The following is a 57,671-nucleotide window of genomic DNA, read 5'->3' on the forward strand; positions in this document are numbered from 1 at the left end:
TTCTATTGTGGTGCTTGACATTTCCGACCGGTATCGCTAAATTGGAGAAAAGTATAGCGTTAGCCATGCTGATTAACCTATTTTTTAATCTGATACCAGAAGAGGGGTCCACTCATGACAGCAGCAGCATTCACTTTCCAATCAAGCGACGGCACAGAAATCTTCGCGATGAAATGGTCTCCGGAAGAACTGCAGAAACCGAAAGCCGTCGTCCAGCTCGCGCATGGTTACGCGGAACATATCGGACGCTATGCTGCTTTTGCCAGCAAACTGGCGGATGCGGGAATCGTCGTCTACGGAAACGATCATCGCGGCCACGGCAAAACGAACGGGAATGTCGGCAAAGCAATCTGCTTTGCGGATGAGGCAGGATTCGACAAGGTCGTCGCAGATATGCGTGCGCTGACTGAAATCATTCAAACAGAAAACCCCGCCATTCCGCTGTTCCTGTTTGGTCACAGCATGGGCTCGATGTTGACCAGACGCTACATTCAGTTGTACGGGGACGATCTTACCGGCGCAGTTCTGTCCGGTTCCGGGGTATTTTCGAATGCCTTGCTGAAGCTCGGCACAGTCGTGGCAGCTTCGGAAATCAAAAGAAATGGAAGAGCATACCCAAGCCTATTGCTGGACAAGCTGGTCTTCCAGAACTTCAACCGGGGTTTCAAGCCCGCCCGGACGGATTTGGACTGGCTCAGCCGTGACGGGGCAGAAGTGGATAGGTTCTTGGCGGATCCGTTGCGAGGAAAAATCGGTTCAGCTGGCTATTTCCATGATTTCTTCAGCGGATTGTTGGCCATAAACGATTCTGCGAATATCCAGTCGACACCGAAGGACCTGCCGCTGCATTTCATTTCAGGCACCGCTGACCCGGTCGGGGGCAAGGCCGGAAAAGGCATCCTCCAGACATGCAAGGCTTATCAACAAGTTGGCCTTCAGAATGTGAGCTACAAACTATATGAGGGTGCCCGTCATGAACTGCTCAATGAGACGAACAAAGATGCAGTAACGCAGGACGTTATCGAGTGGATTGCTGCTCTTGTGGAGACCGTTTGATAATTACAAAATTAATGGAGCTTACCTGATTTTTCCGGAATTGGAGAAATCAGGTAAGCTTTTTTGTTAGACAAGTGTTTGTAGGTTCTCTATTGACAAATACATCGGGAGGCGATATATTATATATAGCGATACCCGACGTATCGGAAGAGGAGGTATATGATGGGAGCACCGCTTACGGAATCGATGTTTTATATTCTGCTTTCTTTGCTGCAGCCGAACCACGGTTACGGTATCATGCAACAGGTGGAAGAGCGGACGAAGGGCAGGGTCGCTCTGGGAGCAGGTACGCTTTATGGCGCACTGAACACGCTTTTGGAGAAAAAATGGATCATGCTACATAGTCAGGATGATCAGTCCCGCAAAAAGAAGGAATATCTGATCACGACACTCGGAAAAGAAGTTCTAAATGAGGAAATCGCCAGACTGGGCGAACTTCTCAAAAACGGCAGAAAGGCGATGGAAAATGATGAAAAAATTTAGGCTCTACTACGATAAAGACAAGGAAGAAACATTCCTGAATGACATGTCCGCAAAAGGCTACGCCATGAAACGTTTTTTCTTGGGATTGTATACTTTTGAAAAATGCCAGCTGGGGGAATATACCTATCGTGTCGATCTCATCAGCGATAAGACGGTCGAACAACGCAATGAACTGTATGATCTGATACGTGACTCCGGTGGGGAACTCGTGCAGACGTGGGGCATCTGGGCAATCTTCCGGAAGAAAGGTAGCTTTGAACTCTACACCGATCCGGAAAGCCAGATCAAACAATTCAGACGCATCCGGACGATATTTGTACGCGTGGCCATTGTAGAATTCCTGCTTTCCATCCCGCAGTGGTACAATGCAATCCAAACAAAGGAGCCGATGCTCCTATTGATGTCTATGCTTTTGACATTGATTGCCTTTGTTTTCCTGAAGCAAGCCAGGACATGCACAAAGAAAATAACCGAACTGGAAAAATAGAGTTAATCAATAGTTATTTTCGCTATAAAAGTAATGTCACTGCTTATCCTGAAAATAAGGTTGCTTACAATTTTAGTCTTATGCTATGATGGCGTAGTGAATTCATTAGATTTTAATTAAATTAAAATGATGAAACATGTCATTATTTATTTTGGAGGTAACTTATGGATAAAGCATTAATTTTTATGGCGATGGCTGGCTACATGTCGATCATCATAGGTATCGGTTTTTATTACTACAAGCGATCAAACGAAAGCTCCGATAATTTCTTCTTGGGCGGACGCAGTCTGGGTCCTTGGGTTGCTGCAATCAGTGCGGGCGCCTCGGACATGAGCGGTTGGCTCCTGATGGGCCTTCCCGGCGTGGCTTATTGGTCAGGGCTGTCGGACGCATTCTGGACAGCGATCGGCTTGGCATTGGGGACATCTTTGAACTGGATCATCGTCTCGAAGCGGTTGCGTCATTATTCTGAATCCGCGGAAGCAATCACGTTGCCGGAATTCTTCAGCAATCGATTCCATGAGGATAAGCGCGTCATTTTGACAGTATCTTCCACGTTCATCTTCGTTTTCTTTTCCGTCTATGCAGCCAGCTGTTTTGTGACGGTAGGGAAACTCTTCGCAACTTTGTTCGAAGTGCCTTACATCCCGGTGATGATCGCCGGAGCGGTGTTCGTCGTGTTCTACACGTTCATCGGCGGATTTTTGGCTGAGAGTGTTTCCGACTTTATGCAGGGCATCATCATGATTGCGGCGTTGGCTGTTGTTTTGGTCGGAGGTGTCGTGCATGCCGGTGGTCCCGGAGCGGTCATCGATAACCTGAAAGGCATCCCAGGATTTTTGGATTTCTTCGGAATCGCAACACCGACATTGGTTGATGGTGTGCAACAAGCTGATGGCGCGATGGCTGCCTTTGGACCTGCAGGCAAATACGGACTGATCACAATTGCGTCCAGCATGGCTTGGGGCCTTGGATACTTCGGTATGCCGCAAGTGCTGTTGCGCTTTATGGCGATCCGTTCGGCTGATGATATCAAGCAATCACGCCGGATCGGGATTATTTGGGCGACTCTTTCATTGGGCGCTGCCGTCCTGATCGGTCTGATCGGACGTTCGATGTTCCCGATGGCGTTGACGACTGCTTCCACTTCAGAAACGATCTTCATCGAGATGGCGACGTTATTGTTCCCGCCTCTTTTGGCCGGAATCGTCATGTCAGGTATTTTGGCGGCGACGATCAGTTCCGCGGATTCGTATCTGCTGATTGCCGCAAGTGCTTTCTCGAAAAACATCTACAAAGGTGTTTTGCGCAAGGATGCCTCCGATCAGCAAATCATGGCAATGACGCGGATGATTTTGATTGTTTTGGCGATCCTAGGAATCATCATCGCTTTGGATGAGAACTCCGTCATCTTCACGATCGTATCCTTCGCCTGGGCGGGCTTCGGTGCGACATTCGGACCGTTGATGCTGTTCTCCTTATTCTGGAAAAAAACCACGCGTCAAGGTGCCATTGCTGGCATGTTGACAGGCGGAATCGCTGTTTTCATCTGGAAACTTTTGATCAAACCGATCGGCGGCGTGTTCGGCATCTACGAACTGTTGCCGGCATTCATCCTTTCTTGTGTGGCGATAGTGATGTTCTCCTTGATTGGGGAAAAACCATCCGCTGCGATGGAAGAGGAATTCGAAATGGTGAAAAGCCAGTCGAAAGCTTAAAAATAGTGCGCATAAAAAACACAATCCTTTATCATGGGTTGTGTTTTTTTATGGCGTAGTGCGGGGTGTGCAAGTAAGATTTGATATCAAGACCTGCATCTCCGGTGAGGATCTTCTGACCTGAGCAGGGAAAGATGAAAGGCGAATACAACTTTTTCGGAATACGAGGGCGTTCACTGTGATTCATGAATGTTGCGGAACAACTGTTTAAGAATCGTTCGGAAAAATCATTTGAAAAAAAATATAGTTTTCTATCCAAAATCATTGACATATGCAGCATATTTGTATAGAATTTAGCTTGCATAAATTGAATATCTCTTATTAATAGCCGTTGAGACGAGGGGTCGAAGATACGGTGGCAAACCAATCAATCTAATTTTTTTCAGTACAGATTGATATTGGGTGCCCAACCTGAGCGTAGGATTATCCAAGTCCTATGAGCAATAAGAGGAAAAGCAGCTGATAGATATCGAAGCTTTCCTTTGGTTGGAGAGCTTTTTTTATGCCCATTTTTTATATCAAAGGGGGAAATCTATTTGGCTGAAAAGGTTTTATTCAATTCAGACACTTATTTGGATGGTCATTCTGACAAAATTACTTACCAAATTTCTAACGTTAAAGCAAAAAATATTACACATATCAAAATGCCGCTTTTCGAAGCGCTTGTTAAATATGCGAAACAGGACGTTACGCCTTTCGATGTCCCTGGACATAAAATGGGTGCGCAGATGACACCATTTAAAATGGCAGTCGGTGATATGACGATGCAGATGGATGTCAACTCCATGAAAGAATTGGACTTGTTGAGCCATCCGCAATCCGTCATAAAAGAAGCACAGGAATTGGCTGCAAAAGCATACAATGCCGATCAGGCCTTTTTCTTGGTGAACGGTACGACTGTAGGAATTCAAGCGATGATCATGAGCGTTGTGGGACCGAACGATACAATTTTGGTTCCCCGCAACTGCCATAAATCAGTGATGAACGGGTTGATCCTGAGCGGCGCAAAGCCAATCTTCATCCAGCCCGAAATGGATTTGGCCTTCGGAATTTCTCACGGAATCTCCGTGGAACGCATCATCCAAGGATTGGATGAAAATCCTAAAGCGAAAGCTCTTTTGGTCACTTATCCGACTTATTTCGGATCTTTGAACGATTTGGAAACAATCTGTGATATCGCGCATGAACGCGGTGTTGTGGTCATTGTTGACAGTGCGCACGGAGCGCATTTGCCGTTCATGCCCGGAAAAATGAAGGATCCGATGAAAGCTGGAGCCGATGCGGTGACTTATTCTATGCATAAAACCGGCGGATCCTTGACGCAAAGTTCCTTGATGGTGATGCAAGGGGATCGCATTTCTGCTACAAAATTACAAAAAGTGCTGAACATGCTGCAATCGACCAGCGCGAATTACTTGTTGATGAGCTCTATCGATGCTGCACGCAGCGAATTGGCGATGTACGGCAAAGACCGCTACAAAAAACTGCGCCCGATCGTCAGCGAAGCGATTGAAGCAATCGAAGCATTCGGCGACTATGAAGTTTTGAAATCCGACTACATCAAAGATAAATTCTACCAGACTTATGACTGGACTAAATTAGTGATCCGAGTCAATGATATCGGCCTGACCGGCTTCGAAGTCTACACGATCATGAAGGAAGAATATGGCATCCAATTGGAGCTGGCTGAAGGCTATGTCGTGATGGCAGTTATCAGCACAGCCGACACACGCGAAACAATCGGGAGACTGGTTGATGCCTTGATGGATGTACGCAGACGCTACAAAAAAGCAAGCCAACATTTCGATGCGCACGTGATGACTTGCAGCATCAACAAATTGGCCTGCAGCCCGCGCGACGCGTTCTATGCCGATAATGAAGTGGTCAGCATCGACGACGCAATCGGACGCATCAGTGCCGATTCAATCATGATCTATCCACCAGGAATTCCGTTGATCATCCCTGGTGAAGTGATTTCTGAGGCAGTCGTTCAGCATTACCACTACTACAATGAAACATTAGGCAATGTCTTGACTGAGGAAAAAATGCCTCATCAGATCAAAGTTCTGAAAGATTAAGCAATCGAAACAACAATCAAATAGCATACAGTTGGAGGACGGCAGAAAGTGAAAAATAACATGAACATCCAGACCTTTATCGGCTGCGAATCTTCATTTGAAGAAGCATCTACCGTATTATTCGGGATTCCATTCGACGGAACAACCAGTTTCAGGCCAGGCACGCGCTTTGCGATGCAAGCGATCCGCCAAGATTCATTCGGCTTGGAAAGTTATTCCCCTTATTTGGATCGTGATCTTGAAGAAGAGGCCATCCATGATGGCGGAGATCTGGATCTGCCTTTTGGCAACACAGAGCGTGTATTGAGCGATATCTCAACCTATACAAAAGAAGTACTGGACAGCGGCAAGAAATTTCTGATGGTCGGCGGCGAGCATCTCGTTAGCTTGCCTACTATCGAAGCTGCCTATGAGAAATACCCAAATCTGCATGTCATCCATATCGATGCCCACACAGATCTGCGTGAAGACTATATGGGAGAACCGCTGTCGCATGCCTCGGTCATCCGCCGCTGCTTCGACTTTTTGGGAGACGGCCGCATTTTCCAATTCGGTATCCGTTCCGGTTTGAAGGAAGAATTCGAATGGGCGAAAGAGCATACTTATATGGAAAAATTCACCATCGAAACGCTGCCGCAGATTGTACAGCAATTGAAGGATGTTCCCGTTTATGTGACGATTGATCTGGACGTTTTGGACCCAGGAACTTTCCCGGGAACCGGCACACCTGAGCCAGGCGGCATCACCTACAAAGAATTGTTGGCGGGTATCGCTGTGCTGCAGGAATTGAATCAGATCGTTGCAGCCGACGTCGTTGAGCTTTCTCCGCAATACGATCCGTCGGGCGCTTCGACTGCTATGGCCTGCAAGACCGTCAGAGAAATGCTTTTGACACTTACTAAATAGAACAAAATCTATTACCCGACCTTAAAATTAATCAAGGTCGGGTATTTTTTAATAAATAATAGCATCTGCAGGTCAAAATGACAGAATGAAACCAACTTGCATTAAAAAGTCATGAAAACGGTAATTGTTTACATGGCGATGTTATGAAATCTATCACAAGTCAGTGAACGGCTGATAGGTTGTATAATTGTGTTATATCAAATGTTTTTTCCAAAGTTAATATTGTTACTATCAAAAAAAAGATGCAACTAATTGTGAAAAAATGAATGAAAATGGATTGTATTTAAATTAGAGTTTGATTATAATATCAGAATAACATAATAGAAAGTAGGGACGCCGAAATGAATAGTTACACTCCTCCAAAAAAACAAGGAATGTATGATCCCGCCTACGAGCATGATGCATGCGGTATGGGATTTGTCGTTGATATCAATGGTAATGGCTCTTATAAATTAGTCTCTGATGCGTTGGATTTATTGGAAAATATGGAGCACAGGGGTGCTTCCGGCGCTGATGCCAAAACAGGTGACGGAGCAGGTATCATGGTGCAGATTCCTCATCATTTTTTCAGCAGGGAGTGCGACGTCCTAGGAATCCATTTGCCTAAAAAAGGCGATTATGGAGTAGGGATGCTCTTTGCCCATAAATATGACGATCTACGTCACGAACAAATGAGAATGGTGGAAGAGATTGTCACTTCCGAAGGTCAAAAAGTGTTGGGTTGGCGTGAGGTTCCGATCGACAGCTCTGAAATCGGTGTGACTGCAAAGGCAGCTATCCCGCGTTTTATCCAAGTCTTTGTCGGTAAAGGAAATCCTGAGATGACTGAAATGGATTTCGAACGCAAATTGTTCGTCATCCGTAAATTATCTGAAAAACTAATCGTACCGATGAGCGAAAAAAGAGGCGGCTCGTTCTATTTTGCCAGTTTCTCTTCGAAAACAATCGTCTACAAAGGGATGTTGACTGCAGAACAATTGCGCAGCTTCTATCTTGATTTGACGGATTTGGATTTCACATCTGCTTTGGCGATGGTCCATTCCCGTTTCAGTACGAATACTTTCCCAAGTTGGGAAAGAGCTCATCCAAACCGTTACTTGATTCACAATGGCGAAATCAACACAATCCGCGGGAACATCAATTGGATGCGCGCCCGTCAAGGCAGCATGTCCCAGGATCTGTTGGATGCCAGTGAAAAAATCTACCCGATCGTCGACGAAACGGGGAGTGACTCTTCCCAATTCGACAACAATCTGGAATTCTTGTATCTAAACGGCCGCTCATTGCCGGAAGCTGTCATGATGATGGTTCCTGAGCCATGGGAAAAGAACAAAACGATGTCGAAATCCAAAAAAGATTTCTATAACTTCAACAACTTCCTTATGGAACCATGGGATGGCCCTGCAGCAATGGGCTTCACGGATGGGGAAATCGTCGGAGCGGTGTTGGACAGAAACGGTTTGCGTCCGTCCCGTTACTATGTGACGAAAGATGATCGCGTAATCCTTTCATCCGAAGTAGGTGTCGTAGATGTGCGTCCGGAAGATGTAGCCTACAAAGGCCGTCTGGAGCCAGGTAAGATGCTGTTGATCGATACGAAGCAAAAACGTATCATCTCGGATGAAGAAATCAAAGAAACGGTAGCTGCTAAACAACCTTACGGAGAATGGGCTGAGAAGCATCTGTCCAAAATGAAGGATATTGCGCCTGCTCCGTTGACCGTAATTGTTGATCCTGAAGAGTTGTTGCACCAACAGAAAGCTTTCGGTTATACGTTCGAGGACATCCAGTTACTGATCAAACCGATGGCCGTTACAGGTGGCGATTCAGTCGGAGCAATGGGGATCGATTCTCCATTGGCAGTCTTATCAGACAAACCACAGATGTTGTATCTGTACTTCAAACAATTATTTGCGCAAGTTACGAACCCTCCGATTGATGGGATCCGTGAGGAAATTGTTACTTCCGATACGATGCTTGTCGGAAATTGCGGTAACCTGTTAGATCCGGATAAGGCTGATACGCATGCCATCTACTTGGATAGCCCAATTTTGACGGATTCTGAATTAGCGAAAATCAAAGCGTTGCAGGATGACAAATTCAAAACAGTCACGCTTTCCCTTTTATACCGCGTCGAAGAAGATGCGAAAGGGATGGAAAAAGCTTTGGAACGTCTATTCAATGCAGCGGACAAAGCCATTGCTTCAGGCGCCAACATTTTGGTCCTTTCCGACCGTGGTGTGAACGCTGAATGGGCAGCCATTCCGGCTTTATTGGCTGTTTCTGGTCTGCATCATCATTTGATCCGCGAAGAAACACGCACGAGCGTCGGCCTTGTGCTGGAATCCGGTGAACCAAGAGAAGTGCATCATTACTGCACATTGGTCGGATACGGCTGTAACGCGGTCAATCCTTACTTGACTTATGCGACCATCCGCGAACTTGCTGAAGAAGGCTTGTTGGACGGACTGGATGCTGAGGCAGCGGAAGCGAACTACATCCACGCGGCTGTCCATGGTATGTCCAAAGTATTGACAAAAATGGGTATTTCAACAATGCGCAGTTATCACGGTGCACAAATTTTTGAAGCACTGGGAGTCAACAGCGAAGTTGTCGCTAAATACTTTACAGGCACGCCTACCCGAATCGAAGGAATCGGCCTGCAGGAAATTGCGACAGAAAACAGAATGCGTCACGACAGTGCCTATAAAGCTACAGCGCCTTACAGCGAAACGCTGGGAGTGGGCGGCCATTTCCAATACTCGGCTATGGGTGAAGAACACTTGTACAATCCGAGCACGATTTACCGTCTGCAGCAAGCGACTCGCCAAGGGGACTATGAGCAATACAAAGAGTTCTCTCGCGAAATCAATGCTGAGACGAAGGCGTATACGCTGCGTCAACTGATGCAATTCAAGCCAAACGCACAAGACGCGATTCCAATCGAAGAAGTCGAATCGGCTGAAAGCATCGTGAAACGCTTCAAGACTGGAGCGATGTCTTACGGTTCGATCAGTATCGAAGCGCACCAAACCTTAGCGATCGCAATGAACCGTCTCGGCGGGATGAGCAACTCGGGTGAGGGTGGAGAAGATCCGCGCCGTTTCGAATTGGATGAAAACGGAGATTCCCGCAACAGTGCCATCAAGCAAGTCGCTTCCGGACGTTTCGGCGTTACGAGCCATTACTTGGTGAACGCGAAGGAAATCCAGATCAAGATGGCCCAAGGTGCAAAACCGGGTGAAGGCGGACAATTGCCAGGACAGAAAGTATATCCTGAAATCGCCAAAACACGTGGCTCCATCGCGGGTGTGGGCTTGATTTCACCGCCTCCGCATCATGATATCTACTCCATCGAAGATTTGAAAGAATTGATCTTCGACTTGAAGAATGCCAACCGTCATGCGCGCATCAACGTGAAGTTGGTTTCTGAAGCCGGCGTTGGTACGATCGCAGCTGGAGTTGCGAAAGCAAATGCCGATACGATCCTGATAAGCGGTTATGACGGCGGTACAGGTGCAGCACCAAGAACCAGCATCCGTAATACCGGCTTGCCGTGGGAACTGGGCTTGGCGGAAGCACACCAAACATTAGTATTGAACAAATTGCGTGACCGTGTTCGCGTCGAAACGGATGGTAAATTATTGACCGGTCGCGATGTTGCGATCGCCTGTATGTTGGGTGCCGAAGAATTCGGCTTTGCGACAACACCGCTAGTGGCTATCGGCTGCATCATGATGCGTGTCTGCCACCTGAACACATGTCCAGTGGGTATCGCAACGCAGGATGAAACGTTGCGCAAGAACTTCCAAGGCAAACCAGAATATGTCGTGAACTTCATGATGTTCGTTGCCGAAGAATTGCGTGAAATCATGGCGAAATTAGGTTTCCGCACGATCAATGAAATGGTCGGACGCAGCGACAAGCTGAAGATGAAAGAAAATGTGAAGCATTGGAAAGCGAAGACAGTCGATCTGTCCAGCGTATTGTACCAACCATATGCAGCACCGAATGTCGGCAGATACAACATGACGGAGCAAGACCATGAGTTAGAGAAAACATTGGATATGCGTCGTCTGTTGAGAATCGTGAAACCGGCCATCGACTTTAAGAAACGCATCGTAGCAAAATCAGCTATCCAAAACATCGACCGCGTTGTCGGAACCATCATCGGCAGCGAAATATCGAAAAAATATGGTGCTGAAGGCTTGCCGGAAGATACGATCCAATTGACATTCGTGGGCTCGGCAGGACAAAGTTTCGGCGCATTCATTCCGAAAGGGATGACATTGACGCTGGAAGGCGATTCGAACGACTATATAGGTAAAGGCTTGTCCGGTGGTAAAATCATCGTACGCGTACCGAATGAGGCTACATTCGCACCTGAAGAAAACATCATCACCGGGAACGTCGCTTTCTATGGCGCGACGAGTGGTAAAGCATACATCAACGGAATCGCCGGTGAACGTTTCTGCGTTCGTAACAGTGGCGTGGATACTGTCGTTGAAGGAATCGGCGACCACGGTTGTGAGTACATGACTGGCGGAACGGTTCTGATCATCGGGAAAACCGGACGTAACTTCGCTGCGGGGATGTCGGGCGGGGTAGCTTATATCCTTGATTTCGATGAAAATAACCTGAACATGGAAATGGTCAGCGCAACGACAGATTTGAATAACACAGAGTATGACACAATCAAACGCATGCTGCAGGAGCATATGATCTTTACGGGAAGTCCAAAAGCGCAAAACATCTTGGCTAACTGGGATCAAATGAAATCCCGCTTCACTAAGGTCATTTCCAACGACTACAAGTTCATCCTGGAAAACATCGAAATAGCGAACCAGATGGGCATCACCGGAGAAGAAGCAATGCGTTATGCCTTTGATGAGCGCTACAAACCAGTTGTGACAAACTAAGGAGGAGGGATAAGATGGGAAAAGTTACTGGATTTAAGGAATATAGCCGTTCCAATTATGAAAAGATTTCTCCGGAAGTCCGCATCAAAAATTGGGGCGAAATGCGTGAAGAAACATCAGAAGAAAAAATTCGGACCCAAGCGGCCCGTTGTATGAGCTGTGGCATTCCGTTCTGTTCAGCAGGCATCATGTTGCCGAACGGAGCGTCCGGTTGCCCACTGCACAATCTCATCCCCGAGTGGAATGACATGGTGTATCGCGGTCAATGGAAAGAAGCGTACGAACGTTTATCCTTGACCAATCCGTTTCCGGAATTTACAGGACGTGTCTGTCCTGCTCCTTGTGAAGGATCTTGTACAGTGGGACTTATCGGTGAACCTGTAACGATTAGCAGCATCGAATACGAAATCATCGAACATGCTTTCCAGAATGGTTGGGTAAAACCGGCGAAAGCTCCAGCAACCGGCAAACGCGTTGCGGTTGTCGGCTCCGGTCCTGCCGGTCTTGCGACTGCGCACTACTTGACTTCAGTCGGTCATGCGGTCACTGTCTTCGAAAGAAGCGATCGTCCGGGTGGTTTATTGATGTACGGTATCCCGAACATGAAATTGGACAAGGATATCATCCAAAGAAGACTGGACATCCTGGAAGAAGCCGGCGTGGCCTTTGTCTGCAACACTGAAATCGGCAAAGACATCACTGCGCAGGAATTGGTTGACACGTATGATGCAGTCGTTCTATGCGGCGGCGCAACCCGCGCCCGCGGAATCAATGTTGAAGGCAATGACGCAAAAGGCGTGCATATGGCTATGGACTTCCTGACTGCAAACACACAAAACATCCTTGCGGGTGAACCGCAGGAAAGCAAAATCACTGCCAAAGACAAACACGTCATCGTAATCGGTGGCGGGGACACCGGTACCGATTGTGTCGGTACTTCCATCCGTCATGGGGCGAAGAGCGTGCATCAATTCGAAATCATGCCGCAAGCACCGGAAAAACGTGATGCAGATACGAACCCTTGGCCAGAATGGCCTAAAAAGCTGAAAACGGACTACGGCCAAGAAGAAGCAATCTACTTGACCGGCTACGATCCGCGCAACTACGAGATCAACACGACGAAAGTCGAAAAGAATGAGGCAGGCGAAGTTACGGCTGTCCATACTGTTCAGATCGAATGGAAACGTGATGCGTTAGGCAGAATGAATCCAGTTCCAGTCGAAGGAACCGAAAAAGTCTGGAAAGCGGACCTAGTCTTGCTGGCTATGGGCTTCACCGGTCCTGAAGATACGATTCCGGATGAATTAGCTTTGAAACGCGATCTGCGCAGCAATATCCAAGCAGCAGAGACCGACTATAAAACTAACGTGGAAAAAGTCTTTACATGCGGCGACATGCGCCGCGGGCAAAGCTTAGTCGTGTGGGCTTTGCAAGAAGGAAAACTAGCCGCGGGCGAAGTGGACCGTTTCTTGTCAGGCGACACTGACATCTACTAATCAATTGAAAAAACCCGAAGCAACGTGAATTCGCTGCTTCGGGTTTTTGGCGGTTTTAGGGTGTCGGGGTGTTGGGATCTCCAGCTCCGATGAGAGGGTCGCTCATCGGAGAACAGCTTGTGCCGTGAGCTCAACTCCGGCGAGCGAATGTCCGCCGGAGTAGACTGCGCTGCGGACGGTTGTGCTCCGGCGAAGCCGCCGAGGTCGGAGGTAATCGTCTTTTTGGATCTTCTCCTTCGGCACAGCACCTCCTCTCCGGAGGAAAAAGTCAGCTTCAATGACCATCGCCTTTTCTGCATCTGACCGGACAATGGATCAAGCGTGACAAGCTATTCAGGTTGCCTAAATAATCCCATATATTGAAATTCGAAATATAGCTCAAAAAAATGGTATAATACTAGCATCAAATCCTTAAATGGTTTAAGAGGGAAGATTCGAAGGAAAAGAAAGGGTGCAGAGTTGTGAAAAATTGGAAAAGTGTGGCGATTGCCTATGGCCTGCCAGCAGTCGTTCTTTTAGGATATTGGTATTCGGCGTTGACCCCAGTGTCGATCCAGTCACCAGAGTTTTGGACGAATATGTTTTTGTATTTGGTCGCAAGTGCAGCATTGATGAACGTCTTGGATCGGTCAAAAGCCGATAAAGTCAACAAAGTTTCTGGAGCTATCATCGGGATTAGCATAGTCTTCATCATTGGTGGGATGCTTTTTGGCTCCCAAATTTTCAGGGCCAAAGATTATGCCAGCTTGATTACGCACACAGAAGGTAATTTTGAGGAGGATCTGACCATTACGGACCCTTCGCAGATACCGACGATCGACCGCGATATGGCAGAGCGTTTGGGGAGCCGTAAGCTTGGCGAAGTCCTCAATTTGGTTTCCCAATTCGACGTCAGCACGGAATACACGCAGATTGCTTACAAAGGTGATTCAGTCCGCGTTTCGCCATTGGAATACGTCAGCTTTTTCCGTTGGTTGAACAATCGCGCCGATGGCATTCCGCATTATGTGACCGTCGATATGGTGACGGGAGATTCTGAATTGGTGAATCTGGAGAAAAACATCCGTTATTCCCATTCAGGCTATTTCGGGGATGACATCACGCGCCATATCTTTTTCAACTATCCGACTGTGATGTTCGAAAATCCGGTCTTTGAACTGGATGAAGAAGGCAATCCGTATTACATTGCGCCTATCGTTGAAAAGAAATTCAGCTTCATGGGGCCTAAGGAAGTTGTCGGCGTTTTCGTCGTGGATGCTTCCTCCGGTGACATCACGCGCTATAGTGTTGCAGATGTACCTGATTGGGTAGATCGCGTGTTCCCAGCGAACATGGTGATGACGCAAATCAATTACAATGGGCAATATCAAGGCGGGTACCTAAACAGCGTCATCAGCAAGAAGGGCGTCATCCAAAATGCGGATGGCTACAACTACATCGTGCTGAATGATGATCTGTATCTGTACACCGGTTTGACTTCCGTTGCGGCAGATGAATCAAATATCGGTTTTGTGCTGGTCAATTCCAGGACCAAGGAATCGAAACGCTACAACATCAGCACAGCGACCGAATGGAGTGCCATGGAGAGCGCTCAGGGATCGGTGCAGGAAAAAGGCTATATCAGCACATTCCCGCTTTTGTTCAATATGGAAAGCAAGCCGGTTTATCAATTGTCCTTGAAGGATGATGCCGGTTTGATCAAAATGTACGCCTTTGTGAATGCGACGAACTATCAGAAAGTCGGGACCGGCAATTCCTTGGCTGCTGCGTGGAACGCTTATACTGGCGGCGTCGTTTCCACGACAACCGACGAGGAAGAAGAAGTCGTCGAGACCGAAACAATCAGTGGTGCCATCACCGCCATGGAATCAGTCGTCATCGACGGCGAAACGACTTACTACTTCACGTTGGAAGGCGATGCAGAAACCATCTATATCGCTAAAGTATCCATCGACAAGCAGCTGCCGTTCATCAAAGCCGGGGACAGCGTGACGATAGAAGTGGACGGCGCCCGCGTCGTATCCATCATCAAACAGTAACCTTTTACATATGAAAACAGGGCCGCTCCGGCATTAACGCTGGAGTGGCCTTTTTTGTTTGGATGCTTATGATGGCTTGGTTGCCTTGCAGGAGGAAAAAACTACAAAAAGATCATCACCTCCGACCACGGCGGCTTCGACGGAGTACAGCCGTCCGCAATGCCGTCTCCTCCGTCGGACATTCTCTCGTCGGAGTTGAGCTGTCTGGCGCAATTGTGATCCGAGGAGGCGCATTTTCATCGGAGTTAACGTTCCATAAATAAACAGATATAGCACGACGGGATCAAACGAAAAAAGAAAAAATGACTTCCCTGCAAATGCAAAAGATTGACGTAATAAGGGATGTTGTTGCATAGTAAAGATAAGAAAGCATGCGAAAGGAAGCGCTGCACCATGGCAAATAAAGTGACCCATCCGATCCTGTTTCAAGGCGACCTGCAAAAGAAAGGTCCCTATTTTGAAGGGTGGTATTTCAAGAGTGTTTCGGCAGACGAAAAGACCGTCCTCAGTCTGATTCCCGGCATTTCCATTACCGAGGAAGACCCGCACTGTTTCATCCAATATTCCTGTGTCCATGTCGGAAATGCGCTTGAAAAAGAGATGCGGACCGGCTACATCCGCTATCCTCTGTCTGCATTTCAATGTAACCAAAGTCCCTTTGTGCTGAAAGTCGGCAACAGCATTTTTTCAGAAACACTCGTTAGTGTGCATCTGGAGGAGGATGATTTCGGGATAGAAGGCATCCTTAAACTGGGGCCATTCCAAGCGGTCAAACGCACACCGATGTCGCCATCCATTATGGGTTTCTTCGCTTACATACCGAACATGGAATGCTACCACGGCGTCATCAGCATGAATCACGCCATCGACGGGACGGTTGCGATTGGAACCAAGACAAGTGATTTTACAGGCGGCAAAGGCTACATTGAAAAGGACTGGGGATCGTCTTTCCCGGAGGAGTATGTCTGGATCCAGTGCAACCATTTCCTAGAGGAGCAAACCAGCCTTTTCTTCTCGGTGGCGAAAATTCCTTTCCGGGGTTCCTCTTTCGAAGGCTTCATTTGCAATTTCATCGTGGATGGAGAGGAATACCGATTTGCGACCTATAACCGCAGCAAATTCACATTGGGATTGTTGACCGATGATCGGATCGAAATCGAAGTTTCCCATGGCTCCGCCTCCCTTACCATCTGTGCGGAAGTACTTCACGGCGCTGCCTTGGTGGCGCCGACCAGACAGGGTATGGATAAGTTGATTAAAGAAGGACTATCGGGCATCGTCACGGTCGACTTCACCGATAAGAAAACGGGGAAAAATTACCACGATGTCGGAAATGTAGCCGGCATTGAAGTGGTGCGTTAATTATTATAAAAATAAAATACATTCGAAAGAAGGAATCCGTATGTTGACAAGTCTATTTCCTTATCTGAATTTCGATGGCAACGCCAAAGAAGCAACGCATTATTATGTTGAGCTCCTTGAAGGCGAGTTGCTTGGCATCACAACATTCGGGGAAGCACCGAAGGACGATACGGCTGCGGCAGAAGAGTTTTCCCTGCCGCCGGGTGTGGAGGATCTGATAATGAATGCGCAAATCAGACTGAAAAATGGCGCTATGCTGATGATTTCCGATGTTTTCCCGGGAAGGGAATTCCATACCGGCAACAATCTATCCTTGACGCTGACCTACGATGATGTGGAGGAAGCCCGGGCTGTCTTCAACCGCTTGGCAGAGGGCGGCTCCATCAGCATGGAACTCCAACAGACTTTCTGGAGCCCGCTTTACGGCAGTCTGATTGACCGCTACGGCATCGAGTGGCAGATATCAGTTGACGCAGTTTGAGTTTCTGAGTTTCAGAAATTGTTTGATGATGCAGAATGGAGGGGAAGCAATTGAGCCAAAATCTGTTTACATATCGCATCCAAACGAGCGGCAAACAGTCGCTGACGAACATTGATGTCTATCTCGAGGACGCTCTGGCGAAAAGCGGCGTGAAGGACGGCATCATGGTCGTCTTTTGTCCGCATACGACAGCCGCCATAACGATCAATGAAAATGCCGACCCAGATGTGCAGAAGGACATGAATTGGGGCTATACGGATACGTTCCCAACTAAAGGCAGCTATCACCATGTCGAAGGCAACTCCGACGCCCACATCAAGTCATCCTTGACCGGTGTCAGTGAAACGATCATCGTGACGGAAGGACGGATGCTGCTGGGTACTTGGCAAAGCATCTACTTCTGGGATTATGACGGCCCACGTAACCGCAAATTCCACGTGAAGATCATCTCCGGTTAGATTTGAAAGGGAATCTGAGCATATTATTTCGAATTCGAGATAATAGCGTGTATACTATAGAAAAACAAGTGGTAGGTGAGGACACGATGCTGGAGGATATTCAGAAAATATTGGCGAGGCATGAACCCGAGCCAATCGGGGAACAGCGCTACTTTTCCGTTCTGCTTCCTTTGATCAGGGTGGACGGGGCGCTTCATGTGCTTTATGAAGTGCGCGGCGAGCATATCTCCCAACCGGGCGACACGTCATTTCCGGGCGGCGCAGTGGAGCCGGGAGAAAGTTTTGAAGCGACGGCCATTCGGGAAACAATGGAAGAGTTGAACCTAAAAAGGGACAATATTAAAGTTTTGGGGGAAATGGACTATATCATGAATGAGCGCGCGATTATTCATTGTTTCGTTGGGGAGATCATTGGCGTGGACAAGGATGATATCTGCTTCAACAAAGAAGTACAGGAAATCTTCACGGTTCCTCTTCAGTATTTCATGGATAACCGGCCGACTTATTACTCTTCAACGGTCAGGCTGGAGCACCCAGACGACTTCCCGTTCGAATTGATTCCTAACGGTAGGGACTACAAATTCAGAATCGGCGTCCATAGTGTGCCGTTCTACCATCTAGAGACCCATCGCCTTTGGGGATTCACTGCGAACCTGACCGACCGCTTCGTGAGCATACTGGAACAAAATGAAAATCAGAGCGCAGAATAAAAAGCATGAGCCCAATCATTCAAGGGCTCATGCTTTTTTCGGTACATAAAGGCACCATACTGGCCTGTTCGGGTGGCGAGTGCTTCTTACGCATCCACAATACTTTTCTCCTATAAAGGCCGCTTTTGCGAAGCTGAGGGGGCAGGCTGATGCTCGGGTCAAGTTAATTTCTTGGTAGAGATTCTATTTCGTTTTACTCAAACGCTGAAAACATGCTCCCGATAGGCTTCGAAGCTGGCATGCACATGCGGTTGGACTTTCTTCAACGAAACAGGGCGGCCTTCTTCGTTCAGGAAGCAATGCTTGCTTTTGCCTGTCGTGCGCAATTCGCCAGTTGCGACATCGATGACACGGTAGGCCAGACACAATTTGACGCCGTTGTACGAATCGATTTCGGTCAGGACATAGACGGAGTCCCCAAAGCGTGCCATCGTTTTGTACTGCGCTTCGACGGAAAGGACCGGGCTGATGATGCCGGCTTCCTCCAATTTCGCATAATTCGCGCCGATCTGGTCAAGATAGTCCACGCGGGCTTCTTCGAACCAACGGATGTAATTGGAGTGGTGAATGATCTTCATCTGGTCCGTTTCATAATATTGAGCGACGTGGACGTAGGGCTTTAATTCATTTTTCAAGAAAAAGTTCCTCCTTGTGACAACTTTCTTTCAATAAGAAAAGGAGCAGAAATCTGCTCCTTTTAGTGCGTAAAATAAGTTGTCTAGCTACACGGGTAAGCCCTTCGGAATTTAGATAAATCGCACCTATTGCGCTCTTCGATGCTCAGGCGGTACGATTTCCTAAAATTCATTCAGGGCTGAACGAACCCGTTCCGCTTTTCTGTTTTTTTATTTTGCTTCGATCTCGATCAAGAGGTCTCCGGCTTCGATCTGATCGCCGTCGATGACATAGATCTGATCGACGACACCGTTGATTGTGGAACGGATCATCGTTTCCATCTTCATCGCTTCTGTGATCACGACTGGATCGCCTTGCGATACGCGGTCGCCGCGTTTGACGAGAACTTCCAATACAGAACCCGGCATTGTTGCGCCGACGTGTTCTTTGTTGGTAGGTTCCGCTTTTTTGCGGATCGCTTTCGTGCTGGTGATGGACATGTCTTTGACTTCAATTTCACGGCCTTGGCCATTCAGGTCGAAGTAAAGGATGCGCATTCCGTCCGAATCAGGTTCACCGATCGAGTTCAATTTGATGATCAAGGTTTTGCCCTTTTCGATCTGTACTTCGATCTGCTCGCCCATACGCATGCCGTGGAAGAAAGTAGGGGTGTCAAGTTTTGTGACATCGCCGAACTTATCGTAGACTGCGATATAATCCAGGAAGATTTGCGGGTACATCAAGTAGCTGATGACATCTTCATCGCTGGCTGGACGTTGGATTTTTTCCTCCAACTCGGCTTTCAAGGCAACGAAGTCGATCGGCTCACGCAGGCTGCCTGGTCTTACTGTGATGGCTTGTTTGCCTTTCAGGATGATTTCCTGCAATCTTTCAGGGAATCCGCCTGTAGGTTGACCCAAGTCGCCCTTGAAGAAGCTGATCACGGATTCAGGGAAGTCGATGGTTTCGCCTTTTGCGTAGACATCTTCTTCATTCAATTTGTTTTGGACCATGAAGAGGGCCATATCGCCGACAACCTTGGATGATGGTGTCACTTTGACGATGTCGCCGAACATTTTGTTCACGTCAGCATACATTTCTTTGACTTTATCCCACTCGTCGTTCAAGCCGACAGCATTTGCCTGTTGTTGCAGGTTCGTGTATTGTCCGCCCGGCATTTGGTGGTCGTAGACTTCTGTTGAAGTCGTTTGGATGCCGCCTTCGAATTCTTCGTAGTAGTCACGGATATCTTCCCAATAACGGTTGATTTTGTGCACGTTATGGATGTTGATGTCCGGCTCGTGCTCAGAACCTTCCAAAGCATAGTACAAGCTGCTGATGCTCGGTTGGCTGGTCGTACCGCTCATGGCACTCATGGCCACGTCTACGATGTCGACGCCGGCTTTGATCGCTTCTGAGTACGTGTAGATGCCGTTTCCGCTTGTATCATGCGTATGCAGATGGATCGGCAGATCGACGGTATCCTTAAGCTCACTGATCAGACGATAAGCCGCTTGCGGTTTCAAAAGTCCTGCCATATCCTTGATTGCGATGACGTGTGCGCCCAAAGATTCAAGCTCTTTGGCCATCTCTTTGTAGTATTGGATCGTGTATTTCGTTTGTGAAGGATCATTGATATCGCCCGTGTAGCAGATGGCTGCTTCGGCGATCTTGTTGTTGTCGCGTACGTACTGGATGCTTCTTTCCATCTGCTTCGTCCAGTTCAAGCTGTCGAAGATACGGAAAACGTCGATCCCGTTTTTAGCGGCAAGTCTGATGAACTCTTCCAAACCGTTGTCGGGATAGTTTTGGTATCCGACTGCATTCGATCCACGGAAAAGCATCTGCAATAGAGTATCCGGCATTTGCGAGCGCAGTTTCTTCAATCGTTTCCAAGGATCTTCGCTCAGGAAGCGGTAGGCAACGTCGAAGGTAGCTCCTCCCCACATTTCCGAAGAGAACAATTGCGGAATCGCTGCTTGCGTTTCGGCTGCGATTGCTTGCATCTCGTTTGTGCGGATACGGGTAGCCAACAAGCTTTGGTGCGCGTCACGGAAAGTCGTATCCGTCAAGAGCACACGGTTTTGGTCTTTGATCCATTGGCTCACTGCTGCAGGGCCTTTTTCATCCAAAATGTTTTTGGCTGTGATGATTTTTTGTTCCGGCACGACAATATCAGTCGGGATTCTAGGCTTGTCATAAAACTTCTTGTGGCCTTTTTGGATGCCCGGGAAGCCGTTGACGGTTATGTTTCCGATGTACTGCATCGTTTTGTTACCACGGTCGCGCGTTTTAGGGAATTCGAACAATTCCGGCGTCGTGTCGATGAACGTTGTTTTCGCATCGCCTGATACAAAAATCGGGTGCGTAATGACGTTGAACATGAACGGAATGTTCGTTTTCACGCCACGGATACGGAATTCAATCAGGGAACGTTCCATTTTGCGGACAGCTTGATCGAATGTCGAAGCATGTACGCATAATTTAACCAATAACGAGTCGAAGAACGGTGTTACGACCGTACCTTGGAATCCATTACCAGCATCCAAACGGATTCCGAAGCCGCCTGGAGAACGGTAAGTGTTGATTTTTCCGGTATCAGGGAAGAAATTGTTCAACGGATCTTCCGTCGTGATCCGGCATTGGATAGCAGCGCCGATCAACGGGATATTTGCCTGTTGCGGGATGCCGATTTCTTTATGCAGATCTTGACCTTGGGCGATCAGGATCTGTGATTGCACGATATCGACTCCTGTGATCAATTCTGTGATTGTGTGCTCCACTTGGACACGCGGATTCACTTCGATGAAGTAGAATTGATCGCCTTCCAAAAGGAATTCAACAGTTCCGGCATTCACATAGCCGACGTGTTTCATCAATTGAAGTGCAGAGTTGCAGATTTCATGGCGGACTTGATCCGACATGGAAACGCATGGTGCCACTTCGACAACTTTTTGATGGCGGCGTTGCACGGAGCAGTCGCGCTCGTAAAGGTGAACGATGTTGCCATGCTCATCCCCTAAAATCTGAATTTCGATGTGCTTTGGATCTTGGATATATTTTTCAACATAAATTTCATCGCTGCCGAATGCGGCCAAAGCTTCACTGCGGGCTCTTTCGAAACCTTCGCGGGCTTCTTGTTCGTTGAAGGCCATACGCATGCCGCGTCCGCCGCCGCCTAAAGCCGCTTTGATCATGATCGGATAAGAGTAGGTTTCCGCAAACTGAATTACTTCGTCGATGTTTGCGACTGGACCGTCCGAACCAGGGATTGACTGGATGCCGGCTTCCACAGCTGCAACTTTTGCTTTGATTTTATCGCCAAAAATGTCCAGGTGTTCCAAAGAAGGGCCGATGAATTTGATGCCTTCTTCTTGGCAACGTCTAGCGAAGTCGATATTTTCAGATAAGAAACCATATCCAGGATGAATGCCGTCTGCACCAGATTCTTTAGCGATGCGGATCAGGTCTTCGATGTCCAGATAGGCGTCGATAGGCTTTTTGCCTTTTCCGACCAAATAGGCTTCATCTGCTTTAAAACGGTGCACAGAACCTTCATCCTCTTGCGCATAAACGCCAACAGTAGGGATTTTCAGTTCAGTCAGTGCACGAAATACACGTATCGCGATTTCGCCGCGATTTGCAACCAAAACTTTTTTCAATATTTCCACCTCGCCAGTTTATTAAATTCAGAAACATTTCTTATACAATGATTAAAAATGATTCGTGATTTCCGCCAAAGATGAAAATTTGGCGAGAGAAATCAATTATATCTTTTTAATTATTCATTTTACACATTATTCTGCTTGTTTACAACTACCTTTTTAAGAATCTGTTAATAATTGGGTGAAATGTCGTATTTTGGGCAAAATACGAACTATTTAAGCAGTGTTTATTCGTAATGTAAGCATATTTTTCGTATTTTAAAATGACCCGTGCTATTATGAGAATGGTTTTGCGTTTAATGCGAACAATCTTTCATGAGAGTGTTTTGCCCGTTCTCTATGCTAAAATAGATAACAAAGGGACGTGAAGCGGTTACACATTAATGTGACGGAAACACGAAAAACAGTCGTAAAAAATGCGGAATGCAGAAAAGAAAAGGGGGATTTGTACGTGAGTGAACCAACGATAGGCAAACGCACGCCATTATTTGAATATTATAAAGCGAATGGCGTGAAGCTGATTGATTTCGGGGGATGGGAGATGCCGATCCAATTTTCTGGAATTCTTGCCGAACATGAAGCCGTACGTGAACGCGCCGGACTGTTCGATTGTTCGCATATGGGAGAGATTGAAATATCCGGCGGGGAAGCGGAAAGCTACCTGAATGGATTGCTGACGAATGATGTCAGCGTGATGACCATCGGCCAAGCCCAATACAATATCATGTGTTATCCGGATGGCGGGGCAGTAGATGATATCATCCTCTTCAAAATGGACAAAGAAAGTTACCAGTTGGTCTGCAATGCATCAAACACGGATAAAGTCTATGCGTGGATGCAAGAGAACAACGGATCGAAAGCAATCCTCAAAAATATTTCCGACAGCATCGGCCTGCTTGCCTTGCAAGGACCAGCAGCCATCAAAATTCTCAAGGAAATGTCGGACGCCGATTTGGATGCCATCGGAAATTACCATTTCATCGAGGATCAGGAAGTGGCGGGCATTCCGCATGTCCTGATTTCAAGGACGGGCTATACCGGTGAAGACGGTTTTGAATTGTATTTGGCGAGCGGGCAGACCGCGTCTTTGTGGGAAAAACTTTTGGCAACCGGGGAAGCCTATGGGTTGTTGCCTTGCGGACTCGGTTCCCGGGACACGCTGCGCTTGGAAGCAGGAATGCCTCTCTACGGGCATGAATTGTCGGAGGAGATCACTCCATTGACAGCGGGTCTGGGATTTGCGGTCAGTACGAAAAAAACGAGCGACTTTATCGGCAAAGCGGCTTTGACGGCAATCCGCGAAAACGGACCAACCGAAAAGATCGTCGGTTTCGAAGCAACCGAAAGAGGAATCCCCCGCGAAGGTTACAAGGTCTTTTCCTCGGACGGAGAGGAGATCGGTGTCGTCACATCCGGTACGCAATCGCCGACCCTGAAGAAAAGCATCGGGATGGCCTTGATGAAGTCGGCAGCGGCCGCCATCGGCACAGAAATCCAGATCGAAATACGCAACAAACGCATCCAAGCGACAATCATACCCAAACCATTTTATAAACGAAATAAATAAGCACTCATACTAATGAAAAAAACAATACACCAGCGCACCGCGCGGAAGGATGATTAAAATGGCAGACCACAAAAAATTTTATTACACAAAAGAGCATGAATGGGTAGAAAAAATCACGGATGATACGGTACGCATCGGCATCACGGAACATGCGGCGGAACAACTGGGTGACATCGTTTTCGTGGATTTCGTAGTCGATCTGGATGCGGAATTGGCCAAAGGGGACGAAGCGGTGACGGTCGAATCCGTAAAATCCGTCTCGGAAGTCTACGCGCCGGTGTCCGGCACAGTGATCAAGCAAAATGAAGCTTTGGCTGATGCACCAGAAACCGTCAATGCGGAAGCTTTTGCAGGCGGCTGGATGTACGAACTGCGTTTGAACGATGCCAGCGAGTTGGATGAATTGTTGAGCTACGATGAATACGAAGCCTTCGTGGCCGAGGAGGAAGCATAAATGACTGAGGAGCAATTCCGTTATTTACCGGATACAGCCGAAGACGAAAAGAAAATGCTGGCTGTCATCGGGGTCGAGAGCATGGAAGACCTGTTCACGGATATTCCTGAAGATATCCGTCTGAAAGAGGCGTTGGCGATTCCGGCTGCCGTCTCCGAATCGGAACTATTGAAGCAGATGAAAGATTTGGCCGGTAAAAATGTCAGTGCCGGGCAGATGCCAATCTTCATGGGTGCGGGTACTTACGATCATTACATCCCGAGCGTGGTCGACGCAGTGATTTCGCGCTCCGAATTTTATACGGCCTATACGCCTTATCAGGCGGAAGCCAGTCAAGGGGAGCTGCAGGCGATTTTTGAATTCCAATCGATGATCAGCGAATTGACTGGGATGGAAGCGACAAACTCTTCCTTATATGATGGGTTTGCTTCCTTGAGCGAGGCGGTCGGTTTAGCAGCGGCAGTCACGAAACGGAACGAAATCGTCCTCTCACAGGCGGTACATCCCAATGCTCGTGCCGTCATCCACTCCGCCGCAAAAGGTCGCGGACTGGAAGTCATCGAAGTGTTGATGGAGAAGGACGTTACCAATTTTAACGTCACAAGATGCCTGACGACTCCGGATACCGCGGCGATCGTTGTCCAGTACCCGAACTTCTTCGGATCGGTTGAAGATTTGGCTGTCGTCAAAAAGATTGCCGAAGACAAAGGGGCGCTGTTGATCGTGATGGCCAATCCGTTGGCGTTGGGAATCCTTGAAGCGCCCGGCAAACTAGGTGCGGATATCGTCGTCGGCGACACGCAGCCATTCGGTTTGCCGATGTCCTTCGGCGGCCCGCACTGCGGTTATTTTTCCGTGAATCAAAAGCATATCCGCAAAGTTCCCGGCAGAATCGTCGGCGAAACCGTGGATGCCGAAGGAGAGCGCGCTTTTGTCTTGACGCTCCAGAGCCGGGAGCAGCATATCCGCCGCGAAAAAGCGACCTCCTACATGAGTTCGAATCAAGCCTTGAACGCATTGGCTTCCGCCGTCTGCATGGCGGCCCTCGGGAAGCAAGGAGTCCAGGAAATGGCGCAGCTGAATGTCGACAAAGCGGCTTATTTTGCCCAAGCTTTGCAGGCTAAAGGCTTCGCTATCCTGAACCAATCGCCATTCTTCAATGAATTCGTCATCTATCTACCTTTCCCGGCCGAAGAAGCGAACCAGGCTTTGCTGGAGGCGGGCATCATCGGCGGCTACAGTTTGGCGGAAACTTATAAAAAACCGAATCAGCTGCTGGTTTGTGCCACCGAAAAACGCACGAAGGAAGAAATCGACCGATTCATTGCGGTATTGGAGGGCATGAACCATGCGTAAAACGAAAAATGTGATTTTTGAATTAAGCCGTCCGGGTCGCGTCGGCTACAGCTTGCCGAACAGCGATGTCCCCAAAACGGATTTCAAAGCCAAACTGCCGGAGCATCTTGTCCGCAAACAGCCGGCCGAGCTGCCGGAAATCAGCGAACTACAGCTCATGCGCCATTACACCAATCTATCCCAGGACAACTTCGGCGTGGAAAATGGCTTTTATCCGCTGGGATCCTGCACGATGAAATACAACCCGAAAATCAATGAGGTGACCGCCCGCTTGGACGGTTTCGCCAATATCCACCCGTATCAACCAGTGGAAACCGTCCAAGGCGCACTACAACTGATGCATGAACTGCAGGAAAATCTGGCGGTCATCACCGGAATGGACGGCGTTTCCCTGCAACCGGCAGCCGGAGCACACGGCGAATGGACCGGATTGATGATGGTGCGGGCTTACCATGAGAAAAATGGCGATCTGCAGCGCACGAAAGTCTTTGTGCCGGACAGCGCCCATGGGACCAATCCATCCAGCGCGCATATCGCTGGCTTCGATGTGGTTAGCATCCCATCGACTGCTGAAGGCTTGGTCGATCTTGAAGCCTTGCGCAATGCAGTCGATGATCAGGCCGCAGCCCTGATGCTGACGAATCCGAATACGTTGGGTCTATTTGAGCGCGACATCGTTCAGATTGCCGAAATCATCCATGGAGTTGGCGGATTGCTGTATTACGACGGCGCGAACCTGAATGCCATCCTCAGCAAAACTACGCCGGGCACGATGGGCTTCGATATCGTCCACCTGAATTTGCACAAGACCTTCAGCACACCGCATGGCGGCGGCGGACCGGGAGCCGGTCCGGTAGGCGTAAAAGCTTACTTGAAGGAATTCCTGCCGATCCCGAGAGTTGAGCAGACCGAAGAGGGCTATGTGCTGAATAGCGACCATCCGGCTTCAATCGGCCCGGTCAAAGGCTATTACGGCAATTTCGGCGTCCTTGTGCGGGCGTACACCTACATCCGCACGATGGGTCCGATCGGCTTGCGCAAAGTTTCCGAGAGCGCCGTGCTGCATGCCAATTACCTGCGCAAGCTTCTCGAAAATGACTTCGATACGCCTTATCCGGTCATCTGCAAACACGAATTCGTCCTTTCCGGCAACCGCCAGAAAAAGAGCGGCGTGCGCACTTTGGACATAGCCAAACGCTTATTGGATTACGGCTACTACGCTCCGACTGTCTATTTCCCGCTGATTGTCGAGGAAGCGCTGATGATCGAACCGACGGAAACCGAAAGCAAAGAAACGCTCGATGACTTCGCGGACGCGCTGATCGCGATCGCACGCGAAGCCGCCGAATCACCGGAAAACGTCACACAAGCACCGCATCGCACACCGGTCAGACGACTGGATGAAGTGCGCGCCGCAAGAGTGATAAAGGTGAAGTACTAATTTCCTTTCATAAAAGAACAGCCCCCGCTTATCCTAAAATGGATAGGTGGGGGCTGTTCTGTGTGTATAGGGTTTATTGTGCGACGGTCTGTTCCAAAAGCAGGTTCATGTTCAGGGAGCCACGTTCGCTTTTCAGTTGGAAAGCATGCTTGCTGGCATTAAAGTCAACAACATTGTCGCTGTCGAGGAAAACCAATGCCCATTTTTGGGCAGGCACTGGGCCGATGTTCGTTTCGATTAAGGCATCATATTCTGCCATTCCAGCATCATTGACCTTCAGCATGAAGATGCCGGTGCTTGGGCAGCCGCAATCTTCGCCGACCGCATAGAACAGGCTGATGTCCTTGAGGTCGTAGCGTTTTTGGATTTCCGCGATGGCGGAATCGGTAAAAGTGAATTTCATAATGTAATCCCTTTCTTTCTATATAATTAACCGCAAGTGACCTTTCGGGGAAACTGGCTTATTGGTTGGACTTTCTTACATATAGTATACGATATTTCACCCGAAAAACAAGAAAAGCCATCTTCCGAGTGGAGGATGGCCAGTATTTCTTAATCTGCTTTAACGGTCTGTTTTCTTTTGCGGATATACCAAATGATGACGGCAATTCCGATCATAGCGATAATCACATAAGCGATGTTGGAATAGATATCCATGTAATGGACGATCATTTCCCATTGCGAGCCAACCGCCGCGCCCAAGTAGATCAGGATGGTGTTCCAGATGACGGTACCGACAGTCGTGAACAGAAGGAAAAGGCCAAAGCTCATATTCGCCATGCCGGCTGGTAAAGAAATCAAGCTCCTGATCAACGGCACGAAGCGGCAAAAGAAGACGGTCCAAAAACCGTAGCGATCGAACCACGAATCAGCTTTGTGGATATCCTCATGCGAGATGCGCAGAATGGTGCCGTACTTGTCGACAATCTTATCCAATCGTTCGACATCCAAAAGCGTACCAACACCGTAAAGAATCGCAGCACCTACTACTGCACCGATTGTTGCGGCAACGATCATCAAGGGAATATTGAGATCCGTTGTGGTTGTCATAAAGCCGCCGAAAGTCAAGATGACTTCAGAAGGGATCGGTGGAAAAAGATTTTCGATCATAATCAAAAATGCTACACCGAAGTAGCCAAATTGCTCCATAATACTTTGAATCCAAGCTTCGATAGTGATTCACTCCTCCAAAAATAGTTCTATATTATTCTAATGTTCTAATCTAACTATACACGAAGCAACAGCATTTTCAATTTATTTTGAACATTCTTAAGAAAATCCTATTGGAATGATCGCTGCCTAATCATGCCCGAGACCTGTCCCAACGCGCATTTGTCGATTCGTTCTTTTTACATCGATGGTCAATTTTGGTAGAATCAAAGGTAGATGAGATGAAATTGAAGAAGAGGTGGGGAGAGTCTTTGGCAAATAAAGAAAAGTCAGGCCGATTGTTTTGGATGCTGTTCAAATCAACGTTTGTGCTGAGTGCGTTTACCTTCGGCGGCGGGTATGTGATCGTGCCGTTGATGCAAAAAAAATTCGTGGAAGAACTCAAGTGGATCGAGGCGGATGAGATGTTGGATCTGGTAGCCTTGGGGCAGTCCGCGCCGGGTGCAATCGCCGTCAACACGTCGATTTTGGTCGGCTACCGCATGGCGGGATTGCTGGGGGCATTAGTGACTGTCTTCGGGACGGTTACGCCGCCGCTTATCATCATCACGCTCATTTCCTATTTTTACATGAATTTCCGGGAAAATCCGATCGTGGATGCATTGATGATTGGGATGCAGGCCGGTGTGGCGGCAGTCATCGTCAATGTTGTCATAGGCATGGTCAGCGGCGTAGTCAAACAAAAGGACATCATCAACACCTTGCTGTTGATTGCGGCATTTGTAGCTTCTTACTTTTTCGATGTCCACGTCGTTCTGATCATTTTCTTGGCCGGGCTGATCGGTTTCATCAACCTGAGCTACCATGAGAAGAAAGGGGCGATCAAATGATCTATTTGCAATTATTCTGGTCCTTTTTCCAAATCGGTCTGTTCACGATAGGTGGAGGGTACGCATCTTTGCCGCTGATCCGGAATGAAATTGTCGTGAACCAAGGCTGGCTGACGATGCAGGAATACACGGACATCATCACGATTTCACAGATCACCCCGGGTCCGATCGCCATCAATTCGGCGACTTTCGTGGGCACCAAGGTGGGCGGTTTTGCGGGGGCCATCATCGCGACGCTCGGTACGGTCACGCCTTCGATCATCCTCTCGCTGATTCTGGCATGGGCCTACTATAAGTACCGCGACATCAAAATTATGCAAGGCATCCTCGGCGGGCTCCGGCCGGCTGTAGTGGCTTTGATTGCCGCAGCAGGTTTGGCGCTCTTCGTGGCTGCCTTATTCCAATCAGGCGGTACAGCAATCGGCGGCGTCACCATCAATTTCCTGGCGGTGGCCATCTTCCTGGCGGCACTCTATGCGCTCCGGGCCACGAAAATCGATTCGATTTGGCTGATACTGGTCTCAGGGGCCGTGAGCATCCTCTTCCATTTAATCAGCTGACTGGGTGTATAATCAAAAGATAGCCTTATGCGCTTCATATAGAAAGGAATTTGTCATGACGTCAAATCATACAGATAAAGAGCTTCAGTCCAAAAAGAATTTTCCCAAGAAGTGGCACGGCCTGAAACCGTCACGATTCGCGAAGTACCGCAGTTGGATCAACAGCGGCAGCCCGGGAATCTGCGGAACCTACTGCAGCGCCGTGCTCGTACACGATGCGGTTCTGCATAAATACAAGCATTCCCTAGATAAAGATACGTTGTTGGCGGGTCTGCTGACGGTCGTTGACGAATTTCTGCCTTACAAAGGGACCTTCTTTTGGGATGTGCAGCACGGACTGAAATCCTTGCTGGCGGATATTCCGGATTGGACCGTAAAATCGGGCCTGATTACGGAAAAAATCGTTCCGGCGTTGTTGGATCGCCCGGATCCGGTTCCTGTCATCGTCGGAACGACGCGGCTTTTCAACAGCAAGTACAAGAACCATTGGGTGGTCGTCTATGCATACGGCTACAACGAAGACGGAAAGCTTTTCTATAAAGCATACGATAACCATGGCCGTTATCAGGCTATTTTGCCGGCCTCGCAGACGATCGGTTGTGTCTGGTTGGAAGAAAGAAAAAATAAATAAGAATACATAGATATTATTGGGAGGAACATGATGAGGGAATATGATTTTATTGCCATCGGAGGAGGCAGCGGCGGCATCGCCACGATGAACCGTGCGGCAGAATATGGTGCCAAAACAGCTGTTATTGAAGGGAATTTATTGGGAGGAACCTGCGTGAACATCGGTTGTGTACCGAAAAAAATCATGTGGTATGCGTCCCAAATATCCGAGACGATCCACAAATACGGACCGGATTACGGGTTCGATACTGGAGCGCATAAAATCGACTTCCCGACCTTATTGAAGAACCGGGATGCCTACGTCGAGCGCTCCCGCAACTCCTATCAAGTAGGCTTTGAACGCCGCAATGTCGATGTGATCGAGGGCTTCGCCAAATTTGTCGACAACCATACCGTTGAAGTGAACGGGGAGCTGATCCGCTCCAAACATATCCTGATTGCGACAGGCGCAAAACCGATTCGTCCGCGAATTCATGGCGCAAAACTCGGTGATGTTTCTGATACGTTCTTCGAATGGACCGAACTGCCGGAGAAAGTCGCTGTCGTCGGTGCTGGATACATCGCTATCGAATTGGCCGGTGTTCTGCACAATTTGGGCGTGGATACGCATCTGTATGTCCGCTACGACACACCGCTGCGCAAATACGATGACATCATCATCGAAGGCTTGATGCAGGAAATCGAAAATGATGGACCGACGTTGCACACCCACGCTGTTTCAAAATCTGTTGAAAAGAATGCGGACGGCACTTTAACGCTCCATCTAGAGGACGGCAGAGCAGAAGTTTTCGATAAAATCATCTGGGCGATCGGCCGGACCGCCAACATCGACGGGCTGAACATTGAAGCAACTGATGTTAAAGTCAGCGATAAAAAATTCATCATCGTCGATGAATACGAGAACAGCTCCGTTGACGGCATCTATGCAGTCGGGGACGTAACCGGCAAGAACATGCTGACGCCTGTAGCGATTGCAGCCGGACGCAGACTTTCGGAAAGGTTGTTCAACAACAAGCCGAACGAAAAATTGGACTACGATAACATCCCGACCGTAATCTTCAGCCACCCGCCAATCGGCAGCATCGGATTGAGCGAAAAAGACGCCATAGAGAAGTTTGGCGCCGATCAGGTGAAAGTATACAAATCCACCTTCGCATCTATGTACACGGCCGTTACAGCCTATCGCCAGCTTGTGAAGATGAAACTGGTCTGCGTAGGAGAAAATGAAAAAGTCATTGGCCTCCACGGCATCGGCTACGGCGTCGATGAAATGATCCAAGGCTTCGCGGTAGCCATCAAAATGGGCGCCACCAAAGCCGACTTCGATAACACCGTAGCCATCCATCCCACCGGAGCAGAAGAGTTTGTGACAATGAGATAGGGAAGGATGCACTGTGGTCGCAAGCGACCAAGTGTATCATGTCTCTAAGCGATTAAAAATCGCAAGAGCCATGACAATTCGCGACAGAACGCGCTAGATAACCCGCCAAAACCATTTCGGCGGGCAAACTGGATACACTTCACCGTGAGATAGCCCGCCAAACGCATTTTGGCGGGCTATCTCGCACAGAACCCACGCACCCGAACGCAATAAAGACGAAAAAGAAAACCCCGTCGCAACCAAGTTGCGACGGGGTTTTCCATATTCATTTATTATTCTTTGATTTGGTTCACTTTTTTGTCGTATCCGATACCGCGCAAGATTGCTTTCATAATCTCAACGAATGGGATTACTGACAATGCAGCTGCGACAACAATCATCCATTGCTGGCCAGTCATGTCGTAGATGCCGAAGATTGTGTTCAATCCTGGTGTGAATGCTACCATCAGCATCAATGCTAAGGAAAGCAGGATCGCATAGTTGAACATTTTATTGCCGAACGGGTTAACCGAGAACAATGATTTGAAGACTGACTTACAGTTGAAGGCATGTGACAATTGGATGAATCCTAATGTCAAGAAGGCCATTGCTTCACCAATGTGCAGTTCAAAGCCATAGTAGCCAGTTGCCAACCAGAATACGAACAATGTGATGGCACCTTCATAGATACCTTGGTAAATCATGCTGGCGAATACGCCGTTCGAGAAGAAGTTGGAAGAACGGCCACGAGGTGCTTGTTCCATAACATCTTTCTCAGCTTCTTCCAAACCTAATGCGATAGCAGGGAATACGTCCGTAACCAAGTTGATCCACAGCAAGTGGATTGGTTCAAGGATCTGCCATCCCAAAACAGTAGCGATGAATAATGTTAATACTTCACCCAAGTTAGCGGAAAGCAAGTATTGAACCGCTTTTTGGATGTTTGCGAAAACTTTACGTCCTTCTTCAACCGCGTGAACGATTGTAGCAAAGTTATCATCAGCCAATACCATATCGGAAGCGCCTTTAGATACTTCCGTACCTGTGATACCCATACCGATACCGATATCTGCTTGTTTCAATGATGGTGCATCGTTTACGCCGTCACCAGTCATGGCAACAACTTTACCTTGGTCTTGCCATGCTTTAACGATACGTACTTTGTGCTCAGGAGAAACACGAGCGTATACAGAGTAATTTTGAACCGTGCGCAAGAAATCATCATCAGAGATATCATTCAATTCAGCACCAGTGATGACTGATTTACCAGAAGTGTTTTCATCCAAGATACCTAAACGAGTCGCGATAGCAGAAGCAGTGTCTCTGTGGTCACCCGTGATCATGACAGTGCGAATACCAGCTTTTTTGGCTTGAGCAATCGCTTGTTTAGCTTCCGGACGCTCAGGGTCGATCATACCGATCAGACCGGCAAAGACTAAGTCCGTTTCGACTGCTTCAGTCGTCATTTTTGCAGGTACAGTAGCGACGTTTTTGAATGCCATTGCCAATACGCGCAATGCTTGGATAGCCAAGCTGTGGTTAGTGTCCAGGATTGCATTTCTGTCAGCATCAGTGATTGGTGAAATGACGCCCGCTTTGATGATGTGCGTGCAACGTTTCAACAATTCATCAGGAGCACCTTTTGTAGCGATCATGAATTGGTTGCCTTCAGGGTGGATCGTTGACATCAATTTACGGTCTGATTCAAAAGGAACTTCAGCAACACGCGGCATATCAACTAATTTAGCGGAAAGGTCGAAACCTTTTTCCAAACCATATTGAACCATTGCTGTTTCAGTAGGGTCACCAATCAATGATTTGTCATTGGCGATTTTTGTATCATTCGCGAAGTTCATGATTTTCATGACAGGCAAATCCAAGTCGATGTTTTCATCGGCATCGTGGACTTGGCCATCGTAGTAAACTTTTTCGATCGTCATTTTATTTTGAGTCAATGTACCGGTTTTGTCGGAACAGATGACTTCAGTACCACCCAATGTTTCAACAGCAGGCAATTTACGGACAAGCGCATTTCTGCTTGCCATTTTTTGCGTACCCAATGCCAAGATGATTGTTGTGATGGCAGGCAAACCTTCAGGAATAGCGGCAACTGCTACGGAGATGGAAACCATCAACATATCCAACCAAGGACGGTCATTGAAAACGAATCCGATGATGAACATCAGTACAGCGACGACCAAAATCAAAATTGTCAAAGATTTACCCATTTGGTCTTGGTTGATCTGTAATGGTGTTTTCTTTTCTTCAGCGTTTTGCAGCATGTTTGCGATGTGTCCGACTTCTGTGTTCATCCCTGTAAGGACAACGACACCTTCCGCACGGCCATAAGTAACGTTTGTGCTTGAGAATGCCATGTTCTTGCGGTCACCCAAAGCAGCATCCGTTTCAACGTCACGCAAGTCTTTTTCGACCGGTACAGACTCACCAGTCAAAGCAGCTTCTTCTACTTTAAGTGAATTTACATCGTAAAGGCGGATATCTGCAGGAACAACATCTCCGGCTTCCAATACGATGATGTCACCAGGCACAAGTAATTCGGACTTGACTTGGATGACTTCTCCGCCACGTTTTACGTTAGCAAGAGGTGAAGCCATTTTCTTCAAAGCTTCGATCGCTTCTTCTGCCTTGTTTTCTTGGAAGACACCTAGGAATGCGTTGATGATAACAACAGCTAAGATGATGATAGCATCAGCGATTTCATGACCGATAGTACCAGAAATGATAGCTGCAGCCAATAGAACGAGAATCATGAAATCCTTGAATTGATCCAAGAATTTTTGTAAAGAGGTGCGTTTCTCACCTGCTTCTAGTACGTTTTCGCCATACTCAGCCAATCTCTTCGCGGCTTCCTCTTTCGTAAGTCCACCCCTGGTCGAATTAAGTTCTGTTAAGACTTCCTCTTCCGTTTGCGCGAAGAATGCTTTATTCAGTTGTTCTTTTGACACAGTATTTCCCCTCTCTTGACCTGAATGTAGTAGTGTTAAAATGAAAAGAGACCTATGCATAAAATTGTCCGTCAGACAACACTGTATGCATAAGTCTCACTATTTAAGGTAACACCAGCAGATAGGATTACTCTACTTATTGTTGACGTTACCACAGCCTTGTACTGCTAGTTACTCCCCTATGGAGATATTCAGTTTAACACTCGGATTTATTATATCGACAAAATCATTTAATCGCAACAATTTATTACCGAAAACGAAAACATTTAAAAAAATGGACACATTTCCGATTAATCGGAAATGTGTCCATTTTCATTAAAGCAATGCCAGGATAATGAAGTTAGCCAGGAATAATGCCGAAGAGAACCACACGATCGGGTGGATTTCGTACGACTTTCCTTTTACAACTTTAACAATGCAGTAGAAGAAGAATCCAGCTGCGATACCATAAGAAATGCTGTAAGAAAGACCCATGAAGATGGATGCGAAGAAAGCAGGGATTGCATCTTCCAGATCATGCCAGTTGATTTCCGTAAATGAACCCATCATCAAAATACCAACAAGGATCAAAGCTGGAGCTGTTGCCGCAGCAGGCACAACACCGATCAGAGGTGCGAAGAATGCACTGATGATGAACATGCCGGCAACCACAACCGCAGTCAAACCTGTACGTCCGCCAGCACCGATACCGGCAGCACTTTCTACGTAAGTAGTAGTATTTGAAGTACCGAAGATCGAACCAATGACTGTACCGACAGAATCGGCGAATAAAGCTTTATCCATTTTCGAGCTGAATCCGGATCCTTCTTCAAGCGCTTTTTCATCTTCTTCAGAGAAGATGCCAGTACGACGGCCCGTTCCGATGAACGTACCGATTGTATCGAAAGTGTCGGAGAGGCTGAATGCGAAGATGGTCATCAAAACTAAAGGCAATTGGGAAACATCGGAGAACAAGGACAAAAGGCCTTCTGAACCGAAAGCAGCACCGAATGTTACACCTAATTCGGAAACAGCTGTTGCAAGCGAGTTTGCTTGCAGGCTTGCTGTTGAAATGTCAACAACACCCATCGGGATACCCAACAAAGTAGTCGCAACGATTCCGATTAGGATCGCGCCACGAACGTTTTTGACCATCAGTACAGCCGTGATGACCAAACCGATCAAAGCCAATAAAGCAGGCATTTGCGTGAAATTGACCAAGGCAGGGACGATGCCGCCGCCAGTCATGACTGTTCCTACTCCGCCAGTGAAAGTCTCAGCAGTTGCGTCGTAAGGAGCACCATTGATTGCAGTGATGGTGCTGGCGTCGGAAGTGAATTCCAAGAAGCCGGCGTTTTTGATCCCAATATAGGCGATGAAAATTCCGATACCGCCGCTGATTGCGTGCTGCAGGCTTTCAGGGATCGATTTGATGATCATTTTTCTGATTTTGGTTACTGTGATCAGAACGTTGACCATCCCACAAATGAATACCATGGCTAAAGCTTCTTGCCAAGTGAAACCAAGTGAGAAGACGACAGTGAAAGTGAAGAAGGCGTTCAAGCCCATACCTGGTGCTAAAGCGTAAGGTACGTTTGCGAATAGGCCCATTACCAATGTGCTGACTGCAGCGGAAATGATTGTTGCCAAGAAAACTGCTTGGCTAGGCATCCCTGATAAAGAAAGGATTGCCGGATTGACGAAAATGATATACGACATGGCGAAGAAAGTTGTGATCCCCGCAACGACTTCTGTGGAAACTGTTGTTCCGTGTTCTTTGAGTTTAAAGAAATTTTCCATTTTGAAAAGATCTCCCATCTGAATTTTTTTCGGCAGCGACAGGAAACCGTAACAATAAATGATTTCAGATGCTTTCCTTGCTTACCACTCGACTATTATAACCAATCACACAAAAGCTTGCAATAAATAAGTGAATGATTTAATCAATTTATCACTTTAATGTTCGTGATTTGCTTAAACAGGGAATGAAAGCGCATCAAAAAAGCTATCCTTACATCTTAACGTTAGGTTTTCGGAAAAATCAGGACTATTTTTGGTCAATCTGCCTGAGCAGGAAAGCGGGCGGTATGCTAAAATGAGAAGGAGCGAAACAGTCTGAAAGTAAGAAGGTGATGAGCATGAAAGATGAAGTGTTTGTGGTGGGCGATGTCCATGGGGAGATCACCTTATTGAAGAAATTATTGGAAAAGTGGGACCGGGAGCGGCAACAGCTGATTTTTATCGGCGATCTGGGGGACCGCGGTGAAAATCCGAAAGCGTGCTTTCTGCTAGCCAAGGAACTGGTGGAAAAGTACGGTGCCATCTATCTGAAGGGCAATCATGAGGACATGCTGCTGCGTTTCATTGCTAAGCCGGAGGAATTCGCGGGCAACTATTTCCTGAACGGCGGTCTGGGCACCCTGGAAAGTTTCCTGCATGAGCGCATCAACGAGGAGTATTCGCCTACCGAAATCGCCTTAATGATGAAGCATTACTACAAGGACCTGCTCGCTTTTTTGGCGGAGCTTCCTGTGTATCATGAATGGGAACAGTATGTGTTCGTCCATGCCGGCGTAGACTTGGGCAAAAAGGATTGGCATGACGGTACCGAGGAGGACTTCCTTTGGATCCGCGAACCGTTCCACAAAAAGAAGAACCGCACCGGTAAAACGATCGTGTTCGGGCATACCCCGACCTTTTACCTGCACGGCGACAACGACCGTTCGGATCTTTGGATGTCGGACGATAAGATCGGCATCGATGGCGGAGCTGTCTACGGTGGTTCGCTGCATGGCGTCGTGTTTGACAAAAACGGTCTGAAAGAGGACCATATTATACAGAAATGATGAAGTTGCCGAAACGGCAGTTTTATTTTGAGAGGCAGGAGTAATTAATAACATGACAGAAACAGCACAACAAATCGTTTTGGGCTTGGTGAAAGCCGAGCTGAACCAATTCAGACCCGCACAGATCGAAAAAGTACTGCAGCTATTGGAAGAGGGCAACACCGTTCCCTTCATCGCGCGCTACCGGAAGGAAGTGACAGGTTCGCTCGATGAGGTGGAAATCCGCCAGATCGAAGAGCGCCACCAGTACGCTACAAACTTGCACAAACGTAAGGAAGAAGTCATCCGCATCATTGAGGAACAGGGCAAACTGACGCCGAAGCTCAAAGCGGATATCGAGCGCGCCGAAAAAATGCAGCGTGTCGAAGATTTATACCGTCCTTATAAACAGAAACGCCGCACGAAAGCAGCTATCGCCCGCGAAAAAGGCTTAGCGCCCTTTGCGGAGTGGCTATTGAATGGTCCCATGAATGGATCCGTTGAAGCGAAGGCCAAGGAATACCTGAACGAGGAAATGGAACTTTCTACTATAGAAGACGTTTTGGCCGGCGCCCACGAGATCATTGCCGAAATCATCAGCGATGAACCTGCCTACCGCGAACATATCCGCGAGTTCACGCGCAAAAACGGCCAAATCGTCAGCACCGCCAAGGATACCGAAAAGGATGAAAAAGGCGTCTATGAAATGTACTACGAATTTTCCCAAGGCATCTCTTCAATGGTTTCACATCGCGTCCTGGCCATGAACCGCGGCGAGAAAACCGGTATCCTGAAGGTCGCCGTTCTGATTGATGAAGAGAAAATCTTCGCTTACTTGGAAAAAAAGGTAGTGAAGAATCCGAAAAGCATCGCCGTGCCTTATCTGAAGGCCGCCTACGAAGACAGCTACCGCCGTTTCATCGGCCCGGCCATCGAACGCGAACTGCGCAACGAATTGACTGAAGCCGCCGATGCGCAAGCGATCGATGTCTTCGGTGACAACTTGCGCAACTTGTTGCTGCAGCCGCCTTTGAAAGGCAAAGTTGTGCTTGGCCTGGATCCGGCATATCGTACCGGCTGCAAATTGGCGATCGTGGATGCGACCGGTAAAGTGCTTGCGAAGAGCGTTATTTATCCGCACAAACCGGCCAACCAAGAAAAACGCGCCGCTGCCGGCCCGGCTTTCCGCAAAATGCTTTCGGACTACAAAGTGGAAATGGTCGCCATCGGGAACGGAACCGCCAGCCGCGAATCCGAGCTGTTCGTCTCCGAGCAGATTAAACAAGTCGCCGAAACCGTTTATTACGTCATCGTCAATGAAGCCGGCGCTTCGGTGTATTCAGCCAGCGACATCGCCCGTGAGGAATTCCCTGATTTCCAAGTCGAAGAACGCAGTGCCGTCAGCATCGCCCGTCGTCTGCAGGATCCGCTTGCTGAATTGGTGAAGATCGATCCGAAATCGGTCGGTGTCGGCCAATACCAGCATGACGTTTCCCAGAAACAGCTGGGGGAACGACTGGACTTTGTCGTCGAAACCGCCGTCAACCAAGTCGGCGTCAACCTGAATACCGCTAGCGCGCCATTGTTGCAACACGTCGCCGGCCTGAATAAAACGATCGCGAATAATATTGTTACTTTCCGCGAAGAGAACGGCGCTTTTGACAGCCGCCAACAATTGAAGAAAGTGCCGCGCCTCGGCCCCAAAGCTTTCGAACAATCAGTTGGCTTCATGCGCATTGCCAATGGCAAGAACATCCTCGACAATACGGACATCCATCCGGAATCCTATCTCGCCGCCAAAGAAGTGTTGGCACTGGCTGGCCTCAACCTGAAGGACATCGGCACTGAACAAGCCCGCGAATCGCTAGGCGCCTTGGATCGCACCAACGCCCGCGAAGCGACAGGACTCGGTAAAGAAACGCTGCAGGACATCATCGCCGGCCTGACGAAACCAGGCCGCGATCCGCGCGACGACATCGCGCAACCATTGCTGCGCCAAGACGTGCTCTCTATGGAAGACTTGAAACCAGGAATGGAACTGCAAGGTACTGTCCGCAATGTCGTGGACTTCGGAGCCTTCGTCGACATCGGCGTCAAACAGGACGGCATGGTCCACATTTCCAAACTCAGCAACCGCTTTGTCAAACATCCATCCGATGTGGTCGCAGTCGGCGATATCGTGACCGTATGGGTCGATAATGTCGACACGAACAAAGGCCGTGTTGCTTTGACGATGCTGCCGCAAAAATAATGAGGAACAAATAAATGAACGAACAAGAACTGCAGCAACTGGTGGAGCGCATCTCGATTACCGTTTTCCAAAAGGCGTTCCGTCACCGCGCTACCTTCAACAGCCGCCTGCGCACGACAGGCGGGCGCTACCATCTCAACAGCCATGACTTGGATTTCAATCCATTGGTGCTGAAGTTGCATGGACCGGAAGAACTGGAGAAGGTCGTGAAGCACGAACTCTGCCACTATCATCTGCATATTGAGGGGCGAGGGTATCAGCATCGGGATTCAGATTTCCGGAGGCTGTTGACGGAGAGCGGCGGGAGCCGCTTCGTCAAGGACCTCCGTCAAGTTGGGACTATTGCGCCCCCCAGATGGCTGTATAGTTGTAGTGAGTGCGGGCAACTTTATCCGCGGAAACGAAGGATTGATTTGAAGAAGTATGTCTGCGGGAAGTGCAAGGGGAAGTTGCGATTGAGCACTAAATAAGAACAATATCAAGATTAAAAGCCCGAAGAATCTATAGAAATAGATTCTTCGGGCTTTTTAATATATAAAGTTAGTTAAATAAGGGCACGCTAGACATTAAAATTATTAATTATGATAGGATACAAACGATGCCCTAATTTCGTCGGGAGGAGTTTTGAAATTTTCTTCGATCCAGCCATGAATGACACCAGCCAATGTATAAGTGAGAATTCTTGCATCAGAGGATAGTTGCTTTTCTGATAAATTGACAAGTGGTCGCCAAGATTCCATTAGATTTTGGTAGATGGTGTCCAAACTTTTGAGAGTGAGTTTTCTTTGATCATCATTTTGAAAGCATAAGGAAATAGCACGGCGATTTTGATAGACATAATTAAAAAAGGTTATATTAGACACGTTCAATGATCTGCGTTGGCTTTTGTGAAAATCCTTAAAGCTCGTTTTTACCGCAGCTGCCAATCCGTCCAATAAGTCTTGCGTCAAATCATCAAGCAAATCATATTTATCGTAGTAATGGTTATAAAAAGTCGTGCGATTATATTCGGCGGTCTGCACAATGTCCTTAACGGATATGCAAGCGAAACTTTCCGTTTCCAACAAACGCATCAATGCATCCTTGAATAGATGTTTGGTTCGCCGCGCACTTCTACTGTTCGATTCATTTATCATGCAAAAAAACCCCCTCAAAATCAATAGATTTCAATATAATGTCAATAAAAACGACACATTTAGCGGTAGTGTCTATTAATTGCACAAATAGGCTAAATATGTGGATTGTATTAAAAAGCAAATGATTTAAAATAAAGGCATAAATAAAACACACCTCAACCAAGCTTGCATGACCCAAACAGCTGGTTAAACATCAACATCGGCTACATCCAAAATTGTCCATCGACGGACTCCATTAATTTACCTCATCTAAAATATTTAATTCATTCAAACATCATTAACAAGTTACGTTTTCATTTAAATCCTCTAACTTAGTTTCTCTCCTATGCAATTCAACGAAAATAATTCATCCACGAATAAACGCTTAACATCAAAGTTTCGCCACCACTGCCTTCAAAAAAAACCGACTATTAGTAAGTAGGGAATCCGTACCTACCAGCCGTAATATTATTTTCTATGCGAAAAAAAAGAAACATGTGCTTCCAAATTAACTCCTGTTTATTTGAGTATAATCTGTTTCTTATCAATTGTACAACTTTTAAATGTCGCCTAAATGTTATTTTGGTAGGCTTAAACTCTATTTTTGAGTAGGCATGACCGGAGAAGTTATATCTATTGAAAAATGGAGTTGTTGCTGAATGAAGTGATTTCCCTCTATACGGGTATGGGGAAGTCGCCTCATAAACAGCAACTACATTAAATAATCGGATAGAAAGAGGAGGAAAAGATCATGGAAATCATGAAAAGATTAGTACAGGAAGAAGAAGGACAAGGTTTGGTAGAGTATGTCATGATTCTTGCGATTGTTGTAGCTATTGGAGTAGCTATAACTGCTACGGGCTTGGGAACGACCATTAGCACTAAATTATCCTCGCTTATCACTACAGCTACAAATTGATCCCTCTGTAAATTATTATTGACAAAGAGTTTGTTGGATTTAGCGGGCTCATAATAACATCACTCTTTTGCCGCACGTGAAAACGCTATTTTTTAGTGGGCCAGCGATGGTAAGCCGCTCCATTAATAAATGGACTTGTTGCTTAATGAGGTGACTTCACAAGCGGGAAGCCATTTCAAAAACAACAACTATATAAAAAACGGATAGAAAATAGGAGGTAAAGATCATGGAAATCATGAAAAGATTGGTACAGGAAGAAGAAGGACAAGGTTTGGTAGAGTATGTAATGATTCTTGCGGTTGTTGTGGCTATTGGAGTAGCTGTAACTGCAACGGGCTTGGGAACGACAATTAGCACTAAATTATCCTCACTTATCACTACAGCAACAAAATGAACCCTCTGTAAATTATTTTATACAAAAAGCCCGCTGATTGTAGCGGGCTCTTTGTATAAAATTCCCTGATCTGATCTGATCTGATATGGCTATGTGATTAGAATGTAAAAATAATCGTAAATGAAATAATTTTAAATTAATAAGGAGTTGATGAAGATGGGAATCATAAGCAATGTACTGCTTTTGATGCTGGTCTCGCTATCCGCAGCATTTGACGCCAGAGAACGGCGGATACCCAACAAAATTACCTTTATGGGTATTATTGTTGGCTTGTTATTCAATTTAATTACTGGAGGAGGGACGGGACTACTTAACAGTTTTATTGGATTGCTAGCAGGGATGGCCATCTTTTTCATTCCTTTTGTGGTTGGCGGTATGGGAGCTGGTGATGTGAAATTAATGGGAGCAATTGGTGCTTTGATGGGGTGGCGTTTTTCAATGGAAACGGCTTTTTACTCTGCGTTTGTGGGCGGACTGATGGTACTTGTCTACTTGGTTTACACCAGAAAAATGCGCGATACACTGAGCGGGATGCTATTGGCTCTTGTCCAATTTTTAAATCGCATTATCCAAAAAAGAGGCTACAGCGAGGCACTTATGAAAGCTGAGCAAAACTTTTACAAGAACGGCAAAGAGTATAAAAAAATATACATTCCTTACGGAGTAGCGATTGCCGGTGGAGCGGTAATGGTGTTGCTTGCATATAGTCAAGGCATACAAGTTTTTTAAAAGAAGAGGGTGATATTCTTGAAAAAAATAGTAGAACTGCGAAGGAGCGAAAAAGGGCAGGGAATGGTGGAATTTATCTTTGTATTGCCGTTTTTATTATTGCTGGTATTCGGCATGGCTGAAACTGGGATGATTCTAAATGCCAAAATAACGGCTACACAGGCTGCAAGAGAAGGCGCCAGGTCAAGTGTGATATTGCCGGAGGGAGCTGATTATATTGCAGCAGCAGAAAGTAATGTCGCAATATACATGGCTAACATCGGTAAATCTTCCGGATATGAGGCGGATGCTACAGTGCTTTCAAGTGATTCGTTATCGGTAACGGTAGTTTATAATTATGTACCCAGTTTCATTCCTGGGTTACCGAATCCGCTGCAATTGGAATCAACAGTTATCATGAGAATTGAATGATCATGATAGGATGAAGAAAGTAGTGCTTAACTTTTTTAACTTAATAATAAAATTTGCTAGGGGTGAACAGAAAATGAAGAATAAAAAAAGAGTATGGATCATCACAGCTTTTTTGGCTTTATTCACGACAGGATTGGTTTATGTTTATCTCAACCAAGTGGCAGAAGCGAGTGAAGCAAACAAAGCAAAAACAGAAACGGTGGTAGTAGCATTGATCACGATTCCGGGACACGTAAAAGTTACCGCTGATATGTTGGGAACAAAAAAAATCTCGGAAGATGCAGTTCATCCGGATGCATTGACTTCCATTGATGAGGTTGTCGGCGGAACAACGACCACCGACTTGGTAGCGGGGGAACAGATATTGAGTGAACGTGTTGTTTTGGATACCGGAGTTGGACCATTAGCTTATCGAGTGCCGGAAAATATGCGAGCAATCACGGTCCCGACCACAGAAGTGGACAGTATCGGAGGGTATATTATGCCGGGAGATAAAATTGACATTTTAGCTAGCTATCCTTCAGCTGAAGATCTACCAGTAGTCGAAAAAATCCAGAATATAGAAATCTTGGAAAAAGGTCCCAATGCAGTTGGTGTAGAAGGAGAGCAGACAGGGGTACCTACATCAATAACCATTTTGGTTTCGCCCGGACAAGCAGACGTCATTGCCAACGCATCGCTTAATGGTAGTCTTTACTTTACGTTACGAAATCCAGTGGACGCGAATATAGTGGAGTAAACATGAATTTAAGGAAAGCGCGGTGAATGAAAATGAACAAAATGAAACTGATACTCTTGGCTGACACAGAGTCTGATCGTCAGAACATCATGGGAATATTGAAAAATATCGATTACGTTAATGTGATTGGAGATTACACCGATGAAGACGCGGCATGGGATAGTCTAGAAAGATCTTCAGCTGAAATTATGCTGCTAGGTGCTGGAGTGAACGGAGAAGGCTATGCTTTTGCAGAAAGAATTTCTGCCATTCATCCTGACCTCGGAATTATTATGCTGGAAAGTGAATTGCTTGAAGAGACCATGCATAATGCCCTTTTTTCAGGCGCAAAGGATGTGCTCGTGAAACCATTGGAACCCGAAAAAGTAGCAAGTGCTATCTATCGGATCCATCAACTGAGTGAAAGGAAAGCGGCCCTACAGAACAACAATGTAAACAAGAAAGTTCGGAAAAGAGATCTTGGCCAAGTGTATACCGTATTCAGTACCAAAGGCGGCGTAGGAAAGACTTTTGTTTCAATAAACTTGGCGGCTTCTCTGGCAAAGAAACAAGATGCTCGAGTAGTGTTGCTCGATTTGGATCTCGATTTTGGCAATGCCGCATTAGCCTTGAATCTCTATCCAAAATTTACTATTTCTGACGTAGTTGATGATATTCGCAATATTGACAGCGATTTGATTGAAAGTTATCTGATGCCACATGAATCAGGAATTAAAGTACTGCCGGCAAACTTACAGCAACAAATGAATGATTACATGAATGCGGAACACATCCGCATCATTTTGGAATCATTGCGGGAATCATTCGACTACATCGTCGTTGATATGCCTGCCCGTTTCGTGGACAAGGTGATGCCAGCATTGGCTTTGGCAGATACACTTTTGGTTGTTACCACACCGGAAATTTCTTCCGTACGGAACGTGAAAGCACTTTTGGCTACGTTGATGGATTTGAATTTCCCGCAATCAAAAGTAAAGATCATCTTGAACAAAGAGCAGATCCGGGGAGATATCAAGCAGAAAGACATCGAGCTCACGCTGAACAAAAAGGTGGACGCTGCAATCGGCTTTGATTATCAAAAGGTTCTGTCTTCTTTAAATAGAGGAATCCCCTTGGTATCGGAGTATCCAAAAAATGTAGTTTCAAAGAATATTGAGAAACTCTGCCTTAGAATTGTACAAGATGAACCATTAAAAGCTTAAAAATCAAATATAGCAACCTATCAAAAGAGGGTGAGAAAATGATGAATATCGAAGCATATGGAAATTTCGGCGCCTCTGAAAACAAGGAACTGGGTGAAAATCTGGAGGGGCAGAATGTTATCGCCAAAAGGCGCAGTGATTTGGACGAATTGTCCTATGAAGTTTTGCAGATCGTCATTGATCAAATTCCCGAATCAAAAGCAGGGGACGATCTCTCTGCACAACAAAAGAGAACGCAAGAGAAGATAAATGATGTGATCAATACCATCATTTTTGAACAAAAACGGCATCTTTCCTTTGCGGATAAAAAGCGCGTGAATATGACCGTAATGAATGAAGTTTATCATTATGGTCCGATTACGGATTTGCTGAATGACGTTACAGTTACGGAAGTAATGGTAAATGGCCCCAAAAAAATATTCGTTGAGCGAGAAGGGAAAATACAGCAGACGGATAACGAATTTCGTGATGACAAGCATGTCATGCATATCATTGATAGGATTATCTCACCGTTGGGGAGACGTGTTGATGAGAGTTCTCCATTAGTCGATGCACGCTTGCCGGACGGATCACGTGTCAATGTCATTATCCCGCCACTGGCAGTGAAAGGGCCATCCATAACGATCCGAAAATTTGCGAAAGACCCTTTCACTGCTGATGATTTGATTTCTTTCGGAACACTGAGCGCTGACCTTGCCCAATTCTTACGTCACTGCGTAAGAGGACGCACAAATGTATTGGTTTCTGGAGGGACCGGAAGCGGGAAAACAACCTTATTGAACATCCTATCCGGTTATATCCCGGATGATGAACGGATCATCACTATTGAAGATGCTGCGGAAGTACAGTTGCAGCAACCGCATGTAGTGACTTTGGAATCTAGGCCGGCCAATATCGAAGGAAAAGGGAAGATAACCATTAGGGATTTAGTGGTCAACTCTTTGCGTATGCGGCCAGACCGCATTATTGTTGGTGAAGTTCGTGGTGGAGAAGCTTTGGATATGCTGCAGGCGATGAACACGGGGCATGATGGCTCGTTAACGACCGTGCACGCCAATACACCTCGTGATAGCTTGTCACGGTTGGAGACAATGGTCATGATGTCCGGAATCGAATTGCCATCCCGCGCGATTCGGGAACAAGTATCTTCAGCCATAAATTTGGTTGTCCAAATCGAAAGAATGTTGGATGGGACCCGCAAAATATCGAAGGTCAGTGAAATTGTCGGTATGGAGGGAGATACCGTTACCTTACAGGACATCTTTATATTCAATCAAGAAGGAATCGATGAGAAGGGAAAAGTCAGAGGAAGACACCAAGCAACAGGGGTAACACCAAGCTTTTTGCCGAAATTGAAAGCTCACGGCGAAAATGTATCAGCAATCCTTTTCAAGCCATCGAATTTCCACTCGGATATGTTCAGAAAGGGGAATTGATATGTTGCCGATTATGTTGATTTCCGTTTTTTTTACGGTCCTGTCTGCCGTTTATAGCATTTACTTGTTTTTCTTTGAACATAGGCATTCTGTAAAGGAAAGACTGTCACAAACCAGACAAGATGATGTGTTGGCTTCGAGTGAGGAAGTCCAGGTTGAGAAAAGAAATAAGATTTCCGGATGGTTAAACAAATTCAATAAAGATATGGAAAAATCAAAATACTATTTGAATGTACAGTCTAAATTGCTTCAAGCCTACATCAAGATGAAACCGCTCGAATTTGTCAAAATTTCCCTTGCTGCTGGCTTGATAACAGGTATATTGCTCTATCTGATTTCTGGCAACCTGTTATTTTTGTTCATCGGATTTTTTGTGGGATATAAAGTTCCGGAAGTAATTTTGGAAATAGTCAGGAAAAAGAGAGTGGCCAGGTTGAACTCGCAGCTTCCGCAAGCTTTAGGACTGCTTGCTAATGGTTTGCGGGCAGGCTACAGTTTCTCGCAGGCGATGGCAGTCATTACGAAAGAAATGGAAGCCCCTATCGCTGATGAGTTCGGAAAAGTTTTGCGTGAAAATGCGTATGGTAAACCGATGGAAGAGGCTTTGGTGGACTTTTCTAAACGGACAGATGACGAAGATCTGGACATGTTCATCACTACCCTTTTGATCCAAATGAATGTCGGAGGCGATTTGGCAGAAATTTTGGACACGATTTCGGAAACAATCCGTGAGCGTGTCAAATTAAGAGGGGAAATAAGAACGCTTACCGCGCAGAACCGCATGTCTGCTTGGGTAGTCGGAATCATGCCATTCGCCATAGCGTTTTTGACATATAAAGCGAGCCCGGATCAAGCATTTTCCTTCATTACAAATCCAATTGGAATGATAATGGCCATCGCAGCAGCAGTGTTAATGGTCATCGGCATTTTCGCGTTGATCAAAATCGTGAACATAAAAGTATAAAGGGGAAGATAAAAATGGAAATTCTGGTTTATGCTTCTGTTTTTCTCACCAGCATGGGAATTCTATACGTAATCTACGAACGCTTCCTCGAGCCGAAAGCATTAGTAAAAGAACGTTTGGATAATGTTAAGATCATTACCGATACGCGGGAGGCTCTTTCTGATGAAATGCATGAGCCTTTCGTAAAGCGGGTTATCAATCCAGCCTATGAAAAAATAGTAATAAATTTGGCGAAAATTGCTCCTGCCACCATTCGTGACAAGTACAATTCATTGCTTGCGAGTGCTGGGTTGTTGGATAAAATGAAATACTATAATATCATTGCGATTCAATTCCTTCTAGCAAGTTTGTTGGTTCTGGTAAATTTTGTTATATCCAGAAAATTTAGAAGCCCGAACAATTCCACTTTCCTGTTTTTGGCTGTCCTACTGGGTTTATTATTTCCGTATTCGGTCTTGAAATCAAAGTCAGAAGAACGGAGACAACAAATTCAGCATGCGCTGCCTAACTTTTTGGATTTGGTGCATGTAACAGTAGAAGCAGGCTTGTCTTTTGACATGTCCATTTATCGTACAACCAGCAAATTTAAAGGACCGTTGAGTGATGAACTATTATTCACTATGAATGAGATGAATAAAGGGCGAGACCGCTCGGAGGCCTTTCGTGATTTGGTGAAACGCACACAGGTTGAAGATTTGGCCACATTCGTCACTTCAATCATTCAGGCTGAACAACTGGGTTCAAATATTGGGAACGTCCTTCGGATTCAGTCAGAAACAATCCGTACCGCAAAACGCCAACGGTTAGAAACACAGGCTGCGAAAATTCCAGTCAAAATGACGATTCCTATGACACTATGCCTATTGCCTGCGATGTTGATAGTAGCTGTTGGACCATCCATCATCAGTATCATGGAGAATTTTTTGAAATGAGAACAGCAGAAAGGAGACGCTCAGCATGTTCATAAAGAAAATAGCGTTGGTCGTTATACTTATAAGCCTGTTTATTTTGAATATCCCCTCTATCTGTGCGGAAGAAACAACTACTTCGGAAAAAATTGCTGTTTCCCTAGTGATTGATACCTCTGGGAGTATGGCCGATACGGACCCGAATAACTTGAGAAAGACAGCGGCGGAAATCTTTATTGATCTGCTGAGCCCCGATGACTATTTCGGTGTCGTCATGTTTTCTACTGATGCAGTGGAAGCAATCCCCATGCAACAGGTGTTAAGCATGGAAAATAAAGCAAATTTGAAGTCTACACTTGCCCCTGCCATAACGGCGTCGGGGGATACGGATTATTTAAAAGCTTTACAAGCTGCAGAGTATCAGCTTGACAGTTTTGCAGAGCAAGATGTCCGAAAGGTAATCATCTTTCTGACAGATGGAGTGCCTGATCCAAACTCGGCTCAAAGGGATAATCCGGATTTCATGTCAGAATATATGGATAGCATTTGGGCAACAACGGCAAATGTTGGATTAAAGGATTATCCGATTTATACACTAGGATTTGGAAATTCCGATCAGAGCATTCTGCAACAAATTGCAGATGATTCCCATGGTGAAGCAAAATTCATTGAAAGTCCCGGTGCAATTGCAACCAATTTTTTTGAGGTTCTTCGTATGCTGAAGAATCGTCAAACAGTCTTCAATGAGAGCTTGGATATCCAGGGAGAGCATGCCATTCCCTTTTCCGTTGATCCCTATACTTCCCAAGTGACGATGGTTTTGGCAAATGAAAATGCTGGATTGGATGTATCCATCGTATCTTCAGATGGGCAGACGGTACCTCAAAATTTAGGGGTGCAAAAGAACGATAATTATACCATCATCACATTGAATCAGTATGAGAAGGAATTGACCGGTGATTGGCAATTAATCGTAAATGGGGATGGTAACGTTCAACTGTTCGGAGATAAGGATCTGTTCTTCAAATCCTGGATGGTAGAACCGCAGACAAACATGCAGCATCCTGTAAATGAACCACTTACAGTGGCAGTTGCTGTGCTAGGGGAACTGTCCCCTGATATGACAATTGAAGTCTTGATATCAAAAAACGACATACCTGAACCGAACAGTATTCAGTTGGCCTTAAAGGATGGTTACTATGTAGGCACATATGATGAAGTAGATCAACAAGGTTCCTATTCCTTGGAGACGATCGTCAAAGATGGTGATGTTTTGGTCACGAAAAGTTTGACAAACATAAAAGTCCAAGAATTGCCTACTTTGAGAACGGATGAGTACGAAAAAGACAACCTTACCTATAAGCTATCAGAAAGTAAAAAGGTCACCGGATATCTCGAGATGCGTGAGAATGTGGTCGACAGTCAACAAGGTATAGAAATCACCAGCTTTAATTTGGTGAAAAACTATGCTGATGGGAGACAAGAAATGCAGGCGTTATCAGACAATTCGGATGAAGCCAGCTGTGACTTAGTTAGTGGAGATGGAATCTATTCAGCGGTTATGCCATTTGAACAAGAAGGTGAATTTTCCGCGTCTTTGGTTGTGCAAGGGGTCTATAAAGAAGAAATGTTCCAGTTGGAAGTGGATTTGGGAGATTATAGGGTGGTCTCATCAGGAGAGGTCGTGGGTACAATTCCAAAGGCTGATTTGCTTGGAAAAGCCGGGGGGAAGATTAGCATTCCGATTCATTTGGAAAATTATTCCGGTAGGAGTGAAACGATAACAGTCGAAGTCGATCCTGCAATCGGAAATGTACAATCAACTCCAATTTTGTTGGAATCAGGTGAAATACTGGACGGTGTTGTCGCGGTGAAACTGTCCGATGGCATCAATTTGGATAATCATAACATTCAGTTAAGTTTAGTAGCTGTGGATCCTTTGACAGTGGTGACGATGGATCTGTTGGTTGCGGTTTCTGTCGTGTCCGGAACAGACCTATTGATAATAACACTGAAAGACGCATTCCAAAATAATCAGGGTATCATTATTCTGATAACCGTGCTGCTGATTTCGTTTGTTGCGACTGGTCGGCTACTGTATTTCGTCTTAGTCAAGAAAAAAATGAATAAACTGGGTTATTTGGAGTACTACAAAAAAGATTCCATCGATTCTATGATGAAATTCCAATTACCGAAGAATGCCTCAGAAATATCCATTTCTTTTGGGGGACATAATAAAACTGCGGATATAAGTATCCAGGAATCCCAATACAAATATACTTTGAACCTTGCCGTGGTGAAAAATAACAAAGGGATGAAATGGATTGAAGGATACAAATCGCTTTCAAAAGGCTACAAACCATTTCACCTACTATTGAATACGGAAGCTCCAGGTATATTCATGATTGATGGGGAAGTTCTGACACAGAGTAAAATATTTGATCAGGATACATTTGAAACTGGAGGATATACATTTGTGTACAGAACGGAAGTAAAAAGTCTCAAGCAACAAGAAAAAGCAAAAAATGTGCTGGAAGGTAAGATGTGATATGGGCAAACTAGTGATGATAGAGACGAATGAGGTTATTTTAGAGAATGCTGAGGTCGCGGATAACTTTATCAGCCGATTCTTGGGCTTGATGGGGAAAAAGGATTTGCCTGAAGAGGCAGGTCTGATCATAAAACCATGTAACAGTGTTCATTGTTTTTTCATGAGATTCCCTATTGATGTCATATTTGTGGATTCCGATGATAGGGTCGTCCATATTATGCCCGCGATGAAACCAGGAAGAATTTCTCCGATTGTCAGGAAAGCAAGATATGTAATTGAGAGCAATGCGCACACATTGAGCGGAAAATTACGGATTGGTGACGCAATCTCTGTCAGAAAATAGGTAAAAGACATCAATGAAAGATATATGGCTCTCAGAGAAATTCTTTTACTAAGGAGGGAAGGCAATGCTGAAAAAATTAAGAAAATTAAAGAATGAAGAAAACGGACAGGCATTAGTTTTTTTTGTTGGAATATTTGCGATACTATTGGCTATTATGGCTTTTGTTGTAGATGTAGGCAGTGTATATGTAGAAAAAGCGAAGTTGCAAAATGCAGTAGATGCAGCAGCTTTAGCTGGTGCGTACGACTTGCCCAAAGGGGCTGATGCGACAAGCAGTGCAGATGCCTACTTCGATTCAAACGGATACACAGATATTGTTCCTATAATTGTTCCTGATGCTGATAGTGTAACCGTAACCGCAACAAAGCAAGTGGATTATTCATTTGCGCATGTTGTTGGACTAAATAGCGCAAATGTGACTGCCAGTGCCACCGCATCCATTAGTCCCGCGGATGGTGTCATAGGGGTAATTCCTGTAGGTGTTGTGCAACAGACTTTCATCTTTGGACATGAATATACTTTGAAAGAAGGTGGAGGAGACGGGTCTAACGGAAACTTTGGTGGATTGGATTTCGGGACTTTAACAAGTTTTAAAAACAGTGCATTTAAAGGAGGGGGAGCTAATCTATTCCAGAACCTGATTACAAAAGGGTATGATCAACCTATTTATGTGAATGAGAAGGTAAAAACTGAAACTGGAGCCATGACCGGAAAAAGTTTTACAAAAGACAAAATAGCTTTCATCCCGATAGTTGATAGTATGGATGTGAACGGCAAAAAAGAGGTTACGATTGTAGGATTCGCTGCATTTAAAATTAAATCATATTCTGAAGAAGAAACAGAAGGTAGTAAAAAGAAAAAAGGAGTAATTGTTGGCACTTTCGAATATGCTGTTGTCGGTAGTAGTGTTGCAGGTGAACAAACTGACTATGGTTTGCATAACGTGAGGCTTACTGAATAGCATATATCTCAAGATGGATTTTGTATACGATTCATTAGGTAGGTGGAAATTTGGAATATTTGGGGCTTAATATGAAAGAGATAAAAAGTTCTTTAAATCACACTAAGGTGAGTAGTGAAAGACCACGATAATGGAATTGCACTACTCATCTTATGATTTTTCTGCAAGCACATACCGAAATCCCCCATGCATCAACATAATATCATCTGTCAATTCTGAAAAGGCCGTTAACATAGATGAATCAATGAATCATCGTATAATTTTGAACGCAAAAGTTGAGTAGATATGTACAAATTATAGATTGTCCCTTGATTTTGGGGTCAGTTGATGTCTTTTATATTTTTTGCGAGTAGGATTCTTTATATTTTGTACACATGCGTATAATTCAATTCATTATCCAATATATATTGGTAGTATTAGCATATTGCAATGTTTCATATTTGCGTATATTGTTAAATAATCATGGTCTTATTAATATAAAGAAAATCAGTAAGCAGACGTTGACAGAAATGTTCTTCAAAAGTATAATGAAATAGTTGGTTTTGCGGTCATGGCGGAATGGCAGACGCGCCAGCTTGAGGGGCTGGTGGGAGTATCTCCCGTGGAAGTTCGAGTCTTCTTGGCCGCATAATTATTCAAAATAGGATTTCCTTCATCGTATTGATGTCGGGAATCCTATTTTTCTTTAAACAATTTTCAAAGGTACATACTACTCTTTCTATCGGCCATTTATCTGTTATAATGGCGTGGATACCTCTTTCTGGAGAGGTATCCAACTGCTTTAAATCTCAGAAAAAGGAGTGACATTTTTGAAACTACTGCACACTTTAAAACCGATTGCTGCGGTTGTTGCGGGTAATATCATTGTCGCATTTGCGATTGCGGCATTTATCCTGCCGAAGAATCTGATTGCCGGTGGAACGACGGGGCTTGCCATTATTTTGAATCATTTTTTTGGATTGAACATCTCTTTGGTTGTGTTGGTTTTTAATGGCTTCATGTTTTTTGTCGGGGCAGCCTTGTTGGGCAAGAAATTCGCATTGACTACGATTTTGAGCACGATTATTTTTCCGACGTTTTTAACTTTTTTTCGGACAGTACCTGCATTGCAGGACATGACCGATGATATTTTACTTTCGGCAATCTATGCAGGGATCCTCTGCGGGTTGGGTGTCGGGCTGGTGTTCAAGGTCGGCGCTTCAACGGGTGGAATGGACATTCCACCACTGCTCCTGAACAAGCATTTCCGCATTCCGGTTGCGGTGGGGATGTATGCGTTCGACGTCATTTTTCTGCTGGTACAGGCGTTCTTTTCCAGTATGGAACAGATCCTTTACGGGCTCATTATGGTGTTCCTGACATCCATCGTCATAAATAAAGTCATGGTCACCGGAACGAATAAGATGCAGCTTTTTATCATTTCAAAAAAGTTTGAAGAAATTAAAAAAGCGCTACTGTTTGTCCAGGATGTTGGGCTGACGCTGGTGAACATTGAAACGGCTTTTGAAGGGGTGCAGCAGCAAGCTGTGCTTTGCGTCATCGAGCAGCGTAAACTTTCCGCCATCAATGCTTTGGTCAATGATATCGATCCATTTGCATTCGTAATCATCGGACAGGTTCACGAGGTCGCAGGGAAGGGCTTCACGCTGGAACGCCAATCCGGACTAGTAGAGTAATAAAATAAGCAGAGGCAGCCTCCAATTTTCGAGGATGCCTCTGCTTTATTGGTTTTATTACACGATAAAAATTGATTCGTCAACAGTTCAGTTAGCGATCCAAGGTAAACAGTCGACAAACCGCGGAAGTGTAGGCTGTTCTGGCTGTTCGTCAGCGTTAACAGTCTACATCACCCGGAAGCGTCGGCCGTTCTATCTGCGTTCTACCCCAAACAGCCGACGCGGTTCGCTAGCATACAGTTATTCGGCATCCGCTCAGTACCCGCGCACCGATTTTTTCGGTATGAACAACTGCGGGTTCGTTTTCGCGATGACGGCCAGTACCATGATGGTGAATGCACCGGTCGCCAAGGCGCTTGCGCCGTTCAGCGTGATGGAGTAGAACCATGCGCTCCAGCCTTCTGGGGCGTAGGATCCCCAGAAATAGTAGCCGGCGATTGTGTGCCAGAAGTAACGACCGATGGTGCCGACGATGGTGCCCAAAATGACTTGCCATACCAATGCCTTTTGGTTTTGGTCCGCGATCGCTTGTTGGACTTTCGGCGTGAACAGACCGGCCAAGCCGGTGAAACCGAAGGCGATGAAGTACTCGATGAATCCTTGCAGCGGTGTCAGGATGTAGGCCGTCCCGATCAGGATGTGCAACACACCCCACAGGAAACTGGCGAAGAACCCGGGAACCAAGCCGCGGCGCAGGCAGTAAAGCATCATGACCGGCGCCCCAACCGTTACGGAAAAACTAGGGCCGATATTGAAAGGAATCAAGGACAACACGGTCGCTAAAGCCGCGATGATGGTTCCTTCGATCCAGATGTTCAGATTTTTTGACATAAAAAAACTCCTCCTTTTTGGGCATAATATACCATCAACAAAGGAGGAGAATGAAGTTCATTTCTCAATCACAATCCCTACGCTCGTATTAACGAACAGGTTCGAAGGGTCAGAATCTATGTTCAATCTCAGCCATGAAGGCACCCCTTTGTGAAACGGTCTATTTAGTTACAGCTAACTTTACTACAGTTTATTTCGTTATGCAAGATTCACGCTGCACAACACCATGTCCGAAAATAACATCCCGAACATCACGTTGTGCAAAAAGACCTACTTCTGCTCGGTTTCAGCCTGTGCCTTCAAGATGGCTTCGCGTTTCTTTTTCCTCTGAGTATTCAGGTAGAAATCGATAACCCCACCGATCAGTGTACCGATACCGAAACCGATGGTCACACTGCCGGCGAAGTAGCCGATTGATGCGCCTATCAACATACCGTACATCGTGATATTATAAGAATTTTGCAATGTTGGGTCTTCATCCACGGGCAAATTTTTCTTCGCCGCCGCTTGTTTATTTTTATGCAGTTCGGGTATTGTTGGGGTCACATTTCTGCGTTGGATTTGGTTGCCTTTGTTCTTTTTCGCCATTTATTGTACATCCCTCCGTCTATCTGAAACATCTTTTGTCTCCACTGAACATCATATCAGTTCGATTCAAGCTCTTCAATAGACTTTGGTGGCGGATGTGGGCGAAAACGTACAAAAACGGAAACTTGTTCACAAATCGTCGAATCAATGCTCGTCGTTGGAGATTTCGACAGGATCGCCGTTGTCATCATTAAAGAAGCCCTTCATCACAAAGGCATCGTCGAGTGGCCGATAACCAATGGCTGTGCGTGCCTGTGAGATGTCCAGGCGCGGGAACCGATTGTCCGACAGTCCGTTCACCAACAGAAATGGCTCGATCAGCGTGGCGTTGAGAGCGCAATCGATGAGATGACAAAGGTCTCGGGGCGACACGTATTCGGCCAAGTCTGCTTCATTGATGTATGGATTGTCGAGATTTTCATCGAAGTTGCCGATGCGGATGCCGATCGATTCCTGTCCTTGGGTAAAGGCGAAATGGCTGGCCAAGCTCTCCAAATAGGCTTTTGAGACGCCGTAAAGGTCACCCGGACGGACTGGGGCATCGACGGGAATCTGCACATTTTTGGGGTAGGCGTTGACGGCATGGAAGGAGCTCGCAAAGATGATGCGCTTGACGAAGTTCTCGTATTTGGATGATTCCTTGAACAGGTAATAGGGCATTTTGTAGTTCAAACTAATAAGCGAATCGTCGAAAGCAGCATAGGGCGAAGGGTTTGCGGCCAGATGGATGACGTAATCGATCCCTTCCAGCAGGCCATCCCAGTTCCCGACGACAGTCAGGTCCAGCTCCTTGACGATTGTTCCCTCCAAAAGGGCAGGCTCGATGTCATGGAAATGGATATCAACCAAAGTCAGTTCGTAGTCCTTTTTCAGATGATCCACCAAAACTCTCCCTATATTACCGCTTGCGCCTGTGATCATGATTGTAGTCATTATTGGTAAACCTCCTTGTTTCTATGCGACAAACTTTGCTGTTATGCTCGTGAGTGGCTTTACTTTAACTTTATGCAAGCCGCCGGAAAATGTCAATGCATAGCCCTTGCAAAGGCAATGATTGGGCACGATAAAGGGGAATATTTTATTTCTGTAATGATCAGGTAAATTAATTGAGCCCGGGAGATTATCCTAGTATAATAGAGATAAGATGATAGGCAAGGGCAAGATACTTTTCAATCGAAAACGAGGGAGTGAGTAGGATGGACTTGTTGAATTTGCAAATGCGCGCTTCTCAAGGTCAGTGCGGATCTGTTGTGCAACAATCTTCCCATTCATTCTTTTGCCCGACAGAACACGTGCTTTCGCATGTGTTTTTTTGCTAGTCCTGAACGGAAACAATGGGGCTTATCATGAACATTAGCATTAAAACGGGGGTGATGACCATTAATCTTTCTAAAAATAAGACACAACGGAAAGGAACGGTGATCCGACGCATATCTCCTAGCTGTCAGGGGTGACAGCCATCGTACAGATGAAAGGCGTGAGGCCGGATAGAATGGTAACGTATCACCTAATAAAATATAAAAATAGAAAAACTGGCGAGGTTCCCTTTCGGGGTGCCTCGCCAGTTTTTTTGGAATCGTTATTATGCTTTTTTGACGAATTCGGATTTCAGCTTCATAGCACCGAAGCCATCGATTTTGCAGTCGATGTTGTGGTCGCCTTCAACCAAACGGATGCCTTTGACTTTTGTTCCGACTTTCAAAGCGCTCGAGCTGCCTTTGACTTTCAGGTCTTTGATGACCGTGACAGTGTCGCCGTCCTGCAGCAGGTTGCCGTTCGCGTCCTTGACGATCAATTGATCTTCGTTTGCTGACTCAGCAGTATCCGCGCTCCATTCGTGCGCGCACTCAGGACAGACCAGCATCGCGCCGTCTTCGTAAGTGTAAGCGGAGCCGCATTTCGGGCAATTAGGTAATTCCATCATGATTTTTATTCCTCCATTATTTTGAAATACTGTCTTCTGACTTTTCATTTCCGGCCTGTTTTTACAAGGCGGAAGATGCTTATATACTGCCACATTTTCGCCTTGTTGACAATAGAAT

At 46.3% G+C, this 57,671-nt stretch carries 48 protein-coding genes, 1 tRNA gene and 2 riboswitches; of the genes, 38 read left to right on the forward strand and 11 right to left on the reverse strand.

Features of this window, described 5'->3' with window-relative positions; genetic code table 11:
- Positions 1-114: 114 nt before the first annotated feature.
- The 13 genes from AC0J5I_RS09155 (at position 115) to AC0J5I_RS09215 (ending at position 18,193) form a co-directional block, all read left to right on the forward strand.
- On the forward strand, positions 115-1,056 hold the full coding sequence (locus tag AC0J5I_RS09155; protein ID WP_475299521.1) for a lysophospholipase: 942 nt from the start codon (positions 115-117) through the stop codon (positions 1,054-1,056).
- A 159-nt stretch (positions 1,057-1,215) separates the two neighbouring features.
- The gene (locus AC0J5I_RS09160; RefSeq protein ID WP_475299522.1) at positions 1,216-1,539 is read left to right on the forward strand and encodes a PadR family transcriptional regulator; all 324 of its coding nucleotides are present in this window, start codon (positions 1,216-1,218) and stop codon (positions 1,537-1,539) included.
- Entirely contained in the window at positions 1,523-2,026 is a 504-nt protein-coding gene (locus AC0J5I_RS09165; protein ID WP_475299523.1) for a DUF2812 domain-containing protein, read from the forward strand. Before AC0J5I_RS09160 ends, AC0J5I_RS09165 begins: the two co-directional genes overlap by 17 nt.
- A gap of 164 nt (positions 2,027-2,190) precedes the next feature.
- Complete coding sequence (locus AC0J5I_RS09170; RefSeq protein WP_475299524.1) at positions 2,191-3,744, forward strand: sodium/proline symporter; 1,554 nt, start codon at positions 2,191-2,193, stop codon at positions 3,742-3,744.
- 315 nt (positions 3,745-4,059) lie between these two features.
- A riboswitch (SAM riboswitch) is annotated at positions 4,060-4,194 on the forward strand.
- A gap of 86 nt (positions 4,195-4,280) precedes the next feature.
- Positions 4,281-5,822 (forward strand): aminotransferase class I/II-fold pyridoxal phosphate-dependent enzyme, encoded by a 1,542-nt coding sequence (locus tag AC0J5I_RS09175; RefSeq protein ID WP_475299525.1) that lies wholly within the window; start codon positions 4,281-4,283, stop codon positions 5,820-5,822.
- 48 nt (positions 5,823-5,870) lie between these two features.
- Positions 5,871-6,728, forward strand: a complete 858-nt coding sequence (gene speB / locus AC0J5I_RS09180) for an agmatinase (RefSeq protein ID WP_475299526.1) — start codon at positions 5,871-5,873, stop codon at positions 6,726-6,728.
- Positions 6,729-7,069: 341 nt separating this feature from the next.
- Positions 7,070-11,647 carry a glutamate synthase large subunit gene (gltB, locus tag AC0J5I_RS09185; RefSeq protein WP_475299527.1) on the forward strand — a complete coding sequence of 1,526 codons (4,578 nt, stop codon included), beginning with the start codon at positions 7,070-7,072 and terminating at the stop codon, positions 11,645-11,647.
- 14 nt (positions 11,648-11,661) lie between these two features.
- A complete protein-coding gene (locus AC0J5I_RS09190; protein ID WP_475299528.1) occupies positions 11,662-13,143 on the forward strand; it encodes a glutamate synthase subunit beta in 1,482 nt (493 codons plus the stop codon).
- 461 nt (positions 13,144-13,604) lie between these two features.
- Complete coding sequence (locus AC0J5I_RS09195) at positions 13,605-15,182, forward strand: hypothetical protein (RefSeq protein ID WP_475299529.1); 1,578 nt, start codon at positions 13,605-13,607, stop codon at positions 15,180-15,182.
- 393 nt (positions 15,183-15,575) lie between these two features.
- Positions 15,576-16,544 carry a tocopherol cyclase family protein gene (locus tag AC0J5I_RS09200; protein WP_475299530.1) on the forward strand — a complete coding sequence of 323 codons (969 nt, stop codon included), beginning with the start codon at positions 15,576-15,578 and terminating at the stop codon, positions 16,542-16,544.
- A 40-nt stretch (positions 16,545-16,584) separates the two neighbouring features.
- Positions 16,585-17,025 carry a VOC family protein gene (locus AC0J5I_RS09205; RefSeq protein WP_475299531.1) on the forward strand — a complete coding sequence of 147 codons (441 nt, stop codon included), beginning with the start codon at positions 16,585-16,587 and terminating at the stop codon, positions 17,023-17,025.
- Between the two features lie 50 nt (positions 17,026-17,075).
- A complete protein-coding gene (locus tag AC0J5I_RS09210) occupies positions 17,076-17,483 on the forward strand; it encodes a secondary thiamine-phosphate synthase enzyme YjbQ (protein WP_475299532.1) in 408 nt (135 codons plus the stop codon).
- Between the two features lie 47 nt (positions 17,484-17,530).
- Positions 17,531-18,193, forward strand: coding sequence for an NUDIX hydrolase (locus AC0J5I_RS09215; protein WP_475299533.1), 663 nt, complete (start codon positions 17,531-17,533; stop codon positions 18,191-18,193).
- Positions 18,194-18,390: 197 nt separating this feature from the next.
- On the opposite strand, the gene AC0J5I_RS09220 is transcribed toward AC0J5I_RS09215, so the two are convergent.
- Complete coding sequence (locus tag AC0J5I_RS09220) at positions 18,391-18,828, reverse strand: acyl-CoA thioesterase (RefSeq protein ID WP_475299534.1); 438 nt, start codon at positions 18,826-18,828, stop codon at positions 18,391-18,393.
- A 210-nt stretch (positions 18,829-19,038) separates the two neighbouring features.
- Positions 19,039-22,470, reverse strand: coding sequence for a pyruvate carboxylase (locus AC0J5I_RS09225; protein ID WP_475299535.1), 3,432 nt, complete (start codon positions 22,468-22,470; stop codon positions 19,039-19,041).
- Between the two features lie 454 nt (positions 22,471-22,924).
- Here AC0J5I_RS09225 and gcvT point away from each other — a divergent pair, with 454 nt between their 5' ends.
- From gcvT to gcvPB, 4 genes are read left to right on the forward strand one after another with little or no spacing between them, the layout of a single operon-like run.
- Positions 22,925-24,040, forward strand: coding sequence for a glycine cleavage system aminomethyltransferase GcvT (gene gcvT, locus AC0J5I_RS09230; RefSeq protein WP_475299536.1), 1,116 nt, complete (start codon positions 22,925-22,927; stop codon positions 24,038-24,040).
- A 58-nt stretch (positions 24,041-24,098) separates the two neighbouring features.
- Entirely contained in the window at positions 24,099-24,494 is a 396-nt protein-coding gene (gcvH, locus tag AC0J5I_RS09235; protein WP_475299537.1) for a glycine cleavage system protein GcvH, read from the forward strand.
- The gene (gene gcvPA / locus AC0J5I_RS09240) at positions 24,495-25,850 is read left to right on the forward strand and encodes an aminomethyl-transferring glycine dehydrogenase subunit GcvPA (RefSeq protein WP_475299538.1); all 1,356 of its coding nucleotides are present in this window, start codon (positions 24,495-24,497) and stop codon (positions 25,848-25,850) included. It begins immediately after the preceding gene.
- Complete coding sequence (gcvPB, locus tag AC0J5I_RS09245) at positions 25,843-27,291, forward strand: aminomethyl-transferring glycine dehydrogenase subunit GcvPB (protein ID WP_475299539.1); 1,449 nt, start codon at positions 25,843-25,845, stop codon at positions 27,289-27,291. The genes gcvPA and gcvPB overlap by 8 nt, the downstream gene beginning before the upstream one ends.
- 73 nt (positions 27,292-27,364) lie before the next feature.
- Here the strand turns inward: gcvPB and AC0J5I_RS09250 are convergent, their stop codons facing one another.
- Positions 27,365-27,694: an iron-sulfur cluster biosynthesis family protein gene (locus AC0J5I_RS09250; protein WP_475299540.1), complete on the reverse strand. Its 330-nt coding sequence runs from the start codon at positions 27,692-27,694 to the stop codon at positions 27,365-27,367.
- Positions 27,695-27,843: 149 nt separating this feature from the next.
- Positions 27,844-28,440, reverse strand: a complete 597-nt coding sequence (locus AC0J5I_RS09255) for a DedA family protein (protein WP_475299541.1) — start codon at positions 28,438-28,440, stop codon at positions 27,844-27,846.
- A gap of 272 nt (positions 28,441-28,712) precedes the next feature.
- On the opposite strand from AC0J5I_RS09255, the gene AC0J5I_RS09260 reads away from it, so the two are divergent.
- Genes AC0J5I_RS09260 through gorA form a run of 4 tightly spaced genes read left to right on the forward strand, consistent with a single transcriptional unit; the run spans position 28,713 to position 31,862 of the window.
- On the forward strand, positions 28,713-29,291 hold the full coding sequence (locus AC0J5I_RS09260) for a chromate transporter (RefSeq protein ID WP_475299542.1): 579 nt from the start codon (positions 28,713-28,715) through the stop codon (positions 29,289-29,291).
- The gene (locus tag AC0J5I_RS09265) at positions 29,288-29,851 is read left to right on the forward strand and encodes a chromate transporter (protein ID WP_475299543.1); all 564 of its coding nucleotides are present in this window, start codon (positions 29,288-29,290) and stop codon (positions 29,849-29,851) included. The genes AC0J5I_RS09260 and AC0J5I_RS09265 overlap by 4 nt, the downstream gene beginning before the upstream one ends.
- 55 nt (positions 29,852-29,906) lie before the next feature.
- Positions 29,907-30,482 (forward strand): dihydrolipoamide dehydrogenase, encoded by a 576-nt coding sequence (locus AC0J5I_RS09270; RefSeq protein ID WP_475299544.1) that lies wholly within the window; start codon positions 29,907-29,909, stop codon positions 30,480-30,482.
- Between the two features lie 30 nt (positions 30,483-30,512).
- Complete coding sequence (gene gorA, locus AC0J5I_RS09275; protein WP_475299545.1) at positions 30,513-31,862, forward strand: glutathione-disulfide reductase; 1,350 nt, start codon at positions 30,513-30,515, stop codon at positions 31,860-31,862.
- A gap of 272 nt (positions 31,863-32,134) precedes the next feature.
- On the opposite strand, the gene AC0J5I_RS09280 is transcribed toward gorA, so the two are convergent.
- Both AC0J5I_RS09280 and AC0J5I_RS09285 read right to left on the reverse strand, forming a co-directional pair.
- Positions 32,135-34,807: a cation-translocating P-type ATPase gene (locus AC0J5I_RS09280; protein ID WP_475299546.1), complete on the reverse strand. Its 2,673-nt coding sequence runs from the start codon at positions 34,805-34,807 to the stop codon at positions 32,135-32,137.
- Between the two features lie 315 nt (positions 34,808-35,122).
- A complete protein-coding gene (locus tag AC0J5I_RS09285) occupies positions 35,123-36,586 on the reverse strand; it encodes an NCS2 family permease (RefSeq protein ID WP_475299547.1) in 1,464 nt (487 codons plus the stop codon).
- A gap of 338 nt (positions 36,587-36,924) precedes the next feature.
- Here AC0J5I_RS09285 and AC0J5I_RS09290 point away from each other — a divergent pair, with 338 nt between their 5' ends.
- The 3 genes from AC0J5I_RS09290 to AC0J5I_RS09300 are packed head-to-tail and all read left to right on the forward strand — an operon-like array spanning position 36,925 to position 40,332.
- Positions 36,925-37,632, forward strand: a complete 708-nt coding sequence (locus AC0J5I_RS09290) for a metallophosphoesterase family protein (RefSeq protein WP_475299548.1) — start codon at positions 36,925-36,927, stop codon at positions 37,630-37,632.
- Between the two features lie 52 nt (positions 37,633-37,684).
- Positions 37,685-39,862 carry a Tex family protein gene (locus AC0J5I_RS09295; RefSeq protein ID WP_475299549.1) on the forward strand — a complete coding sequence of 726 codons (2,178 nt, stop codon included), beginning with the start codon at positions 37,685-37,687 and terminating at the stop codon, positions 39,860-39,862.
- Positions 39,863-39,876: 14 nt separating this feature from the next.
- Positions 39,877-40,332: a SprT family protein gene (locus AC0J5I_RS09300; protein ID WP_475299550.1), complete on the forward strand. Its 456-nt coding sequence runs from the start codon at positions 39,877-39,879 to the stop codon at positions 40,330-40,332.
- 105 nt (positions 40,333-40,437) lie between these two features.
- On the opposite strand, the gene AC0J5I_RS09305 is transcribed toward AC0J5I_RS09300, so the two are convergent.
- A complete protein-coding gene (locus tag AC0J5I_RS09305) occupies positions 40,438-40,998 on the reverse strand; it encodes a TetR/AcrR family transcriptional regulator (protein ID WP_475299551.1) in 561 nt (186 codons plus the stop codon).
- 730 nt (positions 40,999-41,728) lie between these two features.
- On the opposite strand from AC0J5I_RS09305, the gene AC0J5I_RS09310 reads away from it, so the two are divergent.
- The 14 genes from AC0J5I_RS09310 to AC0J5I_RS09375 all read left to right on the forward strand — a co-directional run bounded on the left by AC0J5I_RS09310 (position 41,729) and on the right by AC0J5I_RS09375 (position 54,210).
- Positions 41,729-41,896, forward strand: coding sequence for a Flp family type IVb pilin (locus AC0J5I_RS09310; protein ID WP_475299552.1), 168 nt, complete (start codon positions 41,729-41,731; stop codon positions 41,894-41,896).
- A 226-nt stretch (positions 41,897-42,122) separates the two neighbouring features.
- A complete protein-coding gene (locus AC0J5I_RS09315; protein ID WP_475299553.1) occupies positions 42,123-42,290 on the forward strand; it encodes a hypothetical protein in 168 nt (55 codons plus the stop codon).
- 156 nt (positions 42,291-42,446) lie between these two features.
- Positions 42,447-43,019, forward strand: coding sequence for an A24 family peptidase (locus tag AC0J5I_RS09320; protein ID WP_475299554.1), 573 nt, complete (start codon positions 42,447-42,449; stop codon positions 43,017-43,019).
- A gap of 18 nt (positions 43,020-43,037) precedes the next feature.
- On the forward strand, positions 43,038-43,430 hold the full coding sequence (locus AC0J5I_RS09325; RefSeq protein ID WP_475299555.1) for a TadE/TadG family type IV pilus assembly protein: 393 nt from the start codon (positions 43,038-43,040) through the stop codon (positions 43,428-43,430).
- A 73-nt stretch (positions 43,431-43,503) separates the two neighbouring features.
- Positions 43,504-44,169: a Flp pilus assembly protein CpaB gene (gene cpaB, locus AC0J5I_RS09330; RefSeq protein WP_475299556.1), complete on the forward strand. Its 666-nt coding sequence runs from the start codon at positions 43,504-43,506 to the stop codon at positions 44,167-44,169.
- A 26-nt stretch (positions 44,170-44,195) separates the two neighbouring features.
- Positions 44,196-45,371, forward strand: a complete 1,176-nt coding sequence (locus AC0J5I_RS09335) for a CpaE/TadZ family protein (protein WP_475299557.1) — start codon at positions 44,196-44,198, stop codon at positions 45,369-45,371.
- Between the two features lie 38 nt (positions 45,372-45,409).
- Positions 45,410-46,807, forward strand: a complete 1,398-nt coding sequence (locus AC0J5I_RS09340; protein WP_475299558.1) for a CpaF family protein — start codon at positions 45,410-45,412, stop codon at positions 46,805-46,807.
- Between the two features lies 1 nt (position 46,808).
- The gene (locus AC0J5I_RS09345) at positions 46,809-47,771 is read left to right on the forward strand and encodes a type II secretion system F family protein (protein ID WP_475299559.1); all 963 of its coding nucleotides are present in this window, start codon (positions 46,809-46,811) and stop codon (positions 47,769-47,771) included.
- A 14-nt stretch (positions 47,772-47,785) separates the two neighbouring features.
- On the forward strand, positions 47,786-48,703 hold the full coding sequence (locus AC0J5I_RS09350; protein WP_475299560.1) for a type II secretion system F family protein: 918 nt from the start codon (positions 47,786-47,788) through the stop codon (positions 48,701-48,703).
- A gap of 25 nt (positions 48,704-48,728) precedes the next feature.
- Positions 48,729-51,227: a vWA domain-containing protein gene (locus AC0J5I_RS09355; RefSeq protein WP_475299561.1), complete on the forward strand. Its 2,499-nt coding sequence runs from the start codon at positions 48,729-48,731 to the stop codon at positions 51,225-51,227.
- A gap of 1 nt (position 51,228) precedes the next feature.
- A complete protein-coding gene (locus AC0J5I_RS09360; RefSeq protein ID WP_475299562.1) occupies positions 51,229-51,573 on the forward strand; it encodes a DUF192 domain-containing protein in 345 nt (114 codons plus the stop codon).
- 64 nt (positions 51,574-51,637) lie between these two features.
- Complete coding sequence (locus AC0J5I_RS09365) at positions 51,638-52,534, forward strand: pilus assembly protein TadG-related protein (RefSeq protein WP_475299563.1); 897 nt, start codon at positions 51,638-51,640, stop codon at positions 52,532-52,534.
- 544 nt (positions 52,535-53,078) lie between these two features.
- Positions 53,079-53,162, forward strand: a tRNA-Leu gene (locus AC0J5I_RS09370).
- 181 nt (positions 53,163-53,343) lie between these two features.
- On the forward strand, positions 53,344-54,210 hold the full coding sequence (locus AC0J5I_RS09375) for a YitT family protein (RefSeq protein WP_475299564.1): 867 nt from the start codon (positions 53,344-53,346) through the stop codon (positions 54,208-54,210).
- Positions 54,211-54,465: 255 nt separating this feature from the next.
- Here the strand turns inward: AC0J5I_RS09375 and thiT are convergent, their stop codons facing one another.
- The 4 genes from thiT to AC0J5I_RS09395 form a co-directional block, all read right to left on the reverse strand.
- Positions 54,466-55,041 (reverse strand): energy-coupled thiamine transporter ThiT, encoded by a 576-nt coding sequence (gene thiT / locus AC0J5I_RS09380; RefSeq protein ID WP_475299565.1) that lies wholly within the window; start codon positions 55,039-55,041, stop codon positions 54,466-54,468.
- A gap of 57 nt (positions 55,042-55,098) precedes the next feature.
- Positions 55,099-55,199, reverse strand: a riboswitch (TPP riboswitch).
- A 112-nt stretch (positions 55,200-55,311) separates the two neighbouring features.
- Positions 55,312-55,629, reverse strand: a complete 318-nt coding sequence (locus AC0J5I_RS09385) for a hypothetical protein (protein WP_475299566.1) — start codon at positions 55,627-55,629, stop codon at positions 55,312-55,314.
- 144 nt (positions 55,630-55,773) lie between these two features.
- Positions 55,774-56,562, reverse strand: a complete 789-nt coding sequence (locus AC0J5I_RS09390; protein ID WP_475299567.1) for an NAD-dependent epimerase/dehydratase family protein — start codon at positions 56,560-56,562, stop codon at positions 55,774-55,776.
- Between the two features lie 649 nt (positions 56,563-57,211).
- Positions 57,212-57,550: a zinc ribbon domain-containing protein YjdM gene (locus tag AC0J5I_RS09395; RefSeq protein WP_475305651.1), complete on the reverse strand. Its 339-nt coding sequence runs from the start codon at positions 57,548-57,550 to the stop codon at positions 57,212-57,214.
- Positions 57,551-57,671 lie beyond the last annotated feature (121 nt).

The organism is Trichococcus sp. TS_SC_9 (assembly GCF_056156325.1).

What these genes read in the sequence shown, in the direction of transcription:
- AC0J5I_RS09205 (WP_475299531.1), top strand. Translation starts at nt 16,585, where the DNA reads ATGTTGACAAGTCTATTTCCTTATCTGAATTTCGATGGCAACGCCAAA.
- AC0J5I_RS09160 (WP_475299522.1), top strand. Translation starts at nt 1,216, where the DNA reads ATGATGGGAGCACCGCTTACGGAATCGATGTTTTATATTCTGCTTTCT.
- AC0J5I_RS09255 (WP_475299541.1), bottom strand. Translation starts at nt 28,440, where the DNA reads ATGGAGCAATTTGGCTACTTCGGTGTAGCATTTTTGATTATGATCGAA.
- cpaB (WP_475299556.1), top strand. Translation starts at nt 43,504, where the DNA reads ATGAAGAATAAAAAAAGAGTATGGATCATCACAGCTTTTTTGGCTTTA.
- AC0J5I_RS09360 (WP_475299562.1), top strand. Translation starts at nt 51,229, where the DNA reads ATGGGCAAACTAGTGATGATAGAGACGAATGAGGTTATTTTAGAGAAT.
- gcvPA (WP_475299538.1), top strand. Translation starts at nt 24,495, where the DNA reads ATGACTGAGGAGCAATTCCGTTATTTACCGGATACAGCCGAAGACGAA.
- AC0J5I_RS09355 (WP_475299561.1), top strand. Translation starts at nt 48,729, where the DNA reads ATGTTCATAAAGAAAATAGCGTTGGTCGTTATACTTATAAGCCTGTTT.
- gltB (WP_475299527.1), top strand. Translation starts at nt 7,070, where the DNA reads ATGAATAGTTACACTCCTCCAAAAAAACAAGGAATGTATGATCCCGCC.
- thiT (WP_475299565.1), bottom strand. Translation starts at nt 55,041, where the DNA reads ATGTCAAAAAATCTGAACATCTGGATCGAAGGAACCATCATCGCGGCT.
- gcvH (WP_475299537.1), top strand. Translation starts at nt 24,099, where the DNA reads ATGGCAGACCACAAAAAATTTTATTACACAAAAGAGCATGAATGGGTA.
- AC0J5I_RS09320 (WP_475299554.1), top strand. Translation starts at nt 42,447, where the DNA reads ATGGGAATCATAAGCAATGTACTGCTTTTGATGCTGGTCTCGCTATCC.
- AC0J5I_RS09335 (WP_475299557.1), top strand. Translation starts at nt 44,196, where the DNA reads ATGAAAATGAACAAAATGAAACTGATACTCTTGGCTGACACAGAGTCT.
- AC0J5I_RS09290 (WP_475299548.1), top strand. Translation starts at nt 36,925, where the DNA reads ATGAAAGATGAAGTGTTTGTGGTGGGCGATGTCCATGGGGAGATCACC.
- AC0J5I_RS09340 (WP_475299558.1), top strand. Translation starts at nt 45,410, where the DNA reads ATGATGAATATCGAAGCATATGGAAATTTCGGCGCCTCTGAAAACAAG.
- AC0J5I_RS09155 (WP_475299521.1), top strand. Translation starts at nt 115, where the DNA reads ATGACAGCAGCAGCATTCACTTTCCAATCAAGCGACGGCACAGAAATC.
- AC0J5I_RS09190 (WP_475299528.1), top strand. Translation starts at nt 11,662, where the DNA reads ATGGGAAAAGTTACTGGATTTAAGGAATATAGCCGTTCCAATTATGAA.
- AC0J5I_RS09285 (WP_475299547.1), bottom strand. Translation starts at nt 36,586, where the DNA reads ATGGAAAATTTCTTTAAACTCAAAGAACACGGAACAACAGTTTCCACA.
- gorA (WP_475299545.1), top strand. Translation starts at nt 30,513, where the DNA reads ATGAGGGAATATGATTTTATTGCCATCGGAGGAGGCAGCGGCGGCATC.
- AC0J5I_RS09395 (WP_475305651.1), bottom strand. Translation starts at nt 57,550, where the DNA reads ATGGAATTACCTAATTGCCCGAAATGCGGCTCCGCTTACACTTACGAA.
- AC0J5I_RS09390 (WP_475299567.1), bottom strand. Translation starts at nt 56,562, where the DNA reads ATGACTACAATCATGATCACAGGCGCAAGCGGTAATATAGGGAGAGTT.
- AC0J5I_RS09315 (WP_475299553.1), top strand. Translation starts at nt 42,123, where the DNA reads ATGGAAATCATGAAAAGATTGGTACAGGAAGAAGAAGGACAAGGTTTG.
- AC0J5I_RS09305 (WP_475299551.1), bottom strand. Translation starts at nt 40,998, where the DNA reads ATGATAAATGAATCGAACAGTAGAAGTGCGCGGCGAACCAAACATCTA.
- AC0J5I_RS09270 (WP_475299544.1), top strand. Translation starts at nt 29,907, where the DNA reads ATGACGTCAAATCATACAGATAAAGAGCTTCAGTCCAAAAAGAATTTT.
- AC0J5I_RS09385 (WP_475299566.1), bottom strand. Translation starts at nt 55,629, where the DNA reads ATGGCGAAAAAGAACAAAGGCAACCAAATCCAACGCAGAAATGTGACC.
- AC0J5I_RS09295 (WP_475299549.1), top strand. Translation starts at nt 37,685, where the DNA reads ATGACAGAAACAGCACAACAAATCGTTTTGGGCTTGGTGAAAGCCGAG.
- AC0J5I_RS09345 (WP_475299559.1), top strand. Translation starts at nt 46,809, where the DNA reads ATGTTGCCGATTATGTTGATTTCCGTTTTTTTTACGGTCCTGTCTGCC.
- AC0J5I_RS09170 (WP_475299524.1), top strand. Translation starts at nt 2,191, where the DNA reads ATGGATAAAGCATTAATTTTTATGGCGATGGCTGGCTACATGTCGATC.
- AC0J5I_RS09310 (WP_475299552.1), top strand. Translation starts at nt 41,729, where the DNA reads ATGGAAATCATGAAAAGATTAGTACAGGAAGAAGAAGGACAAGGTTTG.
- AC0J5I_RS09165 (WP_475299523.1), top strand. Translation starts at nt 1,523, where the DNA reads ATGATGAAAAAATTTAGGCTCTACTACGATAAAGACAAGGAAGAAACA.
- AC0J5I_RS09265 (WP_475299543.1), top strand. Translation starts at nt 29,288, where the DNA reads ATGATCTATTTGCAATTATTCTGGTCCTTTTTCCAAATCGGTCTGTTC.
- AC0J5I_RS09350 (WP_475299560.1), top strand. Translation starts at nt 47,786, where the DNA reads ATGGAAATTCTGGTTTATGCTTCTGTTTTTCTCACCAGCATGGGAATT.
- AC0J5I_RS09250 (WP_475299540.1), bottom strand. Translation starts at nt 27,694, where the DNA reads ATGAAATTCACTTTTACCGATTCCGCCATCGCGGAAATCCAAAAACGC.
- AC0J5I_RS09200 (WP_475299530.1), top strand. Translation starts at nt 15,576, where the DNA reads ATGGCAAATAAAGTGACCCATCCGATCCTGTTTCAAGGCGACCTGCAA.
- AC0J5I_RS09300 (WP_475299550.1), top strand. Translation starts at nt 39,877, where the DNA reads ATGAACGAACAAGAACTGCAGCAACTGGTGGAGCGCATCTCGATTACC.
- AC0J5I_RS09365 (WP_475299563.1), top strand. Translation starts at nt 51,638, where the DNA reads ATGCTGAAAAAATTAAGAAAATTAAAGAATGAAGAAAACGGACAGGCA.
- gcvPB (WP_475299539.1), top strand. Translation starts at nt 25,843, where the DNA reads ATGCGTAAAACGAAAAATGTGATTTTTGAATTAAGCCGTCCGGGTCGC.